Genomic DNA, 54122 nt, shown 5'->3' with positions numbered 1-54122 from the left:
CGGTTTCATCCATGGCTTCCTGTTCGGCGACGCCTTCGACAAGGGGCTGAGTTTCAAGATGGGCCAGACCCACGTGCAGCGTTTCATGCCCGAACTGCTGGAGCACATCGGCGAGGGCCGGCTGCGCCCCAACGAGATCATCACCCACCGCCTGAGCCTGGCCGAGGTGGCGCAGGGATATTCGATCTTCGACAAGAAAGAGCAGGACTGCCGCAAGGTGATCCTGACGCCGTAAGCCGGCGCCACGCCGCGCTCTCGCCCGCTGCATCGGTAGGCGAGGGCAACGCATTGGCGATGAATGCTTCATGCGTGTGCACATCGCTGTGCGATGCGCACACGCCGCGTGCGCATGCAGGCTGTTGTGATTCACGCCACCTTTCACCTCGGACGCTCCGCATTGCAGCTTTCGGCAGCTTGCTTGGCGCCTTCGCACAGAGGATCCGCTTGACCGAACTGCATTCCCCCATCGCCCTTGGCGATGTCGACGACCTACGCGGTGCCGCGCTGCACGCGTTGGCACGCTATCCACGCTTGCCGCTGCCTGGCGGCGGCGACACCCTGGACCGCTGGCGGATCCTGGCCGAGATCGCCGCGGTCGACGTGTGCCTTGCCAAGGTTCTGGAAGCGCATTACGACGCGCAGGCGATCCTCGCCGAACTGGGCGCGCCGGCACCGCCGCCCGGGCAGCTGTTCGCCGTATGGGCTGCAGAGGCGCCGGACGCGCGCCTGGCCTACCGTGGCGATGCGCAGCGCGGCGAGGTGCTTGGCCGCAAGGCCTGGTGTTCCGGCGCCGGCATCGTCGACCAGGCGCTCGTCACCGCGCACGACGCGGAGCGGCACCAGTTGGTGCAGGTGCAACTGCGCCAGCCCGGCATCGCCATCGATGCGCAGGCCTGGGCCGCGGTCGGCATGGCGCGCGTGGTCAGCGGGCCGGTGACCTTCGATGCGCTGCCGGCGCTGGCGATCGGCGCGCCGGGTCAGTACCTGCAACGCCCCGGGTTCTGGCACGGCGGCGCCGGGATCGCCGCTTGTTGGTACGGCGCCGCCTGCGCCGTGGCCGAGCGCCTGCGCGCGCATCCCAAGCTGCAGCGCGACGCGCATGCAGCGATGCACCTGGGCGTGATCGACCAGCAGCTCGGCGCCGCGCGCGCGTTGCTGCGCGAACTGGCGGCCGCCATCGATGCCGCGCCCGAGCAGGCGCATCGGCACGCGGTGGTCCGGCTGCGTTCGTTCGTGGAACGCGCCGCCACCGATGTGCTCGATCGCGTCGGCCGCGCGCTCGGCCCGGCGCCGCTGTGCAGTGACCGCGAACACGCCATGCGCTGCGCGGATCTGGCGGTGTTCGTGCGGCAGAGCCACGCCGAGCACGACTGGGCTGCAGTCGGTCAGGCGCTGGGCGAGCAGGCGCGACCATGGCGGCTGTGAGCGCGCCGCAGCCGCAGATCCATGGCCACGGCACGCCGGAGTCGGCTTGGCAGCGTTCGGCATGGCTGGCGGCGTTGCCGCAGCGCCCGATCGAGGACCTGCTCTCGGGCGCCGCGCGATTGCTGGTGGTGTCGCCGCATCCGGACGACGAAGCGCTGGGCTGTGGCGGCGCGATCGCCTGTGCGCGCCGGTTGCGCATCCCCGTGCAGTTGATTGCGGTGACCGACGGCGAAGCCTGCTATCCGCATGATCGGTACTGGACGCCGCAGCGCCTGCGCACGGTGCGTCGCGCCGAACTCGCCGCGGCCATGGGCCGCCTTGGTGTCGATCCCGCCGCGATCTGTCACCTGGGTCTGGGCGACGGCCAGGTCGGCGCGCAGGAGACGGTGCTGGCCGAACGCCTGCATGCGCAGCTGCACGCCGGCGACCTGGTACTGACCACCTGGCACCGCGATGGCCATCCCGACCATGAGGCCAGTGCACGTGCGGTGCGGCAGGCCGTCGCCGCCGTCGATGCACGGCTGTTCGAGTTTCCGGTCTGGGCCTGGCATTGGCTGCACGCCGACACCGCGCCGCAGGCCCTGCGCGGCGCCGTCCGTTATGCCCTGAACGCTGCCGACTGGCAGGCCAAGCAGGACGCGCTGCAGTGCTTCGCCTCGCAACTGGGTACCGCGCAACCAACGGTGCCGGCGCCGATCCTGCCGCCGCAGGTCCTGCAACGGTTCGCACGCCGCTTCGAGGTCTTTGTCGCATGAATTCGGTCCAGGCCTATTTCGGCGCCCTCTATCGCGACGACGATCCGTTCGGCTATCGCGAGCGCTGGTACGAGGCGCGCAAACGCGCACTGCTGCTGGCCAGCCTGCCGCGTGCGCGCTTCGCACGTGCCTGGGAAGTCGGCTGCTCCAACGGCGAACTGACCGCGGCCCTGGCGCCGCGCTGCGATGCGCTGCTGGCCACCGACCTCTCCGAGCGCGCGGTGGCCCTGGCCGCGCAGCGCAATGCCGCCACGGCGCACGTGCAGGTGCAACAGGCCGAGCATCCGCGCACCTGGCCGCCGGGCCGTTTCGACCTGATCGTGTTCAGCGAGGTCGGCTACTACCTGCCTTTGCCGCAGTTGCAGGAATGCGCCCAGCGCCTGCGCGCATCGCTGAGCGAGCAGGGCGTGCTGGTCGCCTGCCACTGGCTGCACCCGTTCGCCGAGGCCTGCATGGACGGGCGCGCGGTGCACGCCTGCCTGGCGCAGCGCCTGGAACTGCCGCGGCTGTTGCGCTACGAGGACGAGGACGTGGTGCTCGACGCCTGGAGCGCCACGCCGTATTCGGTGGCCGCGGCGGAGCGGCTGCGGTGATCGCGGTGCTGATCCCGGCGCACAACGAGGAGGCGCTGATCGGCGCCTGCCTGCGCTCGGTGGCGCATGCAGCGCGATGCGCGGGCCTGCGCGGCGAGGCGGTGCAGGTGTTCGTCGCCCTGGACCGCTGCAGCGACGGTACGGCCGGCATCGTCGCCGCGCATGGCGCACACGCCATTGCGTTGCACAGCGGTAATGTCGGCAGCGCGCGGGCGGCGGCGGCGCAGGCGGCGCTGGCTGCAGGCGCGCGCTGGCTGGCCTGTACCGATGCGGACTCGGTAGTGCCGGCGAATTGGCTGTCGGCCCAGTTGGACTGCGCCAGCGACGCGTTCTGCGGCATCGTCACGGTGGACGACTGGGCCGACTACGACACCACGTTGCGCGAGGCATACCTGGCCGGTGAGTGCCATGAGGACGACCACCCGCACGTGCATGGCGCCAACCTCGGCGTCAGCGCCGAGCTGTACTTGCGCTGCGGCGGCTTCCTGCCGCTGGCCGCGCACGAGGACGTGGCGCTGGTGGCGGCGCTGGTGCGCGTGCAGGCGCGGATCGCACGGCGCGCGCAGCCGGCGGTGATCACCAGCGCGCGGCGGGTGGCGCGTGCCTGCGGTGGCTTCAGCGACTATCTCAAGCAGATGGAACGCCGCCTGGCCGATGCGCTGCTGCCGGCGGCCGACGGCGACGTGCTGGCCTGAGCACGCGCGCCGGTTCAAACGGGCGTCGGGGCAGGTGGGCCAGGTGATGGGCGCGGGTCGCGTGGCGGGCCGACCGGCGCGGCGGTCGGGCGTCGCAGGGCCTGGATGCCCCGCGGCAGTACCGCAGTGCAGCATCGGCGCTGTGTTGGTGCTTCCCGGACCAAGGCCATCGGCCGGTGCGGCGGGGCCTGTTGGATACCTGTTCGCCGTCCGTCGTCGACACGTGAAAATTTCACACCCTCTTCACCTCGGGTGGTTGTAGACACGCCACCCCCGAGTTCGGGATAAGTTTTTGCCGCCGCGCCCGCCGACCGCCCGCGCAGGAGCGGCTCGCTCGCTTCTTGTCAAGCCTGTCACATTCCTTTTTCTTCTGAATCAATCACTTGCTTGTATGGGCAAGGTGAGGGCGGCCGTACCCCGTTGTCCACAGGGGGTGTGGATGACTTCTGCATAAAGGTGTGGATAACACCGACGCCGGCCCGTGACACAACAGTGTCAAGAGGGGTGGCGAAAAATTGACCAGGCGTCTTTGGGGAGCGCCGCGGGGGCGTCCTGGAGGCGCTTCCGCCCCTCCTTGGTGCCATCGCCCTGGCGCCACACCCACGCGGCGCCAGGGCGGAACCGTCTGGCCTGGCCCGGGCTCAGGCCAGCAGGCGCAGCTTTGGCTCGCGGCTCCACTGGCGGGTCTTGGCGGCGTTGATGAAGCCCTTGCTGTCGCCGGCCTCGACCACCCCGGCATCCTTCTGCACATTGCCGGCCTTCAGCAGCGGCTGCGCACCGGCGTCGGCCGCGATGGCCTTGAGGTGGGCGAAGGCGTTGCTGACGAAGTCGATGGCCGCCGATTCCTTGCTCAGTTGCTTGCCGGCCTCGGCCGACAGCACCACCGCCACCGCGTCGAACACGAACGATGGGGTGCCGGCCAACTGGCCGTCGGCGGCCAGCTTCTTGCCATCGCTGAGCTTGGCGCCGCCGACCTTCGGCGCGACGATCTTGACCGTGGCGCCAGCGTCGCGCGCCGCCTTCTGCAGCGCCTTCACCGTTGCCGCGTCGGAGCCGTCGTGGACCAGGATGCCGATGCTGCGCCCGACCAGGATGGGCTTCATCTTGCCGATGATCTGCAGCGCCGGCGACAGCGGCATGTCCTGCGGCGCGACGGCGGCCGGCGGTGCCGGCGGCAATGCGTCCATGCCCAGACCGTCGGCGACGCGCTGCGCCAGCTTGGGATCGACGTGGCGCAGATGCCCGACCACCGCTGCACGCACGTGCGCGGTCTCGACCTTGGACAGCTCGAACACCAGCGCCGAGGCCAGGTGCGCCTGTTCCGGCTGGGTCTGGCTGCGGAAGAACAAGCGCGCCTGGCTGTAGTGGTCGGCGAAGCTCTCGGCGCGGATGCGGCCCTTGGCGGCGTCCTCGGCCGGCGTGCGATGGCTGACGAAGCCACGCGCGGTCTCGCGCGGGCTGTCGCTCTGCAGCGAGCTGGGCTCGTAGGCGACGCGGCCCTTGGGCACGCCCATCTGCATGTGGCCGTCGCGCTGCATGTTGGCGAACGGGCACTTCGGCGCGTTGATCGGCAACTGGTGGAAGTTCGGCCCGCCCAGGCGGCTGAGCTGGGTGTCCAGGTACGAGAACAGACGGCCCTGCAGCAGCGGGTCGTTGGAGAAGTCGATGCCGGGCACGATGTTGGCCGGGCAATACGCCACCTGTTCGGTCTCGGCGAAGAAATTGTCCGGCCAGCGGTCCAGCACCATGCGCCCGACGATCTGCAGCGGCACCAGTTCTTCCGGGATCAGCTTGGTCGAATCCAGATGGTCGAACGGGAAGGCGTCCGCCTGTTCCTCGGTGAACAACTGCACGCCCAGCTCCCATTCCGGGAAGTCGCCTTGCTGGATCGCCTCGAACAGGTCGCGGCGATGGAAGTCCGGATCGGCGCCGGCCAGCTTCACCGCCTCGTCCCAGATCGTGGACTGCAGGCCGAGCTTCGGCCGCCAGTGGAACTTGACGAAGGTGCTGTTGCCGTCGGCATCGAGCAGGCGGAAGCTGTGGATGCCGAAGCCTTCCATCATGCGCAGCGAGCGCGGAATGGTGCGGTCGCTCATCGCCCACATGATCATGTGCAGCGACTCGGGCGTCAGCGAGATGAAATCCCAGAACGTGTCGTGGGCGCTGGCGGCCTGCGGGAAGCCGCGGTCCGGTTCCATCTTCACCGAGTGGATCAGGTCCGGGAACTTGATCGCGTCCTGGATGAAGAACACCGGGATGTTGTTGCCGACCAGATCCCAGTTGCCTTCCTTGGTGTAGAACTTGACCGCGAAGCCGCGCACGTCGCGCGGCGTGTCCACCGAACCGGCGCCGCCGGCCACGGTGGAGAAGCGGGTGAACACCGGCGTCTTCACCCCGACTTCGGTGAGCAGCTTGGCGGTGGTGTACTTGGCCAGCGAGGCCGTCAGCTCGAAGTAGCCGTGCACGGCGCTGCCGCGAGCGTGCACGATGCGCTCGGGAATGCGCTCGTGGTCGAAGTGGGTGATCTTCTCGCGCAGGATGAAGTCTTCCAGCAACGTCGGCCCGCGCGGCGTGGCGCGCAGCGAGTTCTGGTTGTCGGCGACCGGGATGCCCTGGTTGGTGGTCAGCGGCGGATGCGTGCCGCCGGCCTGCTGGTGCAGTTCGTCGCCATGGCCGCGCTGGTCGGTGGGCGCGGCGGTGGAGGTGGGGGCGGTGGACGATGGGGAATCGCTGGGCGTGCGCTTGCGGCTGGCCATGGAAGATCGCTCCGGGAGGCGACGAACGGGGAGGGTGCTGAGAGACCGACGCGCGAACACGCGGGCTGCAATGGAATCCCGATCCTGGGCGGCGCGGCGTGAACGAGCCGTGCAACGCGCTGCATCGCACATACTTGTCTACTGCAGTGCGCGCGATGCGCACGCATAAAAAACCCAGCCTCGCGCACGAGGCTGGGTCTCGGGTGCAGCGTCGAACGTCGCCGCGGCTCAGACCACCGCGTCTTCCTTGTACGCATCCACCGGGATGCATGCGCACATCACGTTCTTGTCGCCGTACACGTTGTCCACGCGCGCCACCGGCGGCCAGTACTTCTGCTGCTTGAGCGTCGGCAGCGGGAACGCGGCCAGCTCGCGCGGGTAGGCGTGGGTCCACTCGCTGGCGGTGACCTGCGCGGCGGTGTGCGGGGCGTGCTTGAGCGGATTGTCCTCGCGGTCCAGGCGGCCGTCCTCGATCGCGGCGATCTCTTCGCGGATCTGGATCATCGCGTCGATGAAGCGGTCCAGTTCGTGCTGCGATTCGCTCTCGGTCGGCTCCACCATCAGCGTGCCGGCGACCGGGAAGCTCAGCGTCGGCGCGTGGAAGCCGAAGTCGATCAGGCGCTTGGCGATGTCCTCGGCACCGATGCCGCTGGTCTTCTCCAGCGGGCGCACGTCGAGGATGCACTCGTGCGCGACCAGGCCATTGCGGCCGGTGTACAGGGTCTTGTAGTACGGCGCCAGGCGCTTGGCGATGTAGTTGGCGTTGAGCAGCGCGACCTGGGTGGCCTTGCGCAGCCCGCTGTTGCCCATCATGGTGATGTACATCCAGCTGATCGGCAGGATCGAGGCCGAGCCGAAACTGGCCGCCGAGACCATGCCGACGTCGCCCTCGCCGCCGAGGGTGCGCGGCAGGTACGGCGCCAGGTGCGCCTTCACCGCGCACGGGCCGACGCCGGGGCCGCCGCCGCCATGCGGGATGCAGAAGGTCTTGTGCAGGTTCAGGTGCGACACGTCCGAGCCCCACTTGCCCGGCTTGGCCAGGCCGACCAGGGCGTTCATGTTGGCGCCGTCGGTGTAGACCTGGCCGCCGTGCGCGTGCACCGCCTCGCAGATCGCCACCACGTCTTCCTCGAACACGCCGTGGGTGGACGGGTAGGTGATCATCAGCGCGGCCAGACGGTCCGAATACTTCTCGGCCTTGGCGCGGATGTCGGCGACGTCGACGTTGCCGTTGCCGTCGCACTTGGTCACCACCACGGTCATGCCGCACATCTGCGCCGAGGCGGGGTTGGTGCCATGCGCCGATTCGGGGATCAGGCAGATGTCGCGATGGCCTTCGCCGCGTGCGCGGTGGTAGGCGCGGATCGCCAGCAGGCCGGCGTACTCGCCCTGCGCGCCGGAGTTGGGCTGCAGGCTGACCGCGTCGTAGCCGGTGCACTCGACCAGCATCGCCTCCAGTTCGTCGATCAGCTGCTTGTAGCCGACGCTCTGCTCGGCCGGAGCCAGCGGATGGATCGCGCCGAACTGCGGCCAGGTCACCGGGATCATCTCGGCGGTGGCGTTGAGCTTCATGGTGCAGCTGCCCAGCGGGATCATGGTGCGATCCATCGCCAGATCCTTGTCGGCCAGCGCGCGCATGTAGCGCAGCAGTTCGTGCTCGCTGTGGTGGGTGTTGAACACCGGGTGCTGCAGGAACGCGCTGTGCCGCAGCAACTGCGGCGGCAGCGCATCGGTGGTGGCGGCATCGAGCGCGTCCACGTCGGCCTGCGCGCCGAACAGCTGCGCCAGTGCGACCACGTCGGCGCGGGTGGCGGTCTCGTCCAGGCTGATGCCCAGCGACGCGCTGTCGATCGCGCGCAGGTTGATGCCGGCCGCACGCGCCTTGGCGTGGATGGCCTCGGCATCGACGCCGGTGACGTGCAGGGTGTCGAAGAAGCGCTCGCCGACGGCGACGCCGGCACGGCGCAGCGCGGCGGCGAGGATCGCGGCCAGGCGGTGGGTGCGGCGGGCGATGCGCACCAGCCCCTCGGGGCCGTGGTACACCGCGTACATCGAGGCCATCACCGCCAGCAGCACCTGCGCGGTGCAGATATTGGAGGTGGCCTTCTCGCGGCGGATGTGCTGCTCGCGGGTCTGCAGGGTGAGGCGGTAGGCGGGGTTGCCGGCGGCGTCGATCGACACGCCGATCAGGCGGCCCGGCATCGAACGCTTGTAGGCGTCGCGGCAGGCCATGAACGCGGCGTGCGGGCCGCCGAAGCCGAACGGCACGCCGAAGCGCTGCGAATTGCCGACCACGATGTCCGCGCCCCATTCGCCGGGCGCGGCGATCAGGGTCAGCGCGAGCAGGTCGGTGGCGACGGCGACCAGGCCGCCTTGCGCGTGCACCGCGTCGGCCAGGGCCTTGTGGTCACCGATGTGGCCGAAGCTGTCCGGATACTGCAGCAATACGCCGAAGCACTCGGCCTGCAGCGCTTCCTCCGGCGTCCCCACGCGCAGCACGATGCCCAGCGGCTCGGCGCGAGTGCGCAGCAGTTCCAGGGTCTGCGGATGCACCGCGTCGTGCACGAAGAAGGTGTCGGACCTGGACTTGGCCGAGCGCTTGGCCAGGGTCATCGCTTCGGCCGCGGCGGTGGCTTCGTCCAGCAGCGAGGCGTTGGCGATCTCCATGCCGGTGAGGTCGGCGCACATGGTCTGGAAGTTGATCAGCGCTTCCATGCGGCCCTGCGAGATCTCCGCCTGGTACGGCGTGTAGGCGGTGTACCAGGCCGGGTTCTCGAGGATGTTGCGCAGGATCACCTTCGGCGTGTGGGTGCCGTAGTAGCCCTGGCCGATGAAGCTGCGGAACACGGTGTTCTTGTCGGCGATGGCGCGGATCTTGGCCAGCGCCTCCTCCTCGGTGACGGCATCGGGCAGCGCCAGTGCGGCCGGCGACTTGATGTTGCCCGGCACGATGGCGTCGGTCATCGCCTCCAGCGAGTCGTGGCCGACGGTGCGCAGCATATGCGCGATCTCGGCGTCGTTCGGGCCGATGTGGCGCTCGATGAAGGCCGAGTGGTGTTCGAGGTCGCGCAGCGAAGAGGTGTGAGACATGGCAGTCGTCCGGCTGAGGAAGGCACGAGGAGGCGGGGACGCGCGCAAGGCCGTCGTCGGACCGCAGCGGCGGGCACGACCGACGGGAAGCGCGTGTCTTCCCAATGCCCCTCTGTCCTTTTGCCTGAGAGTTTGGAAGCGGCGGCTGGCGCTGCGCTTCGTGCCCCTTCGGCGCCGGCTTTGACCGGTCTCTCCAGAGTCTTGGTGCGGGTGGTATCGGGCCTGAGCGATTACGGGCGTTTGCGCCTTCGGCAGCGGGTCGCCCCGCTTCTCCCACCTTGCTGCGCCGCGATTATAGCGTGGCCGGCGCCGCCCACGGCGGGCCGTTCGCCCCCACGCCAGGCTGAATGGGCAAGCCGTGGCGGGTGCGCGCCGGTGGCGGCTGCGCGTATCATGCCCGCACTCCCTTCTCTTGCGCCCGTCCATGCCGGACGGCGTCGTCGCGTGTGCGCCGGTCCTGCGGCCGCCGCGGCCGGCTTTTCAGGATGATCTCCCCATGACGCTCCCGTCCGTGTCCACGCGCCGCATGGCCCTGTTGCTGGCCGGGCTGGCGATGTTCGGCCCGTTCTCCATCGATACCATCTTCCCGGCGTTCCCGCAGCTGGCGCAGCGCCTGCACGCCGATCCTGTGGCGATCCAGCAGACGGTGAGCGTGTACCTGCTGGCCTACGCGCTGATGGGCCTGGCCCACGGGCCGCTGTCCGACGCGCTGGGGCGGCGGCGGGTGATCGTCGCCGGGCTGGTCGTGTTCATCCTGGCCTCGGCCGGCTGCGCGCTGTCGCGCGACCTGCCGACCCTGCTGACGTTCCGCGCGCTGCAGGGCGTGTCGGCCGGGGTCGGCATGATCGTCGGCCGCGCGGTGATCCGCGACCTGTTCCATGGCGACGATGCGCAGCGGCTGATGAGCCAGGTGTCGATGATCTTCGGCATCGCGCCCGCGATCGCGCCGGTCATCGGCGGCTGGATCCTGGGCAGCGGCCGCGGCTGGCCGATGATCTTCTGGTTCCTGGTCGGCTTCTCCTCGCTGTTGCTGCTGGCGACCCTGCGCTGGATGCCGGAGACGCATCCGCCGCAGGCGCGCACGCCGCTGGCGCCGCGTACGCTGCTGCGCGACTACGTCGGCATCGCGCTCAATCCGCGCTTCCAGCGCCTGGCCGCGGCCGGCGCGTTCAATTTCGGCGGGGTGTTCCTGTACATCGCCTCGGCGCCGGTGTTCATGATCGACCTGCTGGGCAAGACCGAGCGCGACTTCGCCTGGCTGTTCCTGCCGACCATCGGCGGCATGACCCTGGGCGCGTTCCTGTCCGGGCGCATGGCCGGGCGGCTGGGGCCGATGCGCCAGGTGCGCTTCGGCTTCGTCTGCTGCGGCCTGTCGATGGCCGGCAACATCGCCTACACCGCGCTGACGCCGGCGATCGCGCTGCCGTGGGCGGTGCTGCCGATCTTCTTCGCCGGCCTGGGCACTGCGCTGATCTTCCCGATCCTGGCGCTGGCGGTGCTGGACATGTATCCGCGCCAGCGCGGGCTGGCCTCCTCGCTGCAGGCCTTCACCCAGTTGATGGTGACCGTGCTGGTGGCCGGGGTGCTGTCGCCGCTGCTCAGCGGCCATGCGCTGCACCTGGCGCTGGGCTCGGGCGCGTTCTTCCTGCTCGGCTGGGGCTTCTGGCGCTGGGAGCGGCGCAGCGGCAAGCGCCTGCCGCGGCCGGATGCGCAGGTGCCGCGGCTGGAACCGGCGGACCCGCTGTGAGCGGCGTCGCGGTTGGGCTATCGTCGTCGGGTCATCGTTGAGGAAACCGCATGTCCATCCAGTCCAAGCAGCGCCGCGATCTGCGCAAGAAGCTGGCCGAGCGCCTGCGCCACCGTGCCGAGGACGCCGCGCCGGCCGCGCCCATCGAGCCGCATGCGGAACTGCGCGACCAGCAGCGCACCCTGCTGGCCGGCATCGTGCGCCGCGACGGCGAGTGGGTGCTGGGCATGGACGGGCGCATCGCCGGCCAGAGCGAGAGCGCCGCGCAGGTGCTGTCGCTGATCATGCAGGCGGCGGAACTGCACGAGCGTGCCGGCACGCCGGTGCGGCTGATGTACTCGGACGCGCTGAAGGACGCCGCGCACGCCGATGCGCAGGCGCAGGGCCTGAGCTTCGACGAGTTCAAGACGCGCCACGCCCAGGTCATGCGCCGCGACGACGGCGCGGCGGCCCCGGCCTGAGACCATGGGCCAGAACGCGGGCCAGGCTGCGCAGGAGGCCGTGTCGCTGGCACGGGTGCGGCGCCGCGACGGCATCGCGCTGATCCAGGCGCACCGCGCCAGCGTCGCCCTGCATCACCCCTGGACCTATCCGTTCACCGACGTGCCGGGGTTCGAAGCCTGGTACGCGCAGACCCTGGACGGCAGCAACATCGCGCTGCTGGCGCGCGAACGCAGCAACGGCGCGCTCGCCGGCCTGTTCACCTTCAGCCAGGTGGTCGGCGGCTGCTTCCAGAGCGCCTATCTCGGCTACCACGCCATGACCGGCTGCGAGGGCCGCGGGCTGATGACGCATGCGCTGCGCCTGTGCGTGGCCTACGCCTTCGCCGAACTGGGCCTGCACCGGGTGGAAGCCAACATCCAGCCGGACAACACCCGCTCGCTGGCCCTGGCGCAGCGCGCCGGCTTCCGCCGCGAAGGCTATTCGCCACGCTACCTGCGCATCGGCGGGGTCTGGCGCGACCACGAGCGCTGGGCGCGGCTCGCCGACGACTGAACGGTCGCATCGCGGTCGGCTGAGGCGGGCTCGCGCGGATCTGGGGATCTGGCTGCGCAAAACCCGCGGTGACGCCGTTGCTGTCCGGCTCGGGACATGCCGCGACGCAATGTCGGAGTTTTCCTACCCCGGTCGGCGAAACCGTTGGCGTGCCTGGCTTTACTGAATACGCCTCCCTACGGGGCCGCATGGGGCGGTGGAAATGGAATGCACTTCATGCAAGAGTCCCGCGCCACCTGACTCATCCGCTCATCAAGGACGATGGCCGCAGCAGGTTCCCGAACCCGACCATCCAGTGGCCGCGCTGCGGCCGCTGACGGCGGTTCGTCGCCGCCTGCCGCCGTGCAGTTGCCGCGATGATCGCCACCCCCCTGTATCGCACCAGACTTGCCGAGACCGCCATGACCCACCCCTCGACCCGTCGCCACCGCTTCTCGCGCCTGTTCGCAGGTGTCGCGCTCGCCGCCTGCCTCGTCGCTGCGCCCGCCAACGCGACATGGATCGTCAACGACCCGATGTCGATGGCCAAGGCGCTGCAGGAATACGCCGAGCAGGCCAAGCGCTGGAGCGAGACGATCAAGCAGTACCAGATGCAGTTGGAGCACTACCAGCAGCAGCTCATCAAGCTGCAGCGGCTGCAGTTCGGCGATTCCACCATGGCCGACAACTTTCCGGAGCGGCCCCAGGACTATGGGCTGGAAGACGACTGCCCGGGCGCGAGCCAGAGCGGCATCGCCGGGCTGATAAACCAGTTCAAGGCGCTGGCGCCGGACTTGAACGGCAACGCCGTCGACGAGCAGATGAAGGTCTGCGCGCGCATCGTGCTGGCCAAGAACGCCCAATACAACGAGACGGTGCGCATGCTCAAGCGCCTGATCCAGCGCAACGAGCAGTTCAAGCAGGTGCAGGCGCAGCGCGACAGCGTAAAGACCAGTCAGGGCGCCCTGGCCGCCAACGACAACGAAGTGCAGCGTTTCGTCGCCCAGAACGCCATGGACCTGGACTACTGGCAGGCACAGATGAAGGCCTACGACACCTACATCGTGGCGCTCAAGGACGACCAGTCGCGGTTGGCGCGGCGGGCGCTGGACGGCAACAAGAACAACATCCTGGGGCAGGTGATCCAGGCGGGTGTGCTCGCCGGGGCGCTGTCGAAGTGACGGCGCAGGCAACTCCAACACAGCACAGGACATCGGGCAGGCACGCAGCATGAACGGACTTTTCGACACCGCCACGCACTGGATGCAACCGTTGGCGGACGCCAATCTGGGGGACTTCCTGTTCTTCCGCCTGGTGAACAACTACTTCACCGACGAGATCGCCGATTTCGGCCTGGAGCTGATGCGCCGGGCGATGCATTGGGTGAGCGTGATCGCGCTGACCGCGACCACGTTCTGGGTCCTGATCCAGGGCTACCGCATCGCGACCGGGCAGTCGCGCGAGTCGGCCATGGCGACGATGGTCAAGGCGGCCAAGGTCGCGGTGATCCTGATGATCGCCTCGACCCTGGGCGCGAACGGCGCGGCGCTGCACAAGACGATGACCGACAACCTGGACAAGGAGATCCATGGGTTGTTCACCGGCGACGACACCAGCAGCGCGGCCGACTCGATCGACGACAACCTCAAGTACACCCAGTTGGCCCTGTCGGCGCTGGATGCGGTGCGTGTGGACGCCAGCGACCCCGAATCGATCGAGAAGAAGGGGCGCTCGATGCTGCTGGCCAGCTTCGGCACGGCCAGCCCGCCGATGGCGGCCGGGGCGATGTTGCTGCTGTTCAAGTTCACCATGGCATTTCTGGTGGGTATCGGCCCGATCTTCATCTTCTTCCTGATGTTCGACCAGACCAAGGACCTGTTCCGGAAGTGGCTGTTCTACGTCATCGGCACGCTGTTCTCGATGTCCATGCTGTCGGTGGTGTCGGCGATGGTCTTGAAGTTCACCGCCAAGGTGGCGGCGGCGTACTGGGCGATGAAGTTCATTCCGCTGGCCAACGCCGAAGGCCTGTCGTCCCAGGCCTTGCAGCAGGGCGGGATCGGGTTGCTGATGACGGTGCTGATCGTCACGGTGCCCACGATCGCGGCGGCGGTCTGGCAAGGCAACATGGGCACGTTCATGACCTACACGGCCTTCGGCCCTGCGACTGCGTCTTCGCCGGGGCCACAGGGGCAGCCGCCGGGGTCTTACACTCCACCGCAAACTCGACCGGACTCGCAGGCTTCGTCGGATTCGATGGTGGGATCAACCAGCCAGCGGGTGAGCGGCGCGCCGTCCAACAATGTCCTTCCCGAGGGCAGCGGTGGTAGAGGGTTGGCCAACCAGGGGCCCCGTTTCAGCTGAGGTGACAGATATGCCCATGAAATGTAAATGCCTAGCACTTTTCGTCTTGATAGTTGCGGCGCACGAAGCTCACGCGGAAGGGGGGTGCCCCCCCGGTCAGTACCCTATTGGTGGCCAGGGGGCGGCGGGCTGTGCTCCGATTTCGCAGAATCAGGCGGCCCCGCAGGGGTCTCCCCGGCCGACTGGCTACTGGGTCAAGACCTGGGGTGCCATTGCGATGGGCGCTGGCGACGGCTGGAACAGCTTTGGGGTGACGACAGGCAAAGCGTCGAAATCCGAAGCGGAGGCTGACGCGCTTAAACGATGCGTCTCCAATGGCGTAAAGGATTGCAGGATTGGCTTTGTCTACAAGAACCAGTGCGCTGCCGTCGCGGAGCCACAAGTGGGGGGGAAAGGGTACCTCGATGGACCGACAAGTTTCGCCGCGGCAGGCGACGAAGAAGCAGCCAGCGGTGTCGCGATGGAGCGTTGCGAGCGAGAGAATCACTCGGTCACCGGCATGCAATGCAAGGTCATCTACACCGCATGTTCCAAGGCGGTTTTCAAACGCTATTGATGCCTGGCCTCAAGCGGGGCTGGGAGATTGGTAACCCATCAAGGAGAAAGGGTCGTGAAGAAGCGTGGATTGTTTCCCCTGGCGCTGCTGTCAGTGATGGCGTTGCCCTCGTCGGCGCAGACCGACGGGTACTACGAGTTCATTCCGTACTACGACAACGATCCGTTTCTCTTCTGCACGATCGGCGTGCCCAGCGACTGCTGGGCGCCAATCAATCCCGCAACGGGTGCCTTCACCGTCACCAATCCGTACTGCTACAACGCGTACTCGTCGGCGATGTATGCGCGTGTCTGCCCCCATGCGTTCACGAGCGGGAAGATGGGGTCAGCGGCGGCGACACCGCGCTCTTCCGTGGTGCAGGACAGCGCTGCCGTTCCCTGACTTGGTCGATGCAGGAGCCGTGACATGTCCCACGTGCTGTGGTCGAAGGAGTGGCAGCTATGCGTGCGGCGCACGAGTGCGCTGCTGACCACGGCGCTGCTTGCACTGCTGCTCACCGCCGGGATGGCTGCGCTGGCCTACCGTCATGCGGGTGGCGCAGCGCTGCTGATGGCCCAGGCGCTGGCGGTGTTGGGTGCTCTGCTGCAACTGGGCATGGTGGGCATGCTGGCGCTGCTGGTCGTGCGCGCGTCGCGCGCCTGGTGGCGCCTACGCTCCGGTGGCAAGCGCACGGTGCAGTCCAGGCAGTTGTGCCATGCCATCCTGCAGGTCGCCGGGATGACCCTGCTGATGTGGTTGTCGGCGCTAGCGGCCGTCGCCCTTCCCGGTTCCCTGCCGCTCTTCATCCAGGTGCCGGAACTGGGTCTGTCGTTGCTGATGTTGATCGCTCTGTTGCTGATGCAGCGCCTGCACGTGCGCCATGGCTGTCGCCGGCTGACCGACGCCCTCGCTGCCGCCGAGCACGCCGCGCGGCGCACCCTCGTGGCCTGAGATCCTTTCCGTGAAAGCCAAGATTCCCTGTGCTCTTTCCTTTCTGCTGTTGTTGACAGGATGCAACCCGATGAACACTGCCACGGAGAATGCCGCCAATCCTCATGTCGACGCCCATGGTGACCCGGTGTACCGCAAGAATCCGCATCCGACGCAGGCGTATCGGATCACGATGACGATTGAGGGCGCGCCTGGGCCGTTCCGATACGTCTCGGGTGCCACGTTCTATGACATGGTCAACCGAGACGCGTGCGCGCCGGTGGATCCGGTGCTGGGCATGTCCACGAAACGGAAGGAAGACAGCATTCCGATCCAATTTCAGAAGGTGGATGACATCAACTATGTGGCGACCATCCATGCAGATGGAATGGTGGATGCGGACTACTACGGGAGGGGTGTCTGCCGGTTTGAGCTGGGTAGCGTTGACATCACGCTGAGCGCAACCGGGAACGACGGAGAGACCCGATTTCAGCCCACGCTGTTGAAAGATGAAGTGTTGGGGCGCGGAAGCGTGGCGACGTACTTCTGGAAAGGTGGCTATCCCAGAGATGTGATGGAGAACTATCCGGACTCGGGCCACAGAAATCCGGATCAGTTCAAGGCCGATCTGAAAGATCAACTGTTCAAGGTCACTTTGACGGCGCGCGAGGTGGCCCCGTGAGCCTGACGAGCCAGCAGTATGCTGCGCTTGCCCGTGACGTTTACGACCAGCCGCAGGAGACTGGGCGCCTTTCCAAGGCGGTAGATATCGGTGGCGTCCTGTACAAGCGCCTGGAGTATGTAGACCGTCCGTCGGGCTACCAAGGAATGCTGTACCAGCGCATGGACACCGGCGAACTGGTGGTGGCTCACCGCGGGACGGAATTCGATCGCCAACCGCTGCTTGACGGGCTCGGAGTCGACGGCGGGATGGTGGCGACTCGCCACAACGCGCAGGTGGCAGATGCGATCCAGTTCACCAGGCACGCGCTGGAGTTGGCCGAACGCCAGGCGCAGCGAGATGGGCATAGGCCGGCCGTTACGGTCACTGGCCACTCCCTGGGCGGCGATCTCGCGCAGGTCACGGCGCACCACTTCGGCCTGAAGGGTGAAACCTTCAACGCCTACGGCGCGGTCAGCCTGGATCGCCGCATTCCCGAAGGCGGCGCCGATGTCATCAACCACGTGATGGCCGGCGATCCCGTCAGCGCGGCCAGCCGGCACTACGGCCAAGTCCGCATCTACGCCACGCCCGAGGAAGTCGCCACGCTGCAGCGCGCCGGCTACGACAACAGCAAGGGCGGCTGGGACGCACGCAACCCCTTCAGTGCGGTCGGCGGGTTGATCGTCGAGTCGCACCGCATGCACAACTTCCTGCCGGTGGACGGCAATGGGCGGCCCGACCGCTCCGTACTGGAAGATCCAGCGGCGCAGCAGCGCGCCGCGCAGGACGCGCCGATGATCGGCAGGTACCGCGAGGATGTCGAGTCCATGCGGATCGGCACCACGCTTCTGGCGCGCGGCGTGCGTGGGCTGGCCGGTGACGCCGTCAACGAATTGCGCGGGCCATTGCCGGCGGGCGAAGGCCGGCAGGGCATCAGCGCGCCGGAATGGTCGGAGCACATGCAGCGGCTGCATCTGCCGAAGAAGGACGCCCACGCGCCGCAGGGTTGGCATGTGCCGTTGAAGGTACCGGAGCAAGGGGCGGCAGTGCGCGACGAAGACCCGCTGTTTTGTGCCATCAAGGCGCGATTCCCGGCCGCCACGCCGGATGCCACGCTGAGGCATGCCGCGGCGCAGGCCCAGCGCGACGGCATGACGCGGCCCGAGCAGATCAAGCACGTCATGGTCGACGGCTGTAGCGCCTGGATCGAAGGGTCTACGCCGGGGTTCCGGGTGAAGGTCGATCTGTCTGTGGCGCCATCGCGACCGGAAGAGGCGATCGCCTCACCCGTCAAGGGCGGGGCGGCGCTCGCTTTGCCGCAGGCCGACAGCGAGGCGCAGCACGTGTCTGCACGGACGCGATGAGCACTTCAGGCATGTCGCGGCTTCTTTTCCAGCCTGACTGATCTGCAGGTCGCGGATCTCCTCTGCGCGCCTACCTGCACTGTCTGTCCTGACGGCTGCGCTTCGGCGTTGCGGCCGCCGCGCCGCGTCAACCTTGCTTCTGCGCCGGCACTGCAGTGGGTCGCGTTGCCGCAGGTACCTCCCACCCGCACATCCGCCCCTGGTTTTGTTGCTTGAGCCACTCCTGCATCGGTGCGAAGTACTCCAGCAGCGGGCCGGCGTCGATGCGCTCGTTGCCGGTCAGTTCCTTGAGCGTGGCCTGCCAGGGCTGGCTGGCGCCGCGCTGCAACATTGACCAGAACTTCTGCCCGGCTTCCTTGTTGCCGTAGAAGGTGCACTCGTACAGCGGGCCCTTGTAGCCGGCGGCGTCGCACAGACTCTTGTAGAACTGGAACTGCAGGATGTGCGAGAGGAAGTAACGCGTGTAAGGCGTGTTGGCCGGCACGTGGTACTTGGCGCCGGGGTCGAAGAAGTCCTCGCCGCGCGGTGTCGCCGGTGCCACGCCCTGGTACTTGGCCTTCAGCTCCCACCAGGCCTGGTTGTAGCGGTCCGGGGCGATCGAGCCGTCGAACACGCCCCAGCGCCAGCGGTCGATCATCAGCCCGAACGGCAGGAACGCGACCTTGCTCAACGCCATGCGCATCTGCGCGTTGATCAGCGCCTCGCGGCCGACCTGCGGCGCGTCGACCAGGCCGATCGAATGCAGGTACTGCGGGGTCATCGCCAGTACCACGGTGTCGCCAATGGCTTCGTGGAAGCCGTCGTTGGCGCCGCCCTGGAACAACGGCGGCAGCGGGTTGTAGGCCAGGTCGTAATAGACGTGGCCGAGTTCGTGGTAGATGGTGGTGAAGTCCTCTTCGTTCGGCTTGACGCACATCTTGGTGCGCACGTCGCCGGCCATGTCCATGTCCCAGGCGCTGGCGTGGCAGACCACGTCGCGGTCCAGCGGCTTGATGAACTGGCTGCGCGTCCAGTACGTGTCGGGCAGCTTGGGCATGGCCAGCGAGGTGTAGAAATCCTGCGCGCGCTCGGTCATCTGCCGCGCGCTGAGCAATTGCGCCTCGCGCTGGGCCATGAACCGCGCTTCCGGCGAGGTGTCGCCGTTGCGCCGCGCCAGTGCCGCGCTCAGGTTGCCCTGGTACTGCCGCTCCAGCGCGTCGGTGATGTCCAGGCTGCCAGCGCCGGGGTAGGGCTGCAGCAGGTCCCACAGGTTGCTCCAGTCCTGCTGCCACATGTTGCCCATCAGGTGCGCCGGCAGCAGGCCGCCGGCCAGTTCGCCCTTGTCCTTGCCGTACTCGGCGTCGAGCTTGCCGCGCGCGTAGCAGTGCAATTGTTCGTACAGCGGCTTGACCTGGGTCCACAGCCGGTCGGTCTCGGCGGCGAGCTGCGTGGGCGGCATGTCGTAGCCGCTGCGCCACAGCGCGCCGGTGTCGGCGTAGCCCATGTCGCGCGCGCCTTCGTTGACCAGTTCGACGAAGCGCTGGTAGTCCTTGCGCATCGGTTGCACGGCGGCGTGCCAGCCCTGCCAGGCGTCCAGTTGCTGGCCGTAGTCGCGGCTGCGGCGCAGCACGTCCTCCAGTTCGCCCAACTGCCGGCAACGGCGCGCATCGCCCTCGCCGGTGCAGTAGGACGCGGCGCCGTAGGCGCCCTCCATCTTCGTCGCCAGGGCGGCCAGTTCGCCCAGCCGCGCCGGATCGCGCGGCGCCGGCATCGCGGTCATCTGCTGCAGGAGACGCAGTGCGCGGGCGCTGTCGGCCGACATCGGCTTGCCGTCGTAGCGCCGCGCCTGCGCGATCCAGCCGTTGAGCGTGGTCAGCCAGCGCGCGTTGGCCTTGGCCGCCAGCCGCTCGCTGTCGCCGTTGATGTAGGTGGCCGACAGCCATTGCGCCGCGGTCAGTTCGGGCAGCAGCGCGCGGTACTCCTCGTTGATGCGCGCGACGAACTGGTCGGCGCTTTCGCCCTCGGGCTGTGCAGCGGCGGGGGCGGCGGTGTCGGCCGCGGGTTCCTTGCGGCAGGCGGACAGCGTCAGCAGGCTCGCGCCGAGGCACAGCGCGAGCAGCGGAGAGCGGAGGGTCACGGCGAATCCTTGCAGGGCGATTGCCCGGAAGGCTAGTGGCCCGCCCGCACCGCCGCAAGTTCGGGCGGCACGCCGTTCGCCGCGCCGCCTTGGTCCGTCACGCCATGAGCACCCGTGGGCGCGCGGTCACTGCGGCCTGGTGCACTGCGCGAACAGGTCGCGCGAGCGGTCGTAGACGCCGGTCCTGACCTGCATCAGGCCCAGCACCGATGGGAACAGGTTGTCCTGGTCGGCATAGCGGCGCGACCGCGCCTGCAGGCAGGCCAGGTCCAGGCCGCGCGCGTTGGCGAAGCCAGGCGAGAACCACATCACCATCGGCACGTGGGTCTGCTCCTGCGGTGCGATCGCATAGGGCACGCCGTGCAGATACAGGCCCTTCTCGCCCAGCGATTCGCCGTGGTCGGAGAGGTAGAGCATCGCCGTGTCGTAGTCGGGCATGGCCTGCAGCGTGTCGATGGTGCGCGCCAGCAGGTGGTCGGTGTACAGCAGCGAGTTGTCGTAGGCGTTGGTGATCAGCTCGCGGCTGCAGTTGCCCAGGTCGGCGGTGTCGCAGGTGGGGGTGAAGCGGCGGAACGCGGCCGGGTAGCGCTCGAAGTAGCTGGGGCCGTGGCTGCCGAGCTGGTGCAGCACCACCACGCGGTCGCCGGGCTTGGCACGCACCTGCGCGGCCAGGTCCTGCAGCAGGATCTCGTCCATGCAGCGCCCGTCCTTGCACAGCTGCGGATCTTTGGCGTCGTCCAGATGCTGGATCTGCAGGCCGTCGCACACGCCCTTGCAGCCCGACTGGTTGTCGCGCCACAGCGTGCTGATGCCGGCGTGTTCGAGCACGTGCAGCAGCGACTGGTGCTTGCGGATGTTGCTCTCGTTGTAGTCGTGGCGGCCGAACGGCGAGAACATGCACGGCACCGACACCTCGGTGCTGGTACCGCAGGAGTGCATGTCAGGGAAGTTGATCACGTCGCGCTTGGCCAGCTCCGGCGTGGTCTGCCGCGCATAGCCGTTGAGGCCCCAGTTCTGCGCGCGGGCGGTCTCGCCCAGCACCACCACCAGCAGCCGCGGCTTGCTGCCCGGCGCGCGCGCGGTGGCCTTGGCGTCGTGTTCCAGCGGCAGCTTCGGCGCCTTGCGCGTGGGGCTGTCGGACTTGAAGTTCTGCCGCAGCGCGACCAGGTAGTTGATCGGCGTGGCCAGGTAGCGGATCTCGCGATGGTTGCGCATCATCGCCGACAGGTCCTGGAACGAGAGCATCGCAGCGATGCCGCCCAGCGCCAGCATCCCGACCAGGAAGCCGGCGCGGATCGCCAGCGCCTTCAGCGGCGAACGCCGGATCAGCCGCACCCGCCACAGCACCAGGATCGGCAGCACCGCGTAGAACAGCAGCGGCGCGATCAGCGCCGGGGTCATCAGCTCACGCGATTCCTTGTGGTCGGTGGCCAGCACGTTGCGCAGCATGTCCGCGTCCAGGTAGACGCTGTAGCTGTTCATGTAGTGCGCGGCGAACGCGGTGGTGATCAGCAGCACCGTCAGCACCGGCTTGGCGATGCCGCGCCACAGCAGCAGGCCGAGCAGCAGGCCGTGCACCGCCAGCAACAGCAGGAACAGCGACAGCGCCAGCTTGATGTCGCCGGCGTGGCCGCTCATCGCGCTGCGCCAGAACATGCCGTTGCAGGCCAGGGCGAAGAACGCGCTGGCCGCCAGCGCCAGCATCTCGTTGCTCAACTGCGGACGCCAGGCCCACCAGCGAGCACGGGATGCGGTGGACGGCGAGGGCGGTGCGACGGATCGGCTCATGCGGCGGCATCGTTGAAGGTGGAGGGGCGTCGATCGGCCTGCGGCGAGGTCGCGCGCGGCCACAGCATCGCCCGGTACAGGCCCAGTGCCACGGCCCAGCACAGGGCCAGCGTCCACAGGTCGTGCGACATGAAATGCGCGCCGCGCAGCTGTTGGCCGAGACCGAACAGCAAGCCTCCCCCGAGGCCGATCGCCAGCGCTGGCCAACGCCAGGCCGGCTTGAGCGCCAACGCGACGAAGTACAGCCCCACCCAGGCATAGCCGGCACTGGAATGACCGGCGGGGAAGCATACCCCGCGCGGCATGCCCGCCGGGCGGGTCTCGAACAGGCCCACGAAGATCCGCTCGCCGCCATAGCGGGTCAGGTCCCAGGGGCAGTCCATGTGGGTCATCGACTTCAGCAGCGACACCACCCCGGTGCTCAGCGCCACCGCCAGCAACAGGTACAGCAGCGGCAGTCGGTAGCGGCGGCCATCGGGACGGCGCCACGCCCACACCGCCAGCGCGGCGGTCACCGCCCACGCTGCGGCGCTGAGCATCTTGCCGTCGTGGTGGATCAGGCTACGGGTCAGCGCCGCATCCTTCAGCGCCCACTGTCCGCCTTCCCAGCGATACAGCAGGTCGGCGATCCAGAAATCCCCGCCCAGGCCCATCAGCGCCGTGCTCGCCAACAGCACCAGCGCCAGCGGCATCCACAGGTGGGAGAGATAGAAGTACCGGCGCGCGCCGAGGTCGGGCGCCGCCGCAGCGGACAATCGCAGGGGCGTACTGATCATGGTCGACGAAAGCGGCCAGGGGCGGCGGGAAAGTGGGGGCATGGTCGGGTTGGCGGTGTCGGATAGCTGTCGGAACTGCCGGTGAGAGGACCAGGGCTTCAGCGAAGGTTGCGCACGGCCGCGGTGATGCAAGCGCCGGGCCATAGGCGTCTGTGGCCGGCGCGAATTCCAGCCTGAGGGCGTCGTGTTGGGATTCCTTCCAGGTTTTGTCGAGATTCGATCAAGGGCGCGCGGCCGTTCTGACTTCGTTCCGACACGCTTCCGCTAGCATGGGCGGGTCCGTCCCCCGAATTCGAGCGCGCCCATGCGGCTGCTGGTCATAGAAGACAACCGGAACCTGGTCGCCAACCTGTTCGACTACTTCGAGGTGCGCGGCCACACCCTGGATGCGGCGCCGGACGGCGTCACCGGGCTGCACCTGGCCACCACGCAGCGCTACGACGCGCTGATCCTGGACTGGATGCTGCCGCGCCTGGACGGGCAGCAGGTGCTGCGCGCGCTGCGCGAGGAACACCACGCCGACGTGCCAGTGATCATGTTGACCGCGCGCGACGAGCTGCCGGACAAGATCGCCGGTTTCCGCGCCGGTGCCGACGACTACCTGACCAAGCCGTTCGCGCTGCCGGAACTGGAAGTGCGGCTGGAGGCGCTGCTGGTGCGCGCCAGCGGCCGCGGCCGCAGCAAGCTGCTGCGCGTGGGCGACCTGCAACTGGACCTGTCCACGCTGGAAGTGACCCGCGGTGGGCGCACCCTGCATCTGTACCCGGCCTGCCGCAAGCTGCTGGAGGTGCTGATGCAGGCCAGCCCGGCCGCGGTCACCCGCGATCGCCTGGAGCAGGCGCTGTGGGGCGACGAGCCGCCGGACGGGGACATGCTGCGTTCGCACATCTACGACCTGCGCCGCAGCGTCGATGGTCCGTTCGTGGCCAAGCTGATCCACACCTTGCCGCGCATCGGCTACCGCCTGGCGGTGGTCGGCCCCCACGAGGGCGAGCATGCCGACTAGGGCCGGCCTGCGGCAGCGGCTGACCCTGTGGCTGGTGGGCTACGCGGCGCTGCTGTCGCTGGCGGTGTTCGTGCATGGCTACATCGTCAACGACCAGGCCGAGCAGCTCACCTGGCGTTCGCTGCTGACCTCCGAGCTGGACCACTTCCTGGCGCGCAGCGCGGCCGACCCGGACTATCGCTGGATCGACACGCGCACCGTGAGCCTGTACGGCGACGAGGGCGGCGCGCCGCTGCCGCCGGCGGTGGCGGCGTTGGGCCCCGGCCTGCACTACGAAGTGCAACTGGAAGGCAGCGAGAAGGTGGTGCTGGTGCAGGACGTGCGCGGCCGCCGCCTGGCCCTGGCGCTGGACATCACCGAACTGCACGACCACGAGGACAACCTGGCGCTGTGGATGCTGGTGTCCAACGCGGTGGCGGTGCTGCTGCTCGGCGCGCTGGTGGCCTGGGGCATGGGCCGGGTGGTGCAGCCGCTGATCGACATGGCCCAGCGCATCGGCAGCCTGCGCCCGGACCGGCCCGGGCAGCGCATCGAGGTGCATCCGCGCGCCAGCGCCGAACAGGTGGTGATCGCCGAGGCGCTGAACGACTACCTGGCGCGCAACGACCTGTTCGTGGAGCGCGAGCGCGCCTTCATCGACAGCACCAGCCACGAACTGCGCACGCCGGTGGCGGTGATCGGCGGCGCCGCCGAGCTGGCGCTGGAGCAGCACGACGTGCCGCCCAGCGTGCGCAACCAGTTGCTGCGCATCCGCCGCACCGCCAGCGGCGTCGGCCAGCTCATCTCGCTGCTGCTGGTGCTGGCCAAGGATCCGGCGCGGATGGCGCGCGGCAGCGACCTGGTGCGGCTGGACCAGTTGCTGCCGGAGATCGTCGAGGACCACCGCCACCTGTGCGCGGACAAGCGCCTGGAACTGGCGCTGGCGCCGCTGCCGGCGTGCGAGGTGGAGACGCCGCTGGCGATCCTGCAGGTCGCCATCGGCAACCTGCTGCGCAACGCCATCGAGAACAGCGACAAGGGCCGCATCGAGATCACCATGCCGGCGCCGGGCGTGGTCTGCATCGACGATCCCGGCCATGGCATGAGCCCGGAAGAGATCAGCGCGATCTACATGCGCATGGCGCGCGGTGGCGGCAGCCGCGAGGGCAGCGGCATCGGCCTGGACCTGATCGCGCGGCTGTGCGAGCACCTGGGCTGGGCGCTGCACCTGGATTCGCTGGCCGGCAGCGGCACACGTGCCACCCTGGACCTGAGCAGCGCGCTGAAGCGCCCCGGCGCGTCGCCGCCGTCGCCCGCGTCGGCGTGACCGGCTAGTCCGGCAGCAGCCCGCGTTGCGCCAGCCAGGCACGCGCGTCGTCGGCGTCCTGCTCGAACCAGGCGCGGGTGGAGCCGAGCCGGTAGGTGTAGCCCCAGGCGTCCATGTCCGCCATCAGCCGCTCGCGGCCCACCCCGGGCAGGGCGTCGGCCAGCACGATCTGCAGGTAGCAGGTGGCGTCTTCCTCTTCCACCGAGTCGGTGGCGTCGGTATGCACCTGTGCGCGACGCTGCGGCGGCAGCACGATCAGGTGGCAGGCTTCGTGCAGCAGCGAATGCACCGGTGTGTCGTCGCGCACGTAGACGTCGCTGGCGATCACCCCGGCCTCCGGCTCGCCCCAGTAGCTGCCGGGAATGGCGGCGCCGTCGGCGACGCGGTGCAGGGTCAGCCCGTAGCCGGCCAGCAGCGCGCGCGGCGCGTCCAGGCCGATCGCGCCTACGGTCAGCACCTGGGCGGCGGCAGCGGGGAGGGCGGCGTCGGTCTGCATCGTGTGGAGGTCGTCGGGATGGAAAAGGCGCGGCGGGCGCGCCCGATCACGGCAGGCGGGCGCGTCGCGGCGCCGGCCCGGATCGACGCGTCAGCCGCGGCGGCTGCCACGGCCGACGCGCGGCCTCAGGGCGTCGGCCCTTCCGGGAGGGCGACGGAGATGTCGAGCACGTCGTGCTCGCCGTCCTTGACCAGGTCCACCTTGACCGCGTCGGCGTCGATGTTGACGTACTTCTTGATCACTTCCAGCAGCTCGCGCTGCAGCAGCGGCAGGTAGTCCGGGCCGCCGCGGTGGCTGCGTTCCTGCGCGATGATGATCTGCAGGCGGTTCTTCGCGGTCTCGGCGGTGTTCTTCTTGGTCTTGAGGAAATCGAATAGTCCCATGCTCACCCTCCGAACAACTTGGTGAAGAAGCCCTTCTTCTCCACGGAGATGAAACGCATCGGACGTTCCTCGCCGAGAATGCGCGCCACGGCGTCCTCGTAGGCCTGGCCGGCCGGGGATTCGGCGTCCAGGATCACCGGCTCGCCCTTGTTGGAGGCGTTGAGCACGTCGCCGGATTCGGGGATCACGCCGATCGCCTTCAGGCCGAGCACTTCCTCAACGTCGCCGATGCTGAGCATCTCGCCGGTTTCCACGCGCGCCGGGCTGTAGCGGGTCAGCAGCAGGAACGCGGGCAGGCTCTTGCCGCTCTCGGCCTTGTGGGTCTTGGAGTCGAGCAGGCCGAGGATGCGGTCGGAGTCGCGCACCGAGGACACTTCCGGGTTGACCACCACCACCGCGCGGTCGGCGAAGTACATCGCCAGGAACGCGCCCTTCTCGATGCCGGCCGGCGAATCGCAGACGATGTAGTCGAAGCCGTCGGCGGCCAGGTCCTTGAGTACCTTCTCCACGCCTTCCTGGGTCAGCGCGTCCTTGTCGCGGGTCTGCGAGGCGGCCAGCACGAACAGGTTGTCGAAGCGCTTGTCCTTGATCAGCGCCTGCTTCAGCGTGGCTTCGTTGTGCACCACGTTGACGAAGTCGTACACCACGCGGCGCTCGCAGCCCATGATCAGGTCGAGGTTGCGCAGGCCCACGTCGAAGTCGATCACGGCGACCTTCTTGCCGCGTCGCGCCAGCCCGCAGGCCAGGCTCGCGCTGGTGGTGGTCTTGCCGACGCCGCCCTTGCCGGAGGTGACAACGATAATTTCAGCCAAAGGACTATCTCCTGATACGTTCGAGGTTGGGCCGCGTCAGTCTTGCGCGGCGATCATGATCTGGTCCTGCTCCAGCCAGACCTGGACGGCCTTGCCACGCAGTTCCTTGGGAATATCGTCCAGCACCTTGTAGTGGCCGGCAATGGCGACCAGTTCGGCGTGGAAATCGCGGCAGAAGATCCGCGCCTCGGTGTTGCCCTGGGCGCCGGCCAGCGCGCGACCGCGCAGCGTGCCGTAGATGTGGATGCTGCCGTCGGAGATCACCTCGGCGCCGGCGCCGACGGTGGCCATCACGGTCAGGTCGCAGTTCTCCGCGTACAGTTGCTGCCCGGAGCGCACCGCGTTCTTCTGCATGCGCCCAGGTTGCGGCCGCGCCGCCGGAGCGGGCGGAGGCGGGGGCGGGGGCGGCGGCGAGACCGGTGCCGCTGCGGCGGCGGGCGCGCCGCCATCGAAGCGCTCGTACTGCGCGCGGAACTTGGCCAGCAGCGGCAGGCCCAGCGCCACCGACAGCTCCTCGATCTCGCGGGTGCCGTAGGCCAGCGCCACCGGCAGCACGCCGGCGTCGCGCAGCCCGTCCAGCAGCGCCTGCGCGGTGGCTACGTCCGGGGTCTGCGCCAGGCCGCCGAAATCGATGATCACCGCGGCACGGCCGAACAGCTTGGGCGCGCGCTGCACGCGCTCGCGCATCTCCTGGCTCAGCCGCGCCACGTCCAGCGTGCGCACGCGCAGGTTGGCGATGCCGACCTGGCCGATCTTCAGTTCGCCGGCCTGCTCGAAGTCCAGATTCACCGACGACACGCTCAGGTCCCGGTCGGGCGCTGTGCCCGCTGCAGACGATGGGCATGGCCGGCCCAGGGCAGCTCGGGCAGGGTGTCACCATAGGTTTCGCGCACCCAGGCGTAACTGCACAGGTCCTTCAACAGCATGCTCGCACGCACCTCCACTTCGTTCATCGTGTTCTGGCCCACTTCGCGGAAACCGAAGCTGCCATGGAACAGCAGTGCCGCATCGGCGCCGTGATCCAGAAAAACCTCGCACGCCAGTTGCGGGTAGCGCAACTCGGCGTAGCTCTGCACGTCGGCGTAGAACGCCCGGCCGACGCCACCGCCGCGGCGGCGGCTGGCCACCACGATGCGGTCGATATAGAAAAACTGCGGGTAGCGCTCGCGGAACCAGGCGAAGTTGCTACTGTCGTGGTCGCTGTCGCTGCCGAAGCCGACCAGGAAGCCGGCCAGGTTGCCGTCGCGCTCGGCGACGCGGAAATACTCTGCGGTTTCGTAGAAGCGGTGCAGCTTGGCCGAATCCAGCGGCAGGATCGCCAGTCCGGCGTTGTTGTTCAGGGCCAGGACCGAATCGAGCTCGTGCTCGCGCACGTCGCGGATGACGATCGACATTGAGACTCCATTGCTGATGCGCGCGCGGCCCCGTGCGGGCCGCCGGGCCGGATTATCGCACGCGCGACCCGGGGCGGCGAGCCGCGCCGGCATGACTTCCGTGGGAGTGCAATGCGCGCCGTTCATCCTAAGATGGCGACATGTTGGGATATCTCAGCCATACCCGCGTTCTGCGCTATGCCGGCCTGTTCACCTGGGCGGTCATCTGCATGCCGTTGCTGTACCTGTACTGGGAGCCGGTCGAGGAATCGGGACGGATGCCCAGCGGCGAGGTGTGGCTGCTGCTGACCAGCTACCTGGGCTTCGGCGTGGTCTATTTCCTGCTGACCCGGCGCCTGCACAGCGGCGACGGCGTGCGCTGGTACGACCGCGGCATGCTGGTGCTGCTGACGATCTGCGCGCTGGCGGTCGGCTACCTGCACCGGTCGGGGCTGGGCAGCATCCTGATGATGGTGGCCGCCGGGGTGATCCCGTGGCTGCTGCCGGTGCGCGCCGGGGTGGCCTGGCTGCTGCTGAGCCAACTGGCGGTGCTGCCGGTCTACCTGACCATCGGTTTCCCGCCGTTCGAGGCGCTGATGCAGTCGCTGCTGTACGGCGGCTTCTCCATGTTCATCTTCGTCACCAGCCTGGTCGCGCGCCAGCAGACCCAGGCGCGCGAGGAGCAGCGCCAGCTCAACGCCGAGCTGCGCGCCACCCGCGCGCTGCTGGCCGAGAGCGCCCGGGTCAACGAGCGCACCCGCATCTCGCGCGAACTGCACGACCTGCTCGGCCACCACCTGACCGCGCTCAGCCTGAACCTGGAAGTGGCCGGCCATATCACCGAGGGCCGTGCGCAGGAGCATGTGCAGCAGGCGCATACCCTGGCCAAGCTGCTGCTGACCGACGTGCGCGAGGCGGTGAGCCAGTTGCGCGACAGCGGCGCGATCGACCTGGCGGCGGCGCTGCGGCCGCTGGCCGAGCGGGTGCCGTCGCTGCAGATCCACCTGCAGGTGGAGGAGCCGCTGACCGTGGAGGATCCCGAGCGCGCGCACGTATTGCTGCGCTGCACCCAGGAAATCATCACCAACGCGGTGCGCCACGCCCAGGCCGACAATCTGTGGATCGAGGTGCGCCGCGACGGCCCGCAGGTGGTCATCCAGGCGCGCGACGACGGCCGCGGTTGCGAGACCCTGGCCCCCGGCAACGGTCTGCGCGGCATGCGCGAGCGCCTGAACCAGTACGGCGGCAGCCTGGACGTGGCGGCCGCGCCCGGTGCCGGCTTCCGCCTGCGGGCCGCCGTTCCCGGCGCCGCCACCCTGCTGCCGCCCGCCGTTTCCCAAGGAGTGCTGTGATGATCCGTGTGTGTCTGGTCGACGATCAAACCCTGGTGCGGCAGGGCATCCGCTCGCTGCTGGCGCTGGACGGCGGCATCGAGGTGGTGGCCGAGGCCAGCGACGGCCGACAGGCGGTGGAACTGATCCCGCAGGTGCTGCCCGACGTGGTGCTGATGGACATGCGCATGCCGTCGATGTCCGGGCTGGAGGCGCTGCAGGTGCTGTCGCGCGCCGCCGCGCTGCCGCCGACCATCATCCTGACCACCTTCGACGACGACCAGCTGGTGCTGGCCGGGCTCAAGGCCGGGGCCAAGGGCTATCTGCTCAAGGACGTGTCGCTGGAGCAACTGGTCGGCGCGATCCGCACCGTCGCCGCCGGCGGCTCGCTGGTGCAGCCGGCGGTGACCCAGCGTCTGCTCTCGGGCCTGGAGCACATGCGCAACGACTTCGTCAGCCTGGACCGGCCCGACCCGCTGACCGACCGCGAGACCGAGATCCTGCGCCTGATGGCCAGCGGCTTCTCCAACAAGGAGATCGCCAATTCGCTGGGCGTGGCCGAGGGCACCATCAAGAACCACGTCTCCAACATTCTCTCCAAGCTGGGCGTGCGCGACCGCACCCGGGCGGTGCTGAAGGCGTTCGAGCTGCAACTGGTCTGACAAGGCCGGCGGCCTGGCGCCGTCTGCGGCCCGGCCGTGCGCGGCAGATGGTCTGAACGAGACAGGAGGACGGCCCGCGGAGGTCGGTAGCGCGCACGCCGGGCGGGTCCTGGGCGACCGGGGGCCATGGGATGCGGGCCGGCACAGGTCGCCCGCGTCTGTTCCGCGCAGCACAGTGGTCTGGCCTGGGGGCGGCATGCATCAGCCACGCCCGTGCGCCTGGGAGTGCCGCCGTTGCTCGTTCCAATGCGGTCGATGACCGGGTGCGCCTGCCTGTCCGGTGCCGCCGCCAGGACAATGGTCTGGTCTCCCTCGGTGCCGCGCGCACGGCCATCTCCGGCACCGCGCGAGGCCGTTGCGGCGCAGGGCGAAGCGGCATTCCGTGATGTGCTGACCACGGACAGCGAAGCCTGCTAGGATGGGCGCTTCGCTTCATCAACCCGGCCGTGGGATCGGCCCCGGAGACCTCCTGAATGACCCGTATTATCGAGTTCCTGATCGCCCTGGGGATCGTGGCTGGCCTGTTCGTCATCGTCGGCGTGGTGCTGCCCTCGGAGCGTCACATGTCCGAAAGCGTCGAGACCAATCGGCGCATGACCATCGTCTATGACACGGTCAACAGCCTGCGTCGGTTCAAGGACTGGAACCCCCTGGTGCTGCGCGACCCGCGCATCGAGCTGAAGCTCTCCGGCCCGGACTCCGGCGTCGGCGCGCGCCTGGACTACAGCTCCAAGGAGGGCTACATCGGCAAGGGGAGCTGGACCATCACCTCGACCGAGAAGAACAAGGACGTGGTCATCGCCATCGAGGACGAGACCAAGGGCAAGGACAAGACCACCAGCTTCAAGCTGGAGCCGACCGGCAAGAACGGCCGCAACGTGAAGATCACCCAGGACTACACCGTCAAGTACGGGTGGGACCTGCTGGGTCGCTACGCCGGTCTGTATGTCAGCCGCCACGTCGGCGACGACATCAAGCTGGGCCTGTCGCGCCTGAGCAACGTGCTGGCCACCGTGCCGAACGTGGACTACCGCTCCGACGACACCCCGCTGAAGGACCTGAAGGTCGTCGACGTCCCGGCCGAGGACCTGCTGGTGGTCAACGCCGGCAACATCGACCGCGACAACGACTCCATCAAGAAGTCCATCAAGGACAACCAGGAGTGGATCAAGCGGGTGATGGAGGCCAACGGCCTGGAAGCGGCCGGTCCGGTGCGCATCGTCACCACCGACTTCGGCGCCGACAAGTACGCGTTCGACGTCGCCCAGCCGGTGCGCAAGCGTGCCGGTGGCGCGCCGAAGGACGACGCCAAGAAGGATGAGAAGAAGGACGACAAGAAGGACGACGCGGCCGCCGCGCCGGTCGATGCCACCCCGGTTGCCGCCTCCGGCGATCCGCTGAAGGTGACCATCCCGCAGGGCGCCCCGGTGACCTACGTGCGCACCGAAGCGCACCGCTCCGCCTTCGCCAGCTACACCGGCCACATGGCCGGCCTGGATGCGGCGCGCAATGCGCTGCGTGCCTGGGCCGCGACCAGCGGCTACGACGTGACCGACCGTCCGTACGAAGCCTGGAAGGGCGGCGTGGACAAGGCGTTCACGCCGGAAGGCACCTACGACATCTACTGGGCGATCAAGTAAGTCCTGCCCTGGTGGACGAGTGAACCGGAACGCGCCGCATCTTGCGGCGCGTTCTGTTTATGGGGCCGGCAAAACGCTGCCGCGCTCCCGGAGGAAACCCTCATGCTGACATTCGATCGCCGTGCGCGCGGGCCGTTCTGGCTGTGCAGTGCCGGCGCGCTGCTGGCGGCCGTGTCGATCGGCCTGTCGGCCTATGCCTCGCACGGCGTAACCGAGCCCCTGGCGCAATCGCATCTGCAGACCGCGGCGCTGTACGCCTTCGGTCACGGCGTGGCGCTGGCGGCGCTGGGAAGCCGCAGCGAGCGCCTGCTCGGGCGCCTGGCGCTGTGCCTGTTGCTGCTCGGCACCCTGCTGTTTTCCGGCAGCCTGGCCGGCAACGCGCTGGCGCAATGGCCGACCCGGCTGGCGCCGATCGGCGGCACCACACTGATGCTGGGCTGGCTGCTGTGGGCGGTGGATGCGCTGCGGCGCTGAGCCGGATTCACGTCGGCACCGGGTGAGGCAAGCCAGGCGCAGCGGGTAGGTGCGCAAAGACATACTTGAAACCTTGCGGTTGCGAAGCCGAGGCAGTGCGGCGCGATGCTGTCGCTGCGACACGCGTGCTGGCGGTCGTGTCCGCGCTGGTCGCCGCGGGGTTTTGGGGTGGGGCGCTGCGCTCAGCGGTCGCCGACCAGTTCCACCTGCGTCTGCAATCGCACCCACGCGTCCTGGCTGGGGTCGTTGACCGTGACTTGCACGGTGTAGGTGCCGAGCGGGTCGCTGTCCTCGAAACGCAACTGGACCGACAGCGGCGCCAGTTCCAGCAGGCCAGCGGCGGCCGGCGGGCCGCCCATGCCCAGCGGCCGCATCGGATCCTGCAAGGTGGTGCTGCCGTCGGGGCCGAGCATGCGCAGGCTCATCTGCGCATCGCAGGCGCCGCCGTTGTTGGGGCTGGGCGCGCAGCCGGAGTACAGCAGCGCCACGCGCAGCAACTGGCCGCGATGCACGCGCGCGATCGTGCGCAGGTGCGGCGCATGCGCGGCGTCGGTTTGCCCCCACTCCTGCGCGAACGTGGCGAAGTCGGCGTCGTCGGCGATCTGCAGCGCGGCGGCGAAGGCCTTGTCGTGGCCGCGCTCGGCGCTGTCGGGCAGGGCCTGGCCCTGCCGGTCGTGCCATTGCGCAGCGGCGCAGGCGGGCAGGGCCAGGGCCAGCAGGGTCAATGCCCGCCAGGCGGCGGTGCCGGCGCGCGGCCGGCGCGTGTGGGAGCGGATCATGTGCGAGCGGCCTCGTGCCAGCACCAGTGCCAGGGTTCGTAGACGATGCCATGCGGGTTGTCGCGCGGATAGCTCATCCGGTAGCCGAAGGCAGCGGCATGCTGGAGCAGCCAGGCGAAGGCGGGCGTGCGCTCGAAGCTTTCCTCGGCCGGCGGCTCGCCGGGTGTGCCGATGTCCAGGGCGTGCCCGCTGTGGTGCTCGCTGAAGCCCGGCGCGGCATTGACCGCGAGGATCTGTTCCAGGGTCTGCCCGCGGGCGAACTTGCGGGCGAAGATGCCGAGTTGATACGCGTGGCTGCGATAGCCGGAGATCGCCTCCAGCATCACGCCATCGCGTGCGGCGGCGTGGCGCAGCGCGTGCCAGGCGCGTGCTGCGCCCGCGCTCAGCCACAGGGGGCGGCGGTAGCGGTCGGCGCCGGCCGCGTGCAGGGTGGCCGGTTCCGGCTGCAGTGGCAGGCCGGTGCGCTGCGCGTAGGCGTCGGCGCCCAGGCCCAACTGGTCCAGTTGGGCCTGCAGCGCGTGCAGCGGCAACCAGGCCTCGGCATCGCGTAGCGCGCCGCGTGCGGGCAAGGCGTCGAGCCGATCCAGCGCCGCGTCGATGCCGGGTTCGTGCATCAGCCGCGGGACCAGTGCGTGCAGCCCGTGTGCGTTCGCGCTCGCCAGGTAGCGCCCGTCGTGCTTGCGCCGCAGTAGCCAGGTCGCCTGCGCGAGCTGGCGCGCGTCGGCGTTGCTGCGGGCGCGCAGCAACGCGGCCGGCAGCAGTTCGATGGTCTCGGTGTTGAGCAGCAGGTGGGGAACGGTGCGCATCGGCACAGGGTAGAGCCAAGCACTCCGGGCGGCCAGTCGTGGGGCGATCCCGCCGCGCCGCGCACGACGGGGCAGGCGCGGCTCAGAAGAACTCGTCGAGCAACTGATGGAACTGCAGCCGCGTGAGGTCCGGCGTGGCGATGCCGTACGCGGCGAAGAAGTGGTCGGCGAGCGCCGGGCCGAACTCGTCCAGGCAGTTGGCCAGGATCGCCAGGTCGTGGTACGGATCGGCGACCCCGGCGCGGCCGAGATCGATCATGCCGACGACGCGGTCCGGCGCGTCGAGCAGGATGTTGTCCAGCGAGTAGTCGCCGTGGCTCAGCACGCGTTCGCTGGCCAGCGGCAGCAGCGCGGTCATCGTCTGCCACACGGCCTCCGCCGACCAGCCGGCGCGTGCGGCATCGAAGTCCTCGGTGTCGACCAGGCCCGCCTGGAGCCGGCGCTGTGCTGCGGCCAGGCGCAGCGGGTGGCTGGCGTCGAACGGGCAGGTGTCGATCGGTGTGGCGTGGAAGTGGCGCAGGAACTCGGCCAGCGCCTGCACGATGCGCTCGGCCTGCGCCGGCTCCTCCTGCAGCCATTGGTAGGCGGTCTTGCCCGGCAGCGCTTCGCTCAACAGCCAGGCGCCGGCAGCGTCGGCCTCGAAATGCAGCACGCGCGGCACGCCGCGTGTTCCGCGCAGCCAGTGCAGCCGTGCGAACTCGTCCACCACGTCGTCGTGCGAGGTGCCGGTTCCGCGCTTGAGGTACAGATCCGGCGTGCCGGCACCGCCGAGCCGGTAGACCTGGGCGCCGGCTTCGCCGACCAGATTGCGGTGCCAGTGCAGCCCGTGCAGCCGCGCCGACAACGTCGGCGGCAGCGCCGGTGCGGTGGTGGGAATCTCGCGGGGCGCTGCGTCGTCCATCGGGCCGATCCTCGATGCTTCATGTGGCGGGCGACGTCGTCGCCGCGACGCGCGGCTGGCGTCGAACACGCGCGTGGCCGGTGTTCCAGCATATCGCTTCGCAGGCGCCAGAACGCCCGACGCGGTGTGCTTCATGGACCGGGCGCGTCGCACCGCGAGACTGTGCCGCACCGCGCAGCATGTCGTGCCCTGCGCGGCCGGTCGCAGCAGCGGCCGACGCGGCGAGGCCTGCCGGGCTCAGGCCATGCGGCGCGTCGTGCCGCGCGTGTCTTCGCCGCCGCGTACCTGCCCCGCGAGCGTCTGCCATTCCTGCAGCACCTGCCTGGGGTGTTCGACGCTGAGCAGCAGCCAGCCGCCCTCGTGCAGTGGAACGGCCAGGACGCGGTCGCTGGTGATCAGGCAGAACGCCTTGTGTCCGTCGCGGGTCCGGTAGTGGCCGGCATGGAAGCCGGGATAGCCGAAACCGAACAACTTCAGTGCCGGCTTGAAGCCGGTGTGCTCGGACAGCGCGATCACGCGCGCGTTGTCCAGGCGTAGGGCGGCCAGCGGCACGCGCTTGGTCAGGAAGGTCGCGCGCACCTCCACTAGGCCGTCGTGCAGCAGCACGCGCCGCCGCGCGAAGGTGGCGGTGCCGGCCACGCCGATCAACGCCAGCAGTCCGAAATGCCACCAGAGCGCGCCGGGCCGTGCGGCGTGCAACGCGAAGCCACCGACCACCGCGGCCACGACCAGTAGCGGCAGCCACAGCCACAAGGCCAGGCCCAGTCGATGCGCCGGCGCTACCGGATACTGCCGCGCCGGGGAGGGCCGCGCAGAGCGCAGCCGGCTCATGGTGCCGATCCATGGCTGGCGGGCAGGGCCCGCACCCAGGTCGCGACATCGGCGATCAGTGCCGGGTCGACGTGGCGGGGCGTGGCGCGCGCGGCCGGTCCGGGCGCACCGCTGTCCGCTGCGAGGTCGCCGGCCTGCAGGCGATCCAGCAGGGCGCTGACGGTCTGTTGTGGCGCCGCGGCCAGTGCCGTGAGCGGGGCTCGCAGCGCCGCCAGTGCAGGCGCAAGAACCCGATGCCGGCGCATGTCAGACCTCCCGCTTGAACATCAGCAGCGGTTTGGTGCCCGGCAGTGCGACGACGTTGACCAATTCCCAACCGAGCTTCCCATGCTTGTTCAGGTCGGCCTGCAGTTCGTCCAGTTTCAGCCCCAGCATCAGATTGGTCTTGGCCTCGACGGTGAGGTATTCCCAGCGCTTGCTCATGTTTCCGGTTCCTTGTCGTCACGCGGCTTGGGCAGCCGCCCTGCCTTGCGCAGCGCGTCGCGCAACACGTATTCGATCTGCGCGTTGAGGCTGCGCAATTCGTCGTCGGCCCAGCGCTGCGCCGCCGCCAGCACGTCGGCGTTGATGCGCAGCGGATAGGCCTTCTTCTCGCTCATGACCGCTCCCGCGCGGCGTCGCTGCGCCGCAGGTGCAGCAGCATCGATACGATCAGCGCGTTCACCGTCAGCAGCAGTGCGATGGCCACCGCGTAGACGCCGGCGCGCTGGCCGCCGGTCCAGTACAGCGCCGCCGCGCCGAGCAGGATCGCCAGGCCGATCAGCGCCCAGCGCAGGCCCAGCCCGCGTGCGCGGTCGTCGCCCTTGCCGCCGACCCAGGCGGCGATGACCAGGGCCGGCAGGCCGGAGAGGGCGAGCGCCAGCGGCGCGATGGCGGCGTGCACGGACATCGACACCTCAGTACAGCGAGCCGGCGTTGACGATCGGCTGGGTGCCGCGGTCCGAGCACAGCACGGTCAGCAGGTTGCTGACCATGTGCGCCTTGCGCTCCTCGTCCAGCTCGACCACGCCGTTCTTCTGCAGTTCGGCCAGGGCCATCTCCACCATGCCCACCGCGCCGGCGACGATGCGGGTGCGCGCGGCGATCACCGCGTTGGCCTGCTGCCGCTGCAGCATCGCCTGGGCGATTTCCGGGGCGTAGGCGAGGTGGCTGATACGCGCCTCGATCACGTCCACGCCGGCCTGGGTCAGGCGTTCGTCGAGGTGGCGCTTGAGCTGCTCGCTGATCTCGTTGGGATGGCTGCGCAGCGAGATCTGCCCGTCCTCGTGCTGGTCGTAGGGATAGCTGGTGGCCATCGCGCGCAGCGCCGCCTCGGACTGGATGTGCACGAAGCTCTCGTAGTCGTCGACGTTGTAGACCGCTTCGGAGGCATCCATCACCTGCCACACGATCACCGCGGCGATCTCGATCGGGCTGCCGTCCAGTTCGTTGACCTTGAGCCGGCCGCTCTCGAAGTTGCGCACGCGCTGGCTGACCTTGCGCTTGCTGAAGAAGGGGTTGTTCCAGCGCAGGCCCGGGTCCTTGACCGTGCCGACGTAGCGGCCGAACAGGCTCAGCACCGCGGCCTGGTTCGGTTCCAGCGCGTACAGACCGACCACCAGGAACAGCGCGACGGTCAGCACCGGGATCGCGACCAGCAGGGTCCACGGCATCGCCGACGGCTGCAGCACGCCGGTGGCAATGATCGCGCCGGCGCCGGCCACGAACACCAGGACCAGGCCCACGATCATCGGAATGCCGGGCAGGGAGGAACGGGGCTGCTCTTTCATGGTGGACGTCCTTGGGTGGTTGGACGAAACGATATCAAATTGATATCAAGTTGCAAGAGGGCTGGGAATTGGGAATCGGGAATGGGGAATCGTGGAAGCGGGTTCATGGGGACGGCGGGTCCAGGGGAGCCTCATGAATCTCCGCTTCCCGCCCGCGCGCGGCATCCGCTTTTGAGGATCGGTAGGGCGCTGAAGTCGCGAGGTGTGAAGGGGTAGGTGCTGCGGTGGCAGCCCGGGTGTCGACTTGGCGGGCGTCGGCGGTGTGCATCCATCGGCCGCGTGCTGTCACGCCGGGGGCAGCAGACCCAGCGCTTTTACGATTCCCCAATCCCGATTCCCGATTCCCGGCCGCCTAGGCGGCCACTCACCCGCCGAGGATCAGCACCGGCGAGCGGAAACCGCTGAGGTGATGGGTACCGGTGGCGATGTCGCTGCGATAGCGGCCGGGGATCTCGATCTGGCAGCGTTTGCCGATGCGCACGCCGGGGCCGATGTCCACCTGTCGGCCGAGGGTGGCCTGGGCGCCGATCTGCGCTTCGGCGCCGAGCATCGCGCCGGCCTCGATCCACGCAGAGGCGCCGACCTTGACCGCCGATTCCAGCACCGCCGCCGCGCCGATCCAGGCATTGAAACCGATGTCGCAGTGCGCATCGACGATGGCGCCAGCGCCGATCGCGCAGTTCTCGCCGACGCGCGCGCTGGCCGCCACCTGCGCGCCGCGGCAGATCAGCGGCGGCATCTTGAAGCCGCGTGCCTTGAGTTCGCCCATCAGTTCCTGGCGGCGGAAGTTGAGGAACTGCGGGCCCCAGGCGACGAAGGCGGTGGCGCCGGTGTCGGCCAGTGCGTGCAGGGCATCGAGGTCGAAGCGGTAGTCCTTGCCTTGTGCCACGTCCAGCGGATGCAGTACGCAGTCCGGCGCCGCCTCGGCCCAGGCCGCCAGCGCCCAGCGCAGCAGCGCACCGCTGCCGACCACGTATTTCTCAGAGGACATGGCGGCCCTCCATGACGTCCATGTACCAGCGTTCGATCTGCATGTTGGCGTGTTCGTAGTCGCCCAGCACCGCGCGCGGGGCGCCGGCGCGCAGTCCCGACTGCACCTGTTCCATGATCTCGATGTCCTCGCGCAGCACCTTCTCGCCGCCGTGCAGGTGCCCCAGCAGCACCGCGTCGGAGCCCGGGTAGCGCTGCTTCTTGCGTGCGGTGACGTAGTAGACCAGTAGGTCGGTGCGCTGCGCCGACACCGGTTGATGGTGCTCGATGATGAAGGAATAGCCGCCCGAGCCCGAGGCGATGTGCAGGTTCGGGTACAGCAGCCAGTTCAGATACCAGTCGTCGTTGCCGAAACGCTCGACGTGCGCATGCCAGGGGTAGTGCGCCATCGCCAGCAGCGGTTCGTTGAGGCCGCCGCTGCTGAATTCGCGCAGGCGCGCCAGATGCGCCTCGCGCGAGGCGCTGCCCTCGGCGTGGTAGCGGCGCGCCTCGGCGACGCCGGCATCGTCCATCTGCACCTGGAACTTCACCTGCTGCGCCAGCGTGCGCGCATGCACGAAGCGCGGGTGCAGGGCATCGCGCAGGTTCTCGTAGGCCAGCTTCCAGTTGAAGTCGGCCTCGAAGGTCGCCACCAGCACTTCGTCGTCGAACTGCTCGGACGCGGCGCGCAGCATCTCCAGCGCCTCCAGCGAGAACTGCGCCTCCAGCGGCATCGGCGCGGCCGACAGGTTCACGAACACCAGCTTGCCGATGCAGGCCACCGCGAAGCGGCGCAGCCGCAGGCAGGCGCGCGCCTCCGGTGCCAGGCGGTAGGCATCGTCCTGGAAGGGGATGTTGTCCACGCTGCCGTCGGCGCCGTAGCGCCAGCCGTGGTAGCTGCAGACCAGCGGGCGCACGCCCTGCGGTTGCTGCTGCAGCGGGTTCTGCCGGTGCAGGCACAGGTTGTCGAAGGCGCGCAGTTCGCCGTCGATGTTCTGCACCACCACGTCCACGCCGCACACCGAGCGGCGCACGAAGGCATTGGGCTTGTCCAGCAGCATGCGCGGGGCCACGAACTGCCACAGCGGCTTCATCAGGAGCTCGCGCTCGCGCGCGAACCAGGCCTCGTCGATGTAGGCTTCGGCCGGCATCAACGAGTGCATGGGCGCTCCCCGGCGGTGCGGCAGGGCGTGCCGAAGCGATTTCCGACGCTGCGTGCGTGCATGGCGAGACATTCCCAGTGACGCTGCAGAAGATAGCACCTCGCTGCGCGACGGCGATGGCGTAGCCGGCCCTGCGCCGGCACGGGGCGCCGGCCCGTTAGAATACGGTCCCCCTCTTCGCGCAGGCGCCGCCGTCATGGTCACTCTGGGAACCCCGCTGTCCGCTTCCGCCACCCGCGTGCTGCTGCTCGGCTCCGGCGAACTCGGCAAGGAAGTGGCGATCGAACTGCAGCGCTTCGGCGTGGAGGTCATCGCGGTGGACCGTTATGCCGATGCACCGGCGATGCAGGTCGCGCACCGCAGCCACGTGGTCGACATGCTCGATGCGATGGCGCTGCGCGAACTGATCGCGCGCGAGCAGCCGCACCTGATCGTGCCGGAGATCGAGGCGATCCACACCGAAACGCTGGTGGCGCTGGAGCGCGACCTCGGCCAGCGGGTGATTCCGACGGCGCGTGCGGCGCGGCTGACCATGGACCGCGAAGGCATCCGCCGCCTGGCCGCCGAGACCCTGGGCCTGCCGACCTCGCCGTACCGCTTCGTGGACACGCCCGAGCAGTACCGCGAGGCGATCGCCGCGGTCGGCCTGCCGTGCGTGGTCAAGCCGGTGATGTCGTCCTCCGGCAAGGGCCAGAGCACCCTGCGCAGCGCCGCCGACATCGATGCGGCCTGGGAATACGCGCAGACCGGTGGCCGCGCCGGCGCCGGCCGCTGCATCGTCGAAGGCTTCATCGACTTCGACTACGAGATCACCCTGCTGACCGTGCGCCATGCCGGCGGCACCGCGTTCTGCGATCCGATCGGGCACTGGCAGAAGGACGGCGACTATCGCGAGAGCTGGCAGCCGCAGCCGATGTCGGCGCTGGCCCTGCAGCGCGCGCAGGACATCGCCCGCGCGGTCACCGACGAGCTCGGCGGCTGGGGCTTGTTCGGCGTGGAGCTGTTCGTCAAGGGCGACGAGGTCTGGTTCAGCGAAGTGTCGCCGCGCCCGCACGACACCGGCCTGGTCACCCTGGTGTCGCAGGAACTGAGCGAGTTCGCCCTGCATGCGCGCGCGATCCTCGGCCTGCCGATCCCGTCGATCCGGCAGAGCGGCCCCTCGGCCTCGTGTGCGCTGCTGGCGCACGGCGAAGGCGTACCGCGCTTCGGCAACGTCGGCGCCGCGCTGCAGGCGCCGGACACCGCCCTGCGCCTGTTCGGCAAGCCCAGCGTGCACGGCCACCGCCGCGTCGGCGTGACCCTGGCCCGCGGCGCCGACATCGAGCAGGCGCGCCAGACCGCCCGCGACGCCGCCGCCGCCCTCACCATCGATCTAGACGCCTGAAGATTCGCGCACAGGAAAAGCGGGCCGCAAGGCGAGCCCGCTTTTCATCCCCACTCCCGAATCCCCAATCCCGTCCCTTCAAGCCGGCGGCGCAAACCGCGCCGCGGCCAGGCGGATGCTCCACACCAGTTCCACCATCGCCAGGTTGTTGAGCAGCGCCTCGCCGCCCAGCACCAGCCAGTAGCCGGCGCCGTCGACCCAGAACGGCACGAACGACCAGTCCGGCAGCAGCAACTGCGGCTCGCTGTAGAAGGCCACGTAGCGGTGCGCGCCGTGCCAGCCGCGCGCGCTCTGGCGCTGGGCGAAGCCGGAGAAGTCGGCCGCGGCCACGCTCAGCGTCTCGGCCTGTTCCTGGTCCAGGCCGGCATGGCCCAGGCAGAAGCCGCTGTCGGAGGCGAGTACCGCGCGGCGTTCGGCCGACAGCGGCGCGATCACGTGCTGGGCGAAGTCGTCCAGGCGGATTTCCGGGCCTGGTACCGCCCGCCGCAGCAATTGCACCCATTGCTGTTCGCGCGCGTCCTGCAGCAGGCGTTGCGCGTCGCCGCCCACGCGCTGGCGCCATTCCTGCAGCGACAGCGCGCCGTGCGCGCCGAGCAGCAGTTGCAGCGCGCGCTGCATGCGGTCCGGCGTGGCACTGGCGAAGCCGTGCAGCACGCCGTGCGGGGTCGGCATCAGCCAGGTCGGTTCGGAGTTGCTCGGTTCGAAGGCGGTCATCGCGGCGCACTCGCGCTGGAAAAGGACAGGGCGTCGACGCTGCGGCCGCCCAGCGGCTCGCGCTGCTGCAGCCAGCGCGCGGTGCGGTCCCAGCGGTCGCCCAGGGCCAGCGCATGGCGGCGCAGTTCGCGGGTGGCGAGCATGAAGGCGAGCTTGTCCTGGCAACTGATGCAATAGTCCAGGAACTCGCGCTCGCAGCGCGCCGCGGCGATCGGCGCGCCGTCGCACAGCGCGTCCACCACCTCGCGCACCATCCGCCGCGAATGGTCCGGGCTGGCCCGGCGCACCCGCGCCGGCACGTCGGCGGACGGTCGCGCCAGCACGCTCCAGCGCGTGGCCAGGGCGTTGATCGGCAGCAGCGCGTGGCCCTGGCTGTGGCGCTGGAAGGCCTCGGCCACGTGCGGCGGCAGATGCGTCGCGGCCATCTGCAGCGCCAACTGGCGCAAGGCGATGTCGTGGCGTGGCAGCGCCACGAACAGGTCGGCGAGCACGCCCTGGGTCGGTTCGTTGTCGTGCAACTGCAGCGCCGCGTGCAGCCGCGCCAGGTGCGCGGCGGCGTCGCGCGGGTCGCGCAGCAATGCGCGGGCATGGATGCGCATCACCAGGCGTGCGGGATCGCGAGCGGGAGTGGTGGCCATGGGCGCCTCAGTCCAGCAGGGTGTCGATCAGGTCGATCATGAATTCGGCGTCCTCCGTGGCCATCGCCTCGAAGCCCTGCTCAAGGCCCAGCGCGTCCAGCACCGCCTGGTCGTCGCGGTGCGCGGCATCGCCGAGCGCGAGCAGGGCGTCGCGCAGCACCGGCAGTTGCGGGCCCAGGCGTGGATGCGCCAGCAGCACGTGGCCGATGTCGCACAGCGCGCTTTCCACCAGCGGGCGCAGCCGCGCGCGAGTCAGCCGCGACAGGCCGTGGTAGGCGGTGGCCAGGAACAGGCCGGCGTCGGCTTCGCCCTCAAGCAGCAACCGCGCCACCGCGGCGTAGCTGCTGGCCGGGCGCCAGGCGATGCGTTCCGGCTCCAGGTCGGCCGGTTCCAGCAGGCGCAGGCCGATCAGGCGCACGTCGTGGTTGGCGGTCAGCGCGATGCGGCAGCCGTAGGACAGGTCTTCCACGCAACGCGCCGGCGCCTCGGCCGCGGTCGCGATCACCACCTCGTCGGCGCGGCCGCGCGGTCGCACCAGCGGCAGGTAGCCGCGGTCGCGGATCAAGGCGCTGGCGTCGAACGGGCTGGCGTACACCAGGTCGACGACGCTGTCGTCCAGCAATTGCCGCTGTTCGGCGGCATCGGCCGGCATCAGCAGGCGCAGGCCGATGCCGGCGCGGCGTTGCAGCACCGTGCTGAGCAGGTACCAGCCGCCGAAGTATTCGGGCGCGAAGTCCGGCGCGACCAGGAACGTGCAGCTCATGCCGGCGTCTCCGCCTGTTCGTCCTGCAGCCATTGCGCGTACAACGGCTGCAGCGCCTCGATGCGCCGCCGCGAGGGCTTGCGCCGTACCGAGGTGAAGCCGACCACGCGGCCGTCGCGCACGTTCGGCAACGCGGTGGCATAGACCCAATAGCAGGCGCCGTCGCGGCGCAGGTTCTTGACGTAGCCGTGCCACTTCTCGCCGGCCAGCACGGTGTCCCACAGTTCGCGGAATGCGCGCCGCGGCATCTCCGGGTGGCGCAGGATGCAGTGCGGCGCGCCGATCAGCAGTTCGCGCGGCCAGCCGCTGAGTTCGACGAAGGCGTCGTTGGCGTGGGTGATGACACCGTCCAGGTCGGTGCGCGAGACGATCAGGCGTCCATCGGGGTAGGCCACCTCACGTTCGCTCCAGTACACGGTGCGGCGGCTGCCATCGTGATAGCGCAGCTCGGCGCTGCGGTGCGGCTCGTGCGGCGGATCCATCGGCGGCAGCGGCATGGCGGCGCCCTACAGGATCTGCTGCAGCGCCTGCGCGGCGCGCTTGATGTCCAGGAACACCAGGCCCAGCCTGGCGCTGGGCTTGGCCAGCACGGTGAGCACCGCCTCGCGGCCGGCCGCGCTCATGATCACGTAGCCGAGTTCGCCCTGGATCAGCACCCGCTCCAGCGTGCCGCGCGCCAGCTCGCGCGCGCTGCGTTCGCCCAGCGCGAGCAGCGCCGCCGACATCGCGCCGACCCGGTCCTCGTCCATGCCCTGCGGCATCGCCGAGGCGATCATCAGCCCGTCCAGGGAGATCAGCGCCGAGGCCTCGATGTCGGCGGTGGCGCCGTTGAGGCCTTCCAGCGCCTGTTGCAACTGTTGCGTTCGCATGCTCGCCTTCCGCTTGCGCATCCCGACCGGGTGCGGGAGGCATTGGACCGCGTCGGCGCGGGTTTGCCCTTGATCTGGATCAAGGCCGATGGCGGTGCTTGGCGCGGCAGGCGGTCCCCGGGCTACGCGGGCCATGGTCTGCCAGAAACGACGCGGCGGCCCATGGGTCCGCCGATGCTGGTCGCGCGGGCCGCGTCGCGACCTGCGCGGTGTTCTTTCGCCTGCGCTTACGGTCCCGCGGCGACGTCGACCCAGACCAGATGGTGGTCGCTGCCGTCGGCGATGGCGGCGGCGGGATCGCTGGACGCCGGCCAGAACACGCCGCTGTCCAGGTAGCGGAAGCGGCGCGACGGCAGCACGTAGTCCAGGCGCATGGTGCCGGCCTTGGGCCCGAAATCGCCGGTGACCTGCTGCGGCGGGCCGCGGTGCGCGACGCCATTGGCCGCGTAGGCGCGCGTGGTCTCCTCGCCGCCGGCGCTGTGCGGAGTGGGGTAGTGCAGCACGCGCGGATGCGTCACCAGTGCACGGATCGCATCGTGGCGGCCTTCGCCGTCGATCACGTCGTTGTTGAGGTCGCCGAGCAGGACGAACTGCGCATCGGCGGCCAGGCCGCCGCAGCGGCCGGCGTCGTCGCACAGCCAGCGCGCGGTGCCGCGGCCGGCATCGTCCAGGTAGTCGCGCCACAGCCGCAGCTCGTCGTGGTTGCGCGCCGCGTTGCGCTTCTCCGCGCCGTCGAACACCGGCGGGGTCGGATGCGACACCAGCGCATGCAGCACGCCCAGCGGGGTGCGCACCGGCACGTCCCAATGCGATTTCGACGACAGCCGCAGCTGCGCCCACACCGCGTCGCTGTAGAAGAAGCGGCCGGTGGCCGGATCGACCGGACGCAGCGCCCCGGGCATCGCGCTCCACTTGAACAGGCGGAAGCTGCGCACCGCGGCGGTGTCGATCGGGTACCTGGACAGCAGCAGCATGCCGTACTGGCCGGGATGCAGGCCGTAGCCCCAGGCGTCGTTGCCGCGCGCGCGGCCTTCGCCGCCGATGTGCCCGTCGTTGTCCAGGTCCAGGCCGCTGGGCACGCCGGTGTTGACCGGCGCCAGGTAGCGATACGGATAGCGCAGCGCCGCGCCGCCGTGCGGCTGCGGCACCGCCAGGTAGCGTTGTTCGAACAGATCGGCGGCGCGGTGCGCGTCGTCGTAGTCGAACTCGTTGAGCAGCACCAGGTCCGGGCGCACCTGCTGCAGCACCGCGGCGATCTTGCGCGCCTGCGCGCTGTCGCCCTGCAGCGCGGCGATCAGGCCGCCGGGTTCGTCGGCATTGAGCGAGGTGTTGTAGGTGGCCAGCCGCAGCGTCGTGGCGGCTGGCGCGGCAGCGTCGGTCATCGTGGAAGAAGTGGGAACGGTGTGCGCGCAGGCGCCGCACAGCAGGGTCAGGGCGAGCAGGAAGAGGCGTGATGTCATGCGCCCAGTTTCGCATGCGCTGCATGTCGGCACGATGGCGCAACCACCCGCGGCGGCACCGGCCAGGCCGCGCTGCGCCAGTGGCCGTCGGCTAGCCGCCGAGCTGGCGCAGGTAGTCGTCGAAGTCGCGCCAGTGGCGTCCGTCGTAGGCCTGCAGCGGCCGGAAGCGGCGCTTGTAGTCCATCTTCTGGTGGCCGCGGATCCAGTAGCCCAGGTACAGGTGGCGCAGACCCTCGCGTCGCGCCCAGGCGATCTGCTGCAGGATCGCCAGCGTGCCCAGGCCGCGTGCGCCGGCGTCCGGGTCGTAGAAGGTGTAGACCGCCGACAGCGCCTGCTCGGCGATGTCGGTCACCGCCACCGCCAGCAGCGGCCCACGCCGGCCGTCCGGCAGGCGTTGCCGCAGTTCCAGGAAGCGCCCATGCGACCAGCGGCCGATCAGGAACTGGTCGAACTCGTGTGCGCCGTGATCGTCCATGCCGCCGCCGGGATGGCGATGGCGCAGGTAGCGTTGATACAGCGCCAGTTGTTCCTCGCTGCGCTCGGCGGCGACGATGCGCACCTCGATATCGGCATTGCGCGCCAGGCAGCGGCGCTGGCTGCGATCGGGCGCGAAGTCCTCGATCGGGATGCGCACCGCCACGCAGGCGCGGCAGTGGTCGCAGTGCGGGCGGTAGACCAGGTCACCGGAGCGGCGGAAGCCCCAGCTCAACGCCAGCGGATACAGCGCCCCCAGGCGCGGATCGTGCGGGTCCAGCACCAGGTCGCGCGCCTGCCGCTCGGGCCAGTAGCCGCACGCGTGCTGGCCGGTCTGGAACAGCCGCAGGTCGTCGCTGGCGTCGGAGTGGATGGCCATGCGCCGAGCATAGCGCTTCGCCATCGCAGGGGCCGCGACTGTCCGCACCATGAATACGCCCGGCAGCCGGTCAACCGTGGCGGCGACGGGGCGTTGTCTGCAGGGAAGGCGCCACGGCGCCGGCCCGATGCACGGGCCGCCCGCGGCGCCGGACGCCTGCCGTCCCGGCAGGTTCCCATCATCCTCAGGGAGTGACCCATGAAGTCTCGCAATCCGCTGCTTGCCCTGGCCGTGCTGGCCGTGCTCTCCGGCGCCGCCTACGCCGTTACCCCGCCGCCGGCCGATCCTGCCGCGCCCGCCGATGCCGGCGGTATCGCCGCGCTCGACAAGAACGGCGACGGCGTCATCGACCGCAGCGAGGCCGCCGCCGATCCGCGCCTGGCCGAGCATTTCGACGCGCTGGACAAGAACCACGACGGCAAGCTCAGCCGCGACGAGTGGCCGCGTCACGGCCGCCATGGTGGCCGTGGCGGCCCGAGTGGCCCGGGCGAACACGGCGTGCCCGGCGCGATGATGGCCAAGCTGGACACCAACAAGGACGGCCGCATCAGTCGCGCCGAAGCGCAGGCCGATCCCAAGCTCGCCGCGCGCTTCGACAAGATGGACGTGAACAAGGACGGCTACATCGACCGTGCCGACTTCGAGCTGCGCGCCAAGCAGCATCGCGATGCCTGGTTCGCCGCCGCCGACACCAACAAGGACGGCATGCTCAGCCGCGCCGAGTTCGATGCGGCGCAGGCCAAGCGCTGGGCGCATCGCCCGGACGGCCCGCGCGGTGGCGACGCACCGCCGCCGCCGATGCCGGCTCCGGACAGCAACTGAGCCATCCGCCGCGGCGAGGGCCGCGGCGTCTCTGCACCAAGGCGCCGATCGACAGCGCCCCTGCGCCCCGTGCGCAGGGGCGTTTTTTGTGTGCGAAGAAACCTGCTGCCTCGCGTCGCGCCGTCATGCACAGGAGGCGATCACCGGCTGACTGTCACCCTCATGGGCGACATCGCGCAGGCGTCGCCTTGCGCTCGGCGCGGCTCAGTTGCCGCGCGGTGCCGGCTGCACGCGCACGCGCACTTCGTCGCTGCCGGTGTCCTGTGCAGGCGCCTTGGCCGGCTGCGTCGCGGCGGGTTGTGCCGGTGCGGCGATGGGCGCCCGGTTGTCGCGATGGCGCAGCACGGTGATCAGCGCCACCGCACCGATCGCCAGCAACAGGGCGATGCGGATGCGCCAGGCCCAGCGCTTGCCGGCGTCCGGCGCCACCTGCGAGCGGAACTCGTTCAGATAGGGCGCGCGGCCTTGTTCCGGGGCGCGGCGGGTACTGTCGAGCAGGCCGGCGTCGCGCAGCAGTTCGCGCGCGCGCGGCTGGTCGTTGGCATGCACCACCCACACCGTGGGCTGCGCCTGCGCTGCCACCGGATCCAGATAGCTGAACTGGCCACTGCGGCGGGTCCGGTAGGAACGGCCGTTGCTCAGCCGCACCTCGATGCCGGCATCGCGCAGCAGGGCGGCGACGCCTTCGGCGGTTTCCACGCGTTGGCTGCTGAAGATCTGGCGCATGTCCGTGTCCTCAGCGCTTTGCCGGAACCTGCGCCGCGGCGTCGGCGTCAGGGACCACGCGGATCAGGCCTTCCTGTGCGGTGCTCGCCACCAGGGTCCCGTCGCGGGTGAAGAACTGCCCGCGCGCCAGGCCGCGCGCGCCCTGCGCGCTGGGGCTGTCCAGCGAGTACAGCAGCCAGTCGTCGGCGCGGAACGGGCGGTGGAACCACAGCGCGTGGTCGAGCGAAGCCATCTGCACGTTCGGCGTGTAATAGCTGATGCCGTGCGGGAAGGTGGCTGTGCCGAGCAGGTGGAAGTCCGAGGCGTAGGCGAGCAGCGCCTGGTGCAGTTCCGGCGCATCGCCGACCGGCTCGCTCAGGCGCAGCCACATCTGCTGGAACGGCGGGCGCTTGGGCGGATTCAGTTCGTCGCGCGGATACACGTGACGGAACTCGAACGGGCCGCCGCGCGAGAGCCAGCGCTGCACCTTGGTCGGCAGCGTCGCCAGCACTTCCGGGCGCGCCGCCGGAGTCGGCTCGATGTCTTCCGGCTGCGGCACTTCCGGCATCTTCAGTTGGTGGGTGGCGCCGTCCTCCTGTTCCTGGAACGAGGCCGCGCAGAAGAAGATCACCTTGCCGTGCTGGATCGCGGTGACCCGGCGTACCGAGAAGCTGCCGCCGTCGCGGGTGCGGTCCACGTCGTAGACGATGGGGTGCTCGATGTCGCCGGCGCGCAGGAAGTAGGCGTGCAGCGAATGCACGCGGCGCGCGTTCTCCACCGTGGCCTGTGCCGCCGACAGCGCCTGGCCCAGCACCTGGCCGCCGAACACGTACTTGGTGCCGATGTCGCGGCTCTGGCCGCGGAACAGGTTGTCCTCCAGCCGCTCCAGCGACAGCAGCTCGATCAGTTCGGAGACGACGGGGGCGGGCTTGGCGGACAAGAGGCGGGGCCTGGCGACGGACGTGGGCCGATTATACCGGGCCGTCCGCGCGTGCCCGCCTGCCGCCGCGCTCAGCCCTTGCCGAGCCGCGCCGCCAGCGCGCGCAGCGCGGCCTGGGTGTCCGGCGCCTGCCAGTCGTCGATCAAGCGCTCCAGGCCGATATGTTCGTCGGCCAGCGCCGCGCGCAGGTCGGCGCGGGCGATGGCCCGGGTCTGCAGCATCGGCTGCCGCGGCCGCTTCAGCAGGTCCAGCAGCCAGGCCAGCGCGCGCGCCACCACCAGGTCGGCATCGACCAGTTCGTCGACCAGATCGATCTCCAGTGCGCGCTCGGCGCTGACCAGGTCGCCGCCGACCAGCAGACGCTCGGCGCTGTGCGCGCCGACCACCCGCCGCAGCAGGCGCTGGATGCCTTCCGGCGCGACCAGGCCGACCTGGGTCTCGTTGAGCCCGATGGTGACCGGGCGCGCCGGCTCGGGGCTGCGCGCCATCACCCGGTAGTCGCAGCACAGCGCCAGCACGCAGCCGCCGGCCGGGGCGTGGCCGGTCAGCGCCGCCACCACCGGGATCGGGCTGGCGGCCAGCGCGCGCGCCGCACCGAAGAACTGCTGCCAGCTGGCGAGCAGCTTGGCGCGGTCGTCGCCGTGACTCAGCAGGTGCGGCACGTCCATGCCGGCGGAGAACAGGCGTTCGTTGCCCGACAGCACCAGGCCGTGCGCGCCGTCGGCGCCGGCCTGCTCGATGGCCTGGATCAACTGGCCGCACAGTTCGGTGTCCAGCGCATTGACCGGCGGCCGCGCCAGGCGCAGCTCGCGGATGGGGCCGTGGTTGATCACGTCGATGAGCGTCGTCATGCTGCGGTCTGCTTTCGAAGAAGGAACCGCGGCGATGATAACCAAACCATTCGCTGGCGTATTGATGGTGCTGTGCACGGTCGCCACCGCGGCGTCGGCCGCGCAGCCGGCCTGCGTCACCCTCGAGCAGGGCTGGGTGCGGCTGCCGCCGAATCCGGCGATGCCGATGACCGCCGGCTACGGCGTACTCCACAACGGCTGCGCCAAGCCGGTCACGGTCACCGGCGCCAGCAGCCCCGGCTTCGGCGATGTGTCGTTGCACGAGACCACGGTCGTGGCCGGCGTCAGCCGCATGCGCGCGGTCGAGCGCGTGCCGCTGGCGCCTGGCGCGCGCGTGGAACTCAAGCCGGGCGGCATGCACCTGATGCTGATGCAGGGCAAGGGCGCGCTGACCGAAGGCCAGGCCGTGCCGCTGCAGCTGCAGTTGGAAGGCGGGGGCAAGGCCGATGCGACGCTGACCGTGCGCAAGCAGGCGATGTAGGGGGAGTTCCTTGGTACCTCGTAGGAGCGGCTTCAGCCGCGACAGGCGAAGCCCCGCGTCGGCTGACACCATCCGTCGTCGGGACTGAAGTCCCTCCCACAAGGAGCGCACGCTGCTCCTGCGTGGGCAGGTCACTGCAAAGGGGGCGATGCGCCGGGTCGGGTCCGGCGCAAGCGCAGGCGTCAGCTCGTCGCCTTGCGTACGGCCTCAGGCAGCGGCGCGCTCTTGCCGGTCTGGGTGTCCATCCACACCACCACCACGTGGCCGTCGGAATAGAGCCGGCTCTCGTCCTGCTGGTCGACGATGCGGTGGCCGATGGTCACGCTGCTGGTGCCCAGGCGCTCGACGAACAGTTCGACCAGGATGTCGTTGGGCCACACGATCGGCGCGCGGTAGTTGACGTTGGTCGCCACCACCACCGGTGCGATGCGGTCGCTCATGGAGACGCCTTCCACGCCCAGCATCCAGCGCACGCGCGCCTCTTCCAGGTAGGAGATGTACTTGGCGTTGTTGACGTGACCCATGCTGTCCATGTCGCGCCAGCGCACGCTGATCGGAATGCGCGCCAGGATCTTGTGTTCGCTGCTCATCAAACGTCCTTCTTCTTCTTGGTGCCGGTACTGGTGGTGCTCTTGCTGGCCTTGCCGCTCTTGGCGGCCACCGCCTGCTTCTTCGCCGGCTTCTCCGGCTTGGCCTTGCGCGGCGGGCGCGCGTCGGGCTTGTTGGCCATCGCCGCCGGCTGCTCCGGGCGCGCGCTGGTGGAGGGCAGCATCCGCGCCAGGAACTGGCCGGTGTACGACTGCGGGCACGCCGCCACGTCTTCCGGCGTGCCGGTGACCAGGATGGTGCCGCCGCGGTGGCCGCCTTCCGGGCCGAGGTCGACGATCCAGTCCGCGGTCTTGATCACGTCCAGGTTGTGTTCGATCACCACCACGGTGTTGCCCTCGTCGCGCAGCTTGTGCAGCACGCCCAGCAGCGCCTCGATGTCGTGGAAGTGCAGGCCGGTGGTCGGCTCGTCGAGGATGTACAGGGTGCGGCCGGTATCGCGCCGCGACAGTTCCTTGGACAGCTTCACGCGCTGCGCCTCGCCGCCGGACAGGGTGGTCGCGCTCTGCCCGAGCTTGATGTAGCTCAAGCCCACGTCGACCAGGGTCTCCAGCTTGCGCGCGATCGACGGCACCGGCTCGAACAACTTCAGCGCATCCTCGACGGTCATCTCCAGCACGTCGTTGATGTTGAAGCCCTTGTACAGGATCTCCAGCGTCTCGCGGTTGTAGCGCTTGCCGTGGCAGACGTCGCAGGGCACGTACACGTCCGGCAGGAAGTGCATCTCCACCTTGATCAGGCCGTCGCCCTGGCAGGCCTCGCAACGGCCGCCACGCACGTTGAAGCTGAAGCGGCCCGGCGAGTAGCCGCGCGAGCGAGCTTCCGGCACCTGCGCGAACAGTTCGCGCAGCGGGGTGAACAGGCCGGTGTAGGTGGCCGGGTTGGAGCGCGGGGTGCGGCCGATCGGCGACTGGTCGATGTCCACGACCTTGTCGAACAGGTCCAGGTGCTCGATCTCGCGGTACGGCGCCACGCTGTGCGAGGCGCCGTTGATCTCGTTCGCCGCCAGGGTGAACAAGGTGTCGTTGATCAGCGTCGACTTGCCCGAACCGGACACGCCGGTGATGCAGGTCAGCAGGCCGGCCGGGATGTCCAGGTCGACGTTCTTGAGGTTGTTGCCGGTAGCCCCGCGCAGGTGCAGGGTCATCTTCGGATTGGCCTTGTGGCGCTTGGCCGGGATCTCGATGCGGCGCTTGCCCGACAGGTATTGCCCGGTCAGCGAGCGCGGCGCCTTCAGCAGGTCCTGCACGCTGCCCTGGCCGACCACCTCGCCGCCGTGCACGCCGGCGCCGGGGCCGATGTCCAGCACGTAGTCGGCCAGGCGGATCGCGTCCTCGTCGTGCTCGACCACGATCACCGTGTTGCCGAGGTCGCGCAGGCGGGTGAGGGTGCCGAGCAGGCGTTCGTTGTCGCGCTGGTGCAGGCCGATCGACGGCTCGTCGAGCACGTACATCACCCCGACCAGGCCGGCGCCGATCTGGCTGGCCAGGCGGATGCGCTGCGCCTCGCCACCGGACAGGGTGTCGGCCTTGCGTTCGAGGGTCAGGTAATCCAGGCCGACGTCGACCAGGAAGCCCAGCCGCTCGGCGATCTCCTTGACGATCTTGCTGGCGATCTCGCCGCGCCAGCCGGGCAGGTCGAGCTGGCGGAAGAAGCTCAGCGCGTCGTCGATCGGCAGCACCACCAGGTCCGGCAGCGGACGGTCGGCGACGAACACGTTGCGCGCGGCCTTGTTCAGGCGCGCGCCCTTGCAGTCCGGGCACGGCCGTTCGCTGATGTACTTGGCCAGTTCCTCGCGCACCGCCGGCGATTCGGTCTCGCGGTAGCGGCGCTCCAGGTTGGGGATGATGCCCTCGAAGCGATGCTTGCGCTGGGTGCGGCCGCCGGCGTCGGTGAAGTAGGTGAAGGTGATGGTCTCGTCGCCGCTGCCGTACAGCACGGCCTGGCGCACGCTCGCCGGCAGCGACTGCCAGGGCGCGTCGACGTCGAACCTGTAGTGCTTGGCCAGCGAGGCGATCAGCTGGAAGTAGTACGCGTTGCGCCGGTCCCAGCCGCGCACCGCGCCGGCCGACAGCGACAGCTCCGGATGCACCACCACCCGCTCCGGATCGAAGAACTCGGCCACGCCCAGGCCATCGCAGCTCGGGCAGGCGCCCATCGGCGCGTTGAACGAGAACAGGCGCGGTTCCAGCTCCGGCAACGAGTAGTCGCAGACCGGGCAGCTGTACTTGGAGGAGAACAGGTGCGGCGCGGCCGCGGTGTCGTCCAGCGACTGCACCGCCACCATGCCGTCGGCCAGCTTCAGCGCGGTCTCGAAGCTCTCGGCCAGGCGCTGCTTGATGTCCTCGCGCGGGCGGAAGCGGTCGATCACCGCCTCGATGGTGTGCTTCTGGCGCAGCGCCAGCGCCGGCACCGCGTCGATCTCGTACAGCTCGCCGTCCACGCGCACGCGCACGAAGCCCTGCGCGCGCAGTTGCTCGAACACCTGCGCATGCTCGCCCTTGCGCTCGCGGATCACCGGCGCCAGCAGCATGTAGCGCTGCTCCGGGTCCAGGGTCAGCACCTGGTCGACCATCTGGCTGACGGTCTGCGCCTCCAGCGGATAGCCGTGGTCGGGGCAGCGCGGCTGGCCGACGCGTGCGTACAGCAGGCGCAGGTAGTCGTAGATCTCGGTGATGGTGCCGACGGTCGAGCGCGGGTTGTGCGAGGTCGACTTTTGTTCGATCGCGATCGCCGGCGACAGGCCTTCGATGTGATCGATGTCGGGCTTCTCCATCACGCTGAGGAACTGCCGCGCGTACGCCGACAGCGACTCCACGTAGCGGCGCTGGCCTTCGGCGTAGATGGTGTCGAACGCCAGCGAGGACTTGCCGGACCCGGACAGGCCGGTGATCACGATCAGCTTGTCGCGGGGCAGGTCGAGGTCGAGATTCTTGAGGTTGTGCGTCCGCGCGCCGCGGATGCGGATGTAATCCATCGCCATGAAGAGATTCCGGAATGTGCCGGCCGTGGCGGTGCCGCTGGCCAGTGTGGGGGCGGAAAGGGGACGGCAATCGATCAGCGTACCCAGCTTGTCAGGTGGGGGCAATTGCCGCAGATGCCAGCGCCGCCGGGCGCCGGCGGCTGGCTGGTTCAGGCAGCCGCGCCGGCCCGCGGGGCTTGACAGTCCGGGCCTGGGTGGGCTTGACCCTGCCGCGCGCGGCGGCTTACAATCCCGCTCCTGTCTGCCCGAAACGGCACGGCAGGAACGACCACAATAACTACAGAGGAAGTCTGGTCATGTACGCAGTACTGGTCACCGGCGGTAAGCAATACCGCGTCGCGCAGGGCGAAACGCTCCGCGTGGAAAAGCTCGAAGTCGAAGCCGGCAACGAGATCACGTTCGACAACATCCTGATGCTGGGCGACAGCGACGGCATCAAGATCGGCGACGCGCTGAAAGGCGCCGCCGTCACCGCCAAGGTCGTGGCCCACGGCCGCGCCGACAAGGTGCGCATCATCAAGTTCCGCCGCCGCAAGCACCACATGAAGCGTCAGGGTCATCGGCAGCACTACACCGAAATCGAGATCACCGGCATCGCCGGTGGCGACAAGAAGTAAGGAGCAGCAGTCATGGCACACAAAAAAGGCGTAGGTTCCTCGCGCAACGGCCGCGACTCCAACCCGAAGTACCTGGGCGTGAAGATGTTCGGCGGCCAGGCCATCGAAGCCGGCAACATCATCGTGCGTCAGCGCGGCACCCAGTTCCACCCGGGCGCCGGCGTC

The 54122-nt window shown here is 69.4% G+C and carries 59 protein-coding genes and 1 riboswitch (2 of these 60 cut by a window edge); of the genes, 26 read left to right on the top strand and 33 right to left on the bottom strand.

What is annotated here, in order from left to right:
• The 5 genes from AC1G9L_RS16395 to AC1G9L_RS16375 all read left to right on the top strand — a co-directional run.
• On the top strand, positions 1 to 235 hold the 3' end of the coding sequence (locus tag AC1G9L_RS16395; RefSeq protein ID WP_019800664.1) for an alcohol dehydrogenase catalytic domain-containing protein. The gene continues 929 nt to the left of window position 1, outside the view; the window shows 235 of its 1164 coding nt (coding positions 930-1164); the start codon falls outside the window, past its left edge; the stop codon is at positions 233 to 235.
• Positions 236 to 444: 209 nt separating this feature from the next.
• A complete protein-coding gene (locus AC1G9L_RS16390; protein WP_481069519.1) occupies positions 445 to 1425 on the top strand; it encodes an acyl-CoA dehydrogenase in 981 nt (326 codons plus the stop codon).
• Positions 1413 to 2180: a PIG-L deacetylase family protein gene (locus tag AC1G9L_RS16385; protein ID WP_481069518.1), complete on the top strand. Its 768-nt coding sequence runs from the start codon at positions 1413 to 1415 to the stop codon at positions 2178 to 2180. Before AC1G9L_RS16390 ends, AC1G9L_RS16385 begins: the two co-directional genes overlap by 13 nt.
• Entirely contained in the window at positions 2177 to 2773 is a 597-nt protein-coding gene (locus AC1G9L_RS16380) for a methyltransferase (RefSeq protein WP_019802337.1), read from the top strand. The genes AC1G9L_RS16385 and AC1G9L_RS16380 overlap by 4 nt, the downstream gene beginning before the upstream one ends.
• Positions 2770 to 3468 carry a glycosyltransferase family 2 protein gene (locus tag AC1G9L_RS16375; protein WP_481069517.1) on the top strand — a complete coding sequence of 233 codons (699 nt, stop codon included), beginning with the start codon at positions 2770 to 2772 and terminating at the stop codon, positions 3466 to 3468. The genes AC1G9L_RS16380 and AC1G9L_RS16375 overlap by 4 nt, the downstream gene beginning before the upstream one ends.
• Positions 3469 to 4109: 641 nt before the next feature.
• Here the strand turns inward: AC1G9L_RS16375 and AC1G9L_RS16370 are convergent.
• Together AC1G9L_RS16370 and gcvP are read right to left on the bottom strand one after the other, a co-directional pair.
• Positions 4110 to 6224 carry a catalase gene (locus tag AC1G9L_RS16370; protein WP_019800906.1) on the bottom strand — a complete coding sequence of 705 codons (2115 nt, stop codon included), beginning with the start codon at positions 6222 to 6224 and terminating at the stop codon, positions 4110 to 4112.
• Positions 6225 to 6452: 228 nt separating this feature from the next.
• Complete coding sequence (gene gcvP, locus AC1G9L_RS16365) at positions 6453 to 9314, bottom strand: aminomethyl-transferring glycine dehydrogenase (RefSeq protein WP_019800905.1); 2862 nt, start codon at positions 9312 to 9314, stop codon at positions 6453 to 6455.
• A gap of 102 nt (positions 9315 to 9416) precedes the next feature.
• Positions 9417 to 9521, bottom strand: a riboswitch (glycine riboswitch).
• Positions 9522 to 9810: 289 nt separating this feature from the next.
• Here gcvP and AC1G9L_RS16360 point away from each other — a divergent pair.
• The 10 genes from AC1G9L_RS16360 to AC1G9L_RS16315 all read left to right on the top strand — a co-directional run bounded on the left by AC1G9L_RS16360 (position 9811) and on the right by AC1G9L_RS16315 (position 17890).
• Positions 9811 to 11061, top strand: a complete 1251-nt coding sequence (locus AC1G9L_RS16360; protein WP_481069516.1) for a multidrug effflux MFS transporter — start codon at positions 9811 to 9813, stop codon at positions 11059 to 11061.
• 50 nt (positions 11062 to 11111) lie between these two features.
• The gene (locus tag AC1G9L_RS16355; RefSeq protein WP_010340260.1) at positions 11112 to 11522 is read left to right on the top strand and encodes a hypothetical protein; all 411 of its coding nucleotides are present in this window, start codon (positions 11112 to 11114) and stop codon (positions 11520 to 11522) included.
• A gap of 4 nt (positions 11523 to 11526) precedes the next feature.
• Positions 11527 to 12057, top strand: coding sequence for a GNAT family N-acetyltransferase (locus tag AC1G9L_RS16350; protein WP_019800370.1), 531 nt, complete (start codon positions 11527 to 11529; stop codon positions 12055 to 12057).
• Between the two features lie 521 nt (positions 12058 to 12578).
• The gene (locus AC1G9L_RS16345; RefSeq protein WP_040900440.1) at positions 12579 to 13217 is read left to right on the top strand and encodes a hypothetical protein; all 639 of its coding nucleotides are present in this window, start codon (positions 12579 to 12581) and stop codon (positions 13215 to 13217) included.
• 49 nt (positions 13218 to 13266) lie between these two features.
• The gene (locus AC1G9L_RS16340; RefSeq protein ID WP_019800368.1) at positions 13267 to 14397 is read left to right on the top strand and encodes a type IV secretion system protein; all 1131 of its coding nucleotides are present in this window, start codon (positions 13267 to 13269) and stop codon (positions 14395 to 14397) included.
• Positions 14398 to 14614: 217 nt separating this feature from the next.
• The gene (locus tag AC1G9L_RS16335) at positions 14615 to 14953 is read left to right on the top strand and encodes a DUF4189 domain-containing protein (RefSeq protein WP_481069515.1); all 339 of its coding nucleotides are present in this window, start codon (positions 14615 to 14617) and stop codon (positions 14951 to 14953) included.
• Positions 14954 to 15007: 54 nt separating this feature from the next.
• Positions 15008 to 15334 carry a hypothetical protein gene (locus AC1G9L_RS16330; protein WP_481069514.1) on the top strand — a complete coding sequence of 109 codons (327 nt, stop codon included), beginning with the start codon at positions 15008 to 15010 and terminating at the stop codon, positions 15332 to 15334.
• Positions 15335 to 15358: 24 nt separating this feature from the next.
• Entirely contained in the window at positions 15359 to 15883 is a 525-nt protein-coding gene (locus tag AC1G9L_RS16325) for a hypothetical protein (protein WP_019800366.1), read from the top strand.
• A 70-nt stretch (positions 15884 to 15953) separates the two neighbouring features.
• Entirely contained in the window at positions 15954 to 16544 is a 591-nt protein-coding gene (locus AC1G9L_RS16320) for a hypothetical protein (protein ID WP_019800365.1), read from the top strand.
• Entirely contained in the window at positions 16541 to 17890 is a 1350-nt protein-coding gene (locus AC1G9L_RS16315; RefSeq protein ID WP_481069513.1) for a Tle-like phospholipase domain-containing protein, read from the top strand. Before AC1G9L_RS16320 ends, AC1G9L_RS16315 begins: the two co-directional genes overlap by 4 nt.
• 127 nt (positions 17891 to 18017) lie before the next feature.
• Here AC1G9L_RS16315 and AC1G9L_RS16310 read toward each other — a convergent pair whose 3' ends face one another.
• From AC1G9L_RS16310 to AC1G9L_RS16300, 3 genes are all read right to left on the bottom strand, one after another.
• Positions 18018 to 20006: a M2 family metallopeptidase gene (locus tag AC1G9L_RS16310; RefSeq protein WP_019800363.1), complete on the bottom strand. Its 1989-nt coding sequence runs from the start codon at positions 20004 to 20006 to the stop codon at positions 18018 to 18020.
• 126 nt (positions 20007 to 20132) lie between these two features.
• Positions 20133 to 21794: a phosphoethanolamine transferase gene (locus tag AC1G9L_RS16305; protein WP_481069512.1), complete on the bottom strand. Its 1662-nt coding sequence runs from the start codon at positions 21792 to 21794 to the stop codon at positions 20133 to 20135.
• Positions 21791 to 22570 (bottom strand): phosphatase PAP2 family protein, encoded by a 780-nt coding sequence (locus AC1G9L_RS16300; RefSeq protein ID WP_481069511.1) that lies wholly within the window; start codon positions 22568 to 22570, stop codon positions 21791 to 21793. The genes AC1G9L_RS16305 and AC1G9L_RS16300 overlap by 4 nt, the downstream gene beginning before the upstream one ends.
• Positions 22571 to 22874: 304 nt before the next feature.
• Here AC1G9L_RS16300 and AC1G9L_RS16295 point away from each other — a divergent pair, with 304 nt between their 5' ends.
• Both AC1G9L_RS16295 and AC1G9L_RS16290 read left to right on the top strand, forming a co-directional pair.
• The gene (locus AC1G9L_RS16295) at positions 22875 to 23576 is read left to right on the top strand and encodes a response regulator (RefSeq protein ID WP_019800360.1); all 702 of its coding nucleotides are present in this window, start codon (positions 22875 to 22877) and stop codon (positions 23574 to 23576) included.
• The gene (locus tag AC1G9L_RS16290; protein ID WP_019800359.1) at positions 23566 to 24882 is read left to right on the top strand and encodes an ATP-binding protein; all 1317 of its coding nucleotides are present in this window, start codon (positions 23566 to 23568) and stop codon (positions 24880 to 24882) included. Before AC1G9L_RS16295 ends, AC1G9L_RS16290 begins: the two co-directional genes overlap by 11 nt.
• Before the next feature lie 4 nt (positions 24883 to 24886).
• Here AC1G9L_RS16290 and AC1G9L_RS16285 read toward each other — a convergent pair whose 3' ends face one another.
• From AC1G9L_RS16285 to AC1G9L_RS16265, 5 genes are all read right to left on the bottom strand, one after another.
• The gene (locus AC1G9L_RS16285) at positions 24887 to 25378 is read right to left on the bottom strand and encodes a hypothetical protein (protein ID WP_481069510.1); all 492 of its coding nucleotides are present in this window, start codon (positions 25376 to 25378) and stop codon (positions 24887 to 24889) included.
• 125 nt (positions 25379 to 25503) lie between these two features.
• The gene (minE, locus tag AC1G9L_RS16280) at positions 25504 to 25761 is read right to left on the bottom strand and encodes a cell division topological specificity factor MinE (protein ID WP_010340245.1); all 258 of its coding nucleotides are present in this window, start codon (positions 25759 to 25761) and stop codon (positions 25504 to 25506) included.
• Positions 25762 to 25763: 2 nt separating this feature from the next.
• Positions 25764 to 26573 carry a septum site-determining protein MinD gene (minD, locus tag AC1G9L_RS16275; RefSeq protein WP_010340244.1) on the bottom strand — a complete coding sequence of 270 codons (810 nt, stop codon included), beginning with the start codon at positions 26571 to 26573 and terminating at the stop codon, positions 25764 to 25766.
• A 36-nt stretch (positions 26574 to 26609) separates the two neighbouring features.
• Positions 26610 to 27371, bottom strand: a complete 762-nt coding sequence (minC, locus tag AC1G9L_RS16270; protein WP_267095937.1) for a septum site-determining protein MinC — start codon at positions 27369 to 27371, stop codon at positions 26610 to 26612.
• A 2-nt stretch (positions 27372 to 27373) separates the two neighbouring features.
• Complete coding sequence (locus AC1G9L_RS16265; protein WP_019801958.1) at positions 27374 to 27967, bottom strand: GNAT family N-acetyltransferase; 594 nt, start codon at positions 27965 to 27967, stop codon at positions 27374 to 27376.
• Between the two features lie 140 nt (positions 27968 to 28107).
• Here AC1G9L_RS16265 and AC1G9L_RS16260 point away from each other — a divergent pair, with 140 nt between their 5' ends.
• From AC1G9L_RS16260 to AC1G9L_RS16245, 4 genes are all read left to right on the top strand, one after another.
• The gene (locus AC1G9L_RS16260) at positions 28108 to 29298 is read left to right on the top strand and encodes a sensor histidine kinase (protein ID WP_481069509.1); all 1191 of its coding nucleotides are present in this window, start codon (positions 28108 to 28110) and stop codon (positions 29296 to 29298) included.
• Entirely contained in the window at positions 29298 to 29939 is a 642-nt protein-coding gene (locus AC1G9L_RS16255) for a response regulator (protein ID WP_010341202.1), read from the top strand. Before AC1G9L_RS16260 ends, AC1G9L_RS16255 begins: the two co-directional genes overlap by 1 nt.
• A gap of 473 nt (positions 29940 to 30412) precedes the next feature.
• Complete coding sequence (locus AC1G9L_RS16250) at positions 30413 to 31579, top strand: polyketide cyclase (RefSeq protein WP_019799086.1); 1167 nt, start codon at positions 30413 to 30415, stop codon at positions 31577 to 31579.
• A 102-nt stretch (positions 31580 to 31681) separates the two neighbouring features.
• Complete coding sequence (locus AC1G9L_RS16245) at positions 31682 to 32053, top strand: DUF423 domain-containing protein (protein ID WP_019799087.1); 372 nt, start codon at positions 31682 to 31684, stop codon at positions 32051 to 32053.
• A 182-nt stretch (positions 32054 to 32235) separates the two neighbouring features.
• Here AC1G9L_RS16245 and AC1G9L_RS16240 read toward each other — a convergent pair whose 3' ends face one another.
• The 11 genes from AC1G9L_RS16240 to AC1G9L_RS16190 all read right to left on the bottom strand — a co-directional run bounded on the left by AC1G9L_RS16240 (position 32236) and on the right by AC1G9L_RS16190 (position 39271).
• On the bottom strand, positions 32236 to 32832 hold the full coding sequence (locus tag AC1G9L_RS16240) for a hypothetical protein (protein ID WP_481069508.1): 597 nt from the start codon (positions 32830 to 32832) through the stop codon (positions 32236 to 32238).
• Entirely contained in the window at positions 32829 to 33638 is an 810-nt protein-coding gene (locus AC1G9L_RS16235) for a M15 family metallopeptidase (protein WP_481069507.1), read from the bottom strand. Before AC1G9L_RS16235 ends, AC1G9L_RS16240 begins: the two co-directional genes overlap by 4 nt.
• A gap of 82 nt (positions 33639 to 33720) precedes the next feature.
• Entirely contained in the window at positions 33721 to 34539 is an 819-nt protein-coding gene (locus AC1G9L_RS16230; protein ID WP_019801921.1) for an APH(3') family aminoglycoside O-phosphotransferase, read from the bottom strand.
• Positions 34540 to 34776: 237 nt separating this feature from the next.
• Positions 34777 to 35370: a hypothetical protein gene (locus tag AC1G9L_RS16225; RefSeq protein WP_481069506.1), complete on the bottom strand. Its 594-nt coding sequence runs from the start codon at positions 35368 to 35370 to the stop codon at positions 34777 to 34779.
• The gene (locus AC1G9L_RS16220; RefSeq protein ID WP_481069505.1) at positions 35367 to 35615 is read right to left on the bottom strand and encodes a hypothetical protein; all 249 of its coding nucleotides are present in this window, start codon (positions 35613 to 35615) and stop codon (positions 35367 to 35369) included. The genes AC1G9L_RS16225 and AC1G9L_RS16220 overlap by 4 nt, the downstream gene beginning before the upstream one ends.
• Before the next feature lies 1 nt (position 35616).
• The gene (locus AC1G9L_RS16215) at positions 35617 to 35793 is read right to left on the bottom strand and encodes a DUF4177 domain-containing protein (protein ID WP_010341194.1); all 177 of its coding nucleotides are present in this window, start codon (positions 35791 to 35793) and stop codon (positions 35617 to 35619) included.
• Positions 35790 to 35969, bottom strand: a complete 180-nt coding sequence (locus AC1G9L_RS16210) for a hypothetical protein (protein ID WP_019801412.1) — start codon at positions 35967 to 35969, stop codon at positions 35790 to 35792. The genes AC1G9L_RS16215 and AC1G9L_RS16210 overlap by 4 nt, the downstream gene beginning before the upstream one ends.
• Positions 35966 to 36259 carry a hypothetical protein gene (locus AC1G9L_RS16205; RefSeq protein ID WP_019801413.1) on the bottom strand — a complete coding sequence of 98 codons (294 nt, stop codon included), beginning with the start codon at positions 36257 to 36259 and terminating at the stop codon, positions 35966 to 35968. Before AC1G9L_RS16205 ends, AC1G9L_RS16210 begins: the two co-directional genes overlap by 4 nt.
• A 7-nt stretch (positions 36260 to 36266) precedes the next feature.
• A complete protein-coding gene (locus AC1G9L_RS16200; RefSeq protein ID WP_026143690.1) occupies positions 36267 to 37139 on the bottom strand; it encodes an SPFH domain-containing protein in 873 nt (290 codons plus the stop codon).
• A 364-nt stretch (positions 37140 to 37503) separates the two neighbouring features.
• Positions 37504 to 38130, bottom strand: coding sequence for a DapH/DapD/GlmU-related protein (locus AC1G9L_RS16195; protein WP_481069504.1), 627 nt, complete (start codon positions 38128 to 38130; stop codon positions 37504 to 37506).
• Positions 38120 to 39271, bottom strand: coding sequence for an aromatic ring-hydroxylating oxygenase subunit alpha (locus AC1G9L_RS16190; protein ID WP_481069503.1), 1152 nt, complete (start codon positions 39269 to 39271; stop codon positions 38120 to 38122). Before AC1G9L_RS16190 ends, AC1G9L_RS16195 begins: the two co-directional genes overlap by 11 nt.
• A 196-nt stretch (positions 39272 to 39467) precedes the next feature.
• Between AC1G9L_RS16190 and purT the strand changes: the two genes are divergently transcribed.
• Entirely contained in the window at positions 39468 to 40655 is a 1188-nt protein-coding gene (purT, locus tag AC1G9L_RS16185) for a formate-dependent phosphoribosylglycinamide formyltransferase (RefSeq protein ID WP_481069502.1), read from the top strand.
• A 78-nt stretch (positions 40656 to 40733) separates the two neighbouring features.
• Here purT and AC1G9L_RS16180 read toward each other — a convergent pair whose 3' ends face one another.
• From AC1G9L_RS16180 to AC1G9L_RS16150, 7 genes are all read right to left on the bottom strand, one after another.
• A complete protein-coding gene (locus AC1G9L_RS16180) occupies positions 40734 to 41369 on the bottom strand; it encodes a hypothetical protein (protein ID WP_019801565.1) in 636 nt (211 codons plus the stop codon).
• On the bottom strand, positions 41366 to 42007 hold the full coding sequence (locus AC1G9L_RS16175) for a hypothetical protein (protein ID WP_481069501.1): 642 nt from the start codon (positions 42005 to 42007) through the stop codon (positions 41366 to 41368). Before AC1G9L_RS16175 ends, AC1G9L_RS16180 begins: the two co-directional genes overlap by 4 nt.
• A gap of 7 nt (positions 42008 to 42014) precedes the next feature.
• Positions 42015 to 42770 (bottom strand): PhnD/SsuA/transferrin family substrate-binding protein, encoded by a 756-nt coding sequence (locus tag AC1G9L_RS16170; RefSeq protein WP_019801812.1) that lies wholly within the window; start codon positions 42768 to 42770, stop codon positions 42015 to 42017.
• Positions 42767 to 43267, bottom strand: coding sequence for a PAS domain-containing protein (locus AC1G9L_RS16165; protein WP_019801811.1), 501 nt, complete (start codon positions 43265 to 43267; stop codon positions 42767 to 42769). Before AC1G9L_RS16165 ends, AC1G9L_RS16170 begins: the two co-directional genes overlap by 4 nt.
• 9 nt (positions 43268 to 43276) lie before the next feature.
• A complete protein-coding gene (locus AC1G9L_RS16160; protein ID WP_010341183.1) occupies positions 43277 to 43639 on the bottom strand; it encodes a roadblock/LC7 domain-containing protein in 363 nt (120 codons plus the stop codon).
• A gap of 227 nt (positions 43640 to 43866) precedes the next feature.
• Positions 43867 to 45099 (bottom strand): endonuclease/exonuclease/phosphatase family protein, encoded by a 1233-nt coding sequence (locus tag AC1G9L_RS16155; protein WP_481069500.1) that lies wholly within the window; start codon positions 45097 to 45099, stop codon positions 43867 to 43869.
• Positions 45100 to 45190: 91 nt separating this feature from the next.
• Entirely contained in the window at positions 45191 to 46018 is an 828-nt protein-coding gene (locus tag AC1G9L_RS16150) for an arginyltransferase (protein ID WP_481071169.1), read from the bottom strand.
• A 132-nt stretch (positions 46019 to 46150) separates the two neighbouring features.
• On the opposite strand from AC1G9L_RS16150, the gene AC1G9L_RS16145 reads away from it, so the two are divergent.
• On the top strand, positions 46151 to 46774 hold the full coding sequence (locus AC1G9L_RS16145) for an EF-hand domain-containing protein (protein WP_481069499.1): 624 nt from the start codon (positions 46151 to 46153) through the stop codon (positions 46772 to 46774).
• A gap of 204 nt (positions 46775 to 46978) precedes the next feature.
• Here AC1G9L_RS16145 and AC1G9L_RS16140 read toward each other — a convergent pair whose 3' ends face one another.
• From AC1G9L_RS16140 to AC1G9L_RS16130, 3 genes are all read right to left on the bottom strand, one after another.
• Positions 46979 to 47500, bottom strand: coding sequence for a putative signal transducing protein (locus tag AC1G9L_RS16140; protein WP_019800748.1), 522 nt, complete (start codon positions 47498 to 47500; stop codon positions 46979 to 46981).
• Positions 47501 to 47510: 10 nt separating this feature from the next.
• Complete coding sequence (tesB, locus tag AC1G9L_RS16135) at positions 47511 to 48419, bottom strand: acyl-CoA thioesterase II (protein ID WP_010341175.1); 909 nt, start codon at positions 48417 to 48419, stop codon at positions 47511 to 47513.
• A 71-nt stretch (positions 48420 to 48490) separates the two neighbouring features.
• Entirely contained in the window at positions 48491 to 49270 is a 780-nt protein-coding gene (locus AC1G9L_RS16130; protein ID WP_481069498.1) for an enoyl-CoA hydratase/isomerase family protein, read from the bottom strand.
• Between the two features lie 34 nt (positions 49271 to 49304).
• Between AC1G9L_RS16130 and AC1G9L_RS16125 the strand changes: the two genes are divergently transcribed.
• Positions 49305 to 49751 carry a copper chaperone PCu(A)C gene (locus tag AC1G9L_RS16125; RefSeq protein WP_481069497.1) on the top strand — a complete coding sequence of 149 codons (447 nt, stop codon included), beginning with the start codon at positions 49305 to 49307 and terminating at the stop codon, positions 49749 to 49751.
• A 182-nt stretch (positions 49752 to 49933) separates the two neighbouring features.
• Here the strand turns inward: AC1G9L_RS16125 and AC1G9L_RS16120 are convergent, their stop codons facing one another.
• Together AC1G9L_RS16120 and uvrA are read right to left on the bottom strand one after the other, a co-directional pair.
• Positions 49934 to 50341, bottom strand: a complete 408-nt coding sequence (locus AC1G9L_RS16120) for a thioesterase family protein (RefSeq protein WP_019800035.1) — start codon at positions 50339 to 50341, stop codon at positions 49934 to 49936.
• Complete coding sequence (gene uvrA / locus AC1G9L_RS16115; RefSeq protein WP_019800034.1) at positions 50341 to 53340, bottom strand: excinuclease ABC subunit UvrA; 3000 nt, start codon at positions 53338 to 53340, stop codon at positions 50341 to 50343. The genes AC1G9L_RS16120 and uvrA overlap by 1 nt, the downstream gene beginning before the upstream one ends.
• Positions 53341 to 53636: 296 nt before the next feature.
• Here uvrA and rplU point away from each other — a divergent pair, with 296 nt between their 5' ends.
• Together rplU and rpmA are read left to right on the top strand one after the other, a co-directional pair.
• Complete coding sequence (gene rplU, locus AC1G9L_RS16110) at positions 53637 to 53957, top strand: 50S ribosomal protein L21 (RefSeq protein ID WP_010341170.1); 321 nt, start codon at positions 53637 to 53639, stop codon at positions 53955 to 53957.
• 12 nt (positions 53958 to 53969) lie between these two features.
• Positions 53970 to 54122 carry the 5' portion of a 50S ribosomal protein L27 gene (gene rpmA, locus AC1G9L_RS16105; RefSeq protein WP_010341169.1) on the top strand. Its footprint extends 108 nt past the window's final position, so only the first 153 of its 261 coding nucleotides appear in the window; the start codon lies at positions 53970 to 53972; the stop codon falls past the right edge of the window.

Source organism: Xanthomonas sp. NCPPB 1132, from assembly GCF_056629235.1.
The sequence above is the reverse complement of the archived record's forward strand: the minus strand, read 5'-3'. Positions and strand labels throughout refer to the sequence as shown.

Coding starts and splice junctions, on each gene's coding strand:
- AC1G9L_RS16385 (WP_481069518.1), top strand. CDS start 1,413: ATGGCGGCTGTGAGCGCGCCGCAGCCGCAGATCCATGGCCACGGCACG.
- AC1G9L_RS16380 (WP_019802337.1), top strand. CDS start 2,177: ATGAATTCGGTCCAGGCCTATTTCGGCGCCCTCTATCGCGACGACGAT.
- AC1G9L_RS16370 (WP_019800906.1), bottom strand. CDS start 6,224: ATGGCCAGCCGCAAGCGCACGCCCAGCGATTCCCCATCGTCCACCGCC.
- gcvP (WP_019800905.1), bottom strand. CDS start 9,314: ATGTCTCACACCTCTTCGCTGCGCGACCTCGAACACCACTCGGCCTTC.
- AC1G9L_RS16360 (WP_481069516.1), top strand. CDS start 9,811: ATGACGCTCCCGTCCGTGTCCACGCGCCGCATGGCCCTGTTGCTGGCC.
- AC1G9L_RS16355 (WP_010340260.1), top strand. CDS start 11,112: ATGTCCATCCAGTCCAAGCAGCGCCGCGATCTGCGCAAGAAGCTGGCC.
- AC1G9L_RS16350 (WP_019800370.1), top strand. CDS start 11,527: ATGGGCCAGAACGCGGGCCAGGCTGCGCAGGAGGCCGTGTCGCTGGCA.
- AC1G9L_RS16345 (WP_040900440.1), top strand. CDS start 12,579: ATGGCCAAGGCGCTGCAGGAATACGCCGAGCAGGCCAAGCGCTGGAGC.
- AC1G9L_RS16340 (WP_019800368.1), top strand. CDS start 13,267: ATGAACGGACTTTTCGACACCGCCACGCACTGGATGCAACCGTTGGCG.
- AC1G9L_RS16335 (WP_481069515.1), top strand. CDS start 14,615: ATGGGCGCTGGCGACGGCTGGAACAGCTTTGGGGTGACGACAGGCAAA.
- AC1G9L_RS16325 (WP_019800366.1), top strand. CDS start 15,359: ATGTCCCACGTGCTGTGGTCGAAGGAGTGGCAGCTATGCGTGCGGCGC.
- AC1G9L_RS16320 (WP_019800365.1), top strand. CDS start 15,954: ATGAACACTGCCACGGAGAATGCCGCCAATCCTCATGTCGACGCCCAT.
- AC1G9L_RS16305 (WP_481069512.1), bottom strand. CDS start 21,794: ATGAGCCGATCCGTCGCACCGCCCTCGCCGTCCACCGCATCCCGTGCT.
- AC1G9L_RS16300 (WP_481069511.1), bottom strand. CDS start 22,570: ATGATCAGTACGCCCCTGCGATTGTCCGCTGCGGCGGCGCCCGACCTC.
- AC1G9L_RS16295 (WP_019800360.1), top strand. CDS start 22,875: ATGCGGCTGCTGGTCATAGAAGACAACCGGAACCTGGTCGCCAACCTG.
- AC1G9L_RS16290 (WP_019800359.1), top strand. CDS start 23,566: ATGCCGACTAGGGCCGGCCTGCGGCAGCGGCTGACCCTGTGGCTGGTG.
- AC1G9L_RS16285 (WP_481069510.1), bottom strand. CDS start 25,378: ATGCAGACCGACGCCGCCCTCCCCGCTGCCGCCGCCCAGGTGCTGACC.
- minE (WP_010340245.1), bottom strand. CDS start 25,761: ATGGGACTATTCGATTTCCTCAAGACCAAGAAGAACACCGCCGAGACC.
- AC1G9L_RS16265 (WP_019801958.1), bottom strand. CDS start 27,967: ATGTCGATCGTCATCCGCGACGTGCGCGAGCACGAGCTCGATTCGGTC.
- AC1G9L_RS16260 (WP_481069509.1), top strand. CDS start 28,108: ATGTTGGGATATCTCAGCCATACCCGCGTTCTGCGCTATGCCGGCCTG.
- AC1G9L_RS16255 (WP_010341202.1), top strand. CDS start 29,298: ATGATCCGTGTGTGTCTGGTCGACGATCAAACCCTGGTGCGGCAGGGC.
- AC1G9L_RS16250 (WP_019799086.1), top strand. CDS start 30,413: ATGACCCGTATTATCGAGTTCCTGATCGCCCTGGGGATCGTGGCTGGC.
- AC1G9L_RS16245 (WP_019799087.1), top strand. CDS start 31,682: ATGCTGACATTCGATCGCCGTGCGCGCGGGCCGTTCTGGCTGTGCAGT.
- AC1G9L_RS16240 (WP_481069508.1), bottom strand. CDS start 32,832: ATGATCCGCTCCCACACGCGCCGGCCGCGCGCCGGCACCGCCGCCTGG.
- AC1G9L_RS16235 (WP_481069507.1), bottom strand. CDS start 33,638: ATGCGCACCGTTCCCCACCTGCTGCTCAACACCGAGACCATCGAACTG.
- AC1G9L_RS16230 (WP_019801921.1), bottom strand. CDS start 34,539: ATGGACGACGCAGCGCCCCGCGAGATTCCCACCACCGCACCGGCGCTG.
- AC1G9L_RS16225 (WP_481069506.1), bottom strand. CDS start 35,370: ATGAGCCGGCTGCGCTCTGCGCGGCCCTCCCCGGCGCGGCAGTATCCG.
- AC1G9L_RS16220 (WP_481069505.1), bottom strand. CDS start 35,615: ATGCGCCGGCATCGGGTTCTTGCGCCTGCACTGGCGGCGCTGCGAGCC.
- AC1G9L_RS16215 (WP_010341194.1), bottom strand. CDS start 35,793: ATGAGCAAGCGCTGGGAATACCTCACCGTCGAGGCCAAGACCAATCTG.
- AC1G9L_RS16210 (WP_019801412.1), bottom strand. CDS start 35,969: ATGAGCGAGAAGAAGGCCTATCCGCTGCGCATCAACGCCGACGTGCTG.
- AC1G9L_RS16205 (WP_019801413.1), bottom strand. CDS start 36,259: ATGTCCGTGCACGCCGCCATCGCGCCGCTGGCGCTCGCCCTCTCCGGC.
- AC1G9L_RS16200 (WP_026143690.1), bottom strand. CDS start 37,139: ATGAAAGAGCAGCCCCGTTCCTCCCTGCCCGGCATTCCGATGATCGTG.
- AC1G9L_RS16195 (WP_481069504.1), bottom strand. CDS start 38,130: ATGTCCTCTGAGAAATACGTGGTCGGCAGCGGTGCGCTGCTGCGCTGG.
- AC1G9L_RS16190 (WP_481069503.1), bottom strand. CDS start 39,271: ATGCACTCGTTGATGCCGGCCGAAGCCTACATCGACGAGGCCTGGTTC.
- purT (WP_481069502.1), top strand. CDS start 39,468: ATGGTCACTCTGGGAACCCCGCTGTCCGCTTCCGCCACCCGCGTGCTG.
- AC1G9L_RS16180 (WP_019801565.1), bottom strand. CDS start 41,369: ATGACCGCCTTCGAACCGAGCAACTCCGAACCGACCTGGCTGATGCCG.
- AC1G9L_RS16175 (WP_481069501.1), bottom strand. CDS start 42,007: ATGGCCACCACTCCCGCTCGCGATCCCGCACGCCTGGTGATGCGCATC.
- AC1G9L_RS16170 (WP_019801812.1), bottom strand. CDS start 42,770: ATGAGCTGCACGTTCCTGGTCGCGCCGGACTTCGCGCCCGAATACTTC.
- AC1G9L_RS16165 (WP_019801811.1), bottom strand. CDS start 43,267: ATGCCGCTGCCGCCGATGGATCCGCCGCACGAGCCGCACCGCAGCGCC.
- AC1G9L_RS16160 (WP_010341183.1), bottom strand. CDS start 43,639: ATGCGAACGCAACAGTTGCAACAGGCGCTGGAAGGCCTCAACGGCGCC.
- AC1G9L_RS16155 (WP_481069500.1), bottom strand. CDS start 45,099: ATGACATCACGCCTCTTCCTGCTCGCCCTGACCCTGCTGTGCGGCGCC.
- AC1G9L_RS16145 (WP_481069499.1), top strand. CDS start 46,151: ATGAAGTCTCGCAATCCGCTGCTTGCCCTGGCCGTGCTGGCCGTGCTC.
- AC1G9L_RS16140 (WP_019800748.1), bottom strand. CDS start 47,500: ATGCGCCAGATCTTCAGCAGCCAACGCGTGGAAACCGCCGAAGGCGTC.
- AC1G9L_RS16130 (WP_481069498.1), bottom strand. CDS start 49,270: ATGACGACGCTCATCGACGTGATCAACCACGGCCCCATCCGCGAGCTG.
- AC1G9L_RS16125 (WP_481069497.1), top strand. CDS start 49,305: ATGATAACCAAACCATTCGCTGGCGTATTGATGGTGCTGTGCACGGTC.
- AC1G9L_RS16120 (WP_019800035.1), bottom strand. CDS start 50,341: ATGAGCAGCGAACACAAGATCCTGGCGCGCATTCCGATCAGCGTGCGC.
- uvrA (WP_019800034.1), bottom strand. CDS start 53,340: ATGGCGATGGATTACATCCGCATCCGCGGCGCGCGGACGCACAACCTC.
- rplU (WP_010341170.1), top strand. CDS start 53,637: ATGTACGCAGTACTGGTCACCGGCGGTAAGCAATACCGCGTCGCGCAG.